General features: G+C 62.5%; 59 protein-coding genes and 2 tRNA genes (2 of these 61 running past the window's edge). 34 read left to right on the top strand and 27 right to left on the bottom strand.

Annotated features, from left to right (window positions below):
• From AC1Q6J_RS07650 to AC1Q6J_RS07640, 3 genes are all read left to right on the top strand, one after another.
• On the top strand, positions 1-1,292 hold the 3' portion of the coding sequence (locus AC1Q6J_RS07650) for an ABC transporter permease (protein ID WP_492278715.1). Its footprint begins 1,279 nt before the window's first position; 1,292 of the gene's 2,571 nt are visible here — the last part of the coding sequence; its start codon lies off the left edge, out of view; it ends in the stop codon at positions 1,290-1,292.
• A gap of 208 nt (positions 1,293-1,500) precedes the next feature.
• Positions 1,501-2,292 carry a Bax inhibitor-1/YccA family protein gene (locus AC1Q6J_RS07645; RefSeq protein WP_492278714.1) on the top strand — a complete coding sequence of 264 codons (792 nt, stop codon included), beginning with the start codon at positions 1,501-1,503 and terminating at the stop codon, positions 2,290-2,292.
• Positions 2,293-2,529: 237 nt separating this feature from the next.
• Positions 2,530-3,057, top strand: a complete 528-nt coding sequence (locus AC1Q6J_RS07640; RefSeq protein WP_492278713.1) for a GNAT family N-acetyltransferase — start codon at positions 2,530-2,532, stop codon at positions 3,055-3,057.
• A gap of 3 nt (positions 3,058-3,060) precedes the next feature.
• Here AC1Q6J_RS07640 and AC1Q6J_RS07635 read toward each other — a convergent pair whose 3' ends face one another.
• Positions 3,061-3,363, bottom strand: a complete 303-nt coding sequence (locus AC1Q6J_RS07635) for an ArsR/SmtB family transcription factor (RefSeq protein ID WP_492278712.1) — start codon at positions 3,361-3,363, stop codon at positions 3,061-3,063.
• A gap of 75 nt (positions 3,364-3,438) precedes the next feature.
• Between AC1Q6J_RS07635 and AC1Q6J_RS07630 the strand changes: the two genes are divergently transcribed.
• Positions 3,439-3,783, top strand: coding sequence for a carboxymuconolactone decarboxylase family protein (locus AC1Q6J_RS07630; RefSeq protein ID WP_492278962.1), 345 nt, complete (start codon positions 3,439-3,441; stop codon positions 3,781-3,783).
• A 12-nt stretch (positions 3,784-3,795) separates the two neighbouring features.
• On the opposite strand, the gene AC1Q6J_RS07625 is transcribed toward AC1Q6J_RS07630, so the two are convergent.
• The 3 genes from AC1Q6J_RS07625 to acnA form a co-directional block, all read right to left on the bottom strand.
• Complete coding sequence (locus AC1Q6J_RS07625) at positions 3,796-4,164, bottom strand: DUF2794 domain-containing protein (RefSeq protein WP_492278711.1); 369 nt, start codon at positions 4,162-4,164, stop codon at positions 3,796-3,798.
• A 400-nt stretch (positions 4,165-4,564) separates the two neighbouring features.
• A complete protein-coding gene (locus tag AC1Q6J_RS07620) occupies positions 4,565-5,335 on the bottom strand; it encodes a DUF1223 domain-containing protein (protein WP_492278710.1) in 771 nt (256 codons plus the stop codon).
• A 132-nt stretch (positions 5,336-5,467) separates the two neighbouring features.
• Complete coding sequence (gene acnA / locus AC1Q6J_RS07615; protein ID WP_492278709.1) at positions 5,468-8,188, bottom strand: aconitate hydratase AcnA; 2,721 nt, start codon at positions 8,186-8,188, stop codon at positions 5,468-5,470.
• A gap of 240 nt (positions 8,189-8,428) precedes the next feature.
• Between acnA and ccmA the strand changes: the two genes are divergently transcribed.
• From ccmA to AC1Q6J_RS07585, 6 genes are all read left to right on the top strand, one after another.
• On the top strand, positions 8,429-9,031 hold the full coding sequence (ccmA, locus tag AC1Q6J_RS07610; protein WP_492278708.1) for a heme ABC exporter ATP-binding protein CcmA: 603 nt from the start codon (positions 8,429-8,431) through the stop codon (positions 9,029-9,031).
• Between the two features lie 223 nt (positions 9,032-9,254).
• Positions 9,255-9,923 carry a heme exporter protein CcmB gene (ccmB, locus tag AC1Q6J_RS07605; protein ID WP_492278707.1) on the top strand — a complete coding sequence of 223 codons (669 nt, stop codon included), beginning with the start codon at positions 9,255-9,257 and terminating at the stop codon, positions 9,921-9,923.
• Between the two features lie 248 nt (positions 9,924-10,171).
• A complete protein-coding gene (locus AC1Q6J_RS07600; protein WP_492278706.1) occupies positions 10,172-10,903 on the top strand; it encodes a heme ABC transporter permease in 732 nt (243 codons plus the stop codon).
• 5 nt (positions 10,904-10,908) lie between these two features.
• Positions 10,909-11,100 (top strand): heme exporter protein CcmD, encoded by a 192-nt coding sequence (gene ccmD / locus AC1Q6J_RS07595; RefSeq protein WP_492278961.1) that lies wholly within the window; start codon positions 10,909-10,911, stop codon positions 11,098-11,100.
• Positions 11,097-11,684, top strand: coding sequence for a DsbE family thiol:disulfide interchange protein (locus AC1Q6J_RS07590; protein ID WP_492278705.1), 588 nt, complete (start codon positions 11,097-11,099; stop codon positions 11,682-11,684). The genes ccmD and AC1Q6J_RS07590 overlap by 4 nt, the downstream gene beginning before the upstream one ends.
• A 126-nt stretch (positions 11,685-11,810) precedes the next feature.
• Positions 11,811-12,200, top strand: a complete 390-nt coding sequence (locus AC1Q6J_RS07585; protein WP_492278704.1) for a ComEA family DNA-binding protein — start codon at positions 11,811-11,813, stop codon at positions 12,198-12,200.
• Between the two features lie 83 nt (positions 12,201-12,283).
• Here AC1Q6J_RS07585 and AC1Q6J_RS07580 read toward each other — a convergent pair whose 3' ends face one another.
• From AC1Q6J_RS07580 to ftsY, 3 genes are read right to left on the bottom strand one after another with little or no spacing between them, the layout of a single operon-like run.
• The gene (locus tag AC1Q6J_RS07580; RefSeq protein ID WP_492278703.1) at positions 12,284-12,679 is read right to left on the bottom strand and encodes a GFA family protein; all 396 of its coding nucleotides are present in this window, start codon (positions 12,677-12,679) and stop codon (positions 12,284-12,286) included.
• 34 nt (positions 12,680-12,713) lie between these two features.
• Positions 12,714-13,325 (bottom strand): septation protein A, encoded by a 612-nt coding sequence (locus AC1Q6J_RS07575; RefSeq protein WP_492278702.1) that lies wholly within the window; start codon positions 13,323-13,325, stop codon positions 12,714-12,716.
• A 2-nt stretch (positions 13,326-13,327) separates the two neighbouring features.
• A complete protein-coding gene (ftsY, locus tag AC1Q6J_RS07570; protein ID WP_492278701.1) occupies positions 13,328-14,272 on the bottom strand; it encodes a signal recognition particle-docking protein FtsY in 945 nt (314 codons plus the stop codon).
• A gap of 52 nt (positions 14,273-14,324) precedes the next feature.
• Between ftsY and AC1Q6J_RS07565 the strand changes: the two genes are divergently transcribed.
• On the top strand, positions 14,325-15,074 hold the full coding sequence (locus AC1Q6J_RS07565) for an RluA family pseudouridine synthase (RefSeq protein WP_492278700.1): 750 nt from the start codon (positions 14,325-14,327) through the stop codon (positions 15,072-15,074).
• 245 nt (positions 15,075-15,319) lie between these two features.
• Here AC1Q6J_RS07565 and rpsA read toward each other — a convergent pair whose 3' ends face one another.
• From rpsA to aroA, 3 genes are all read right to left on the bottom strand, one after another.
• A complete protein-coding gene (gene rpsA / locus AC1Q6J_RS07560; protein WP_492278699.1) occupies positions 15,320-17,020 on the bottom strand; it encodes a 30S ribosomal protein S1 in 1,701 nt (566 codons plus the stop codon).
• A gap of 265 nt (positions 17,021-17,285) precedes the next feature.
• Positions 17,286-17,924 (bottom strand): (d)CMP kinase, encoded by a 639-nt coding sequence (cmk, locus tag AC1Q6J_RS07555; RefSeq protein WP_492278698.1) that lies wholly within the window; start codon positions 17,922-17,924, stop codon positions 17,286-17,288.
• Positions 17,921-19,258, bottom strand: a complete 1,338-nt coding sequence (aroA, locus tag AC1Q6J_RS07550; RefSeq protein WP_492278697.1) for a 3-phosphoshikimate 1-carboxyvinyltransferase — start codon at positions 19,256-19,258, stop codon at positions 17,921-17,923. The genes cmk and aroA overlap by 4 nt, the downstream gene beginning before the upstream one ends.
• Positions 19,259-19,573: 315 nt before the next feature.
• On the opposite strand from aroA, the gene AC1Q6J_RS07545 reads away from it, so the two are divergent.
• The 9 genes from AC1Q6J_RS07545 (at position 19,574) to AC1Q6J_RS07505 (ending at position 27,125) form a co-directional block, all read left to right on the top strand.
• Positions 19,574-19,990, top strand: coding sequence for a TIGR02300 family protein (locus tag AC1Q6J_RS07545; RefSeq protein WP_492278696.1), 417 nt, complete (start codon positions 19,574-19,576; stop codon positions 19,988-19,990).
• Between the two features lie 97 nt (positions 19,991-20,087).
• Positions 20,088-20,163, top strand: a tRNA-Ala gene (locus tag AC1Q6J_RS07540).
• A 200-nt stretch (positions 20,164-20,363) separates the two neighbouring features.
• Positions 20,364-21,566 (top strand): CaiB/BaiF CoA transferase family protein, encoded by a 1,203-nt coding sequence (locus tag AC1Q6J_RS07535; protein WP_492278695.1) that lies wholly within the window; start codon positions 20,364-20,366, stop codon positions 21,564-21,566.
• Between the two features lie 385 nt (positions 21,567-21,951).
• Positions 21,952-23,277 (top strand): sn-glycerol-3-phosphate ABC transporter substrate-binding protein UgpB, encoded by a 1,326-nt coding sequence (gene ugpB / locus AC1Q6J_RS07530; protein ID WP_492278694.1) that lies wholly within the window; start codon positions 21,952-21,954, stop codon positions 23,275-23,277.
• Between the two features lie 113 nt (positions 23,278-23,390).
• On the top strand, positions 23,391-24,272 hold the full coding sequence (ugpA, locus tag AC1Q6J_RS07525; protein WP_492278693.1) for a sn-glycerol-3-phosphate ABC transporter permease UgpA: 882 nt from the start codon (positions 23,391-23,393) through the stop codon (positions 24,270-24,272).
• The gene (gene ugpE / locus AC1Q6J_RS07520; RefSeq protein WP_492278692.1) at positions 24,272-25,120 is read left to right on the top strand and encodes a sn-glycerol-3-phosphate ABC transporter permease UgpE; all 849 of its coding nucleotides are present in this window, start codon (positions 24,272-24,274) and stop codon (positions 25,118-25,120) included. The genes ugpA and ugpE overlap by 1 nt, the downstream gene beginning before the upstream one ends.
• 10 nt (positions 25,121-25,130) lie before the next feature.
• On the top strand, positions 25,131-26,228 hold the full coding sequence (locus tag AC1Q6J_RS07515) for a sn-glycerol-3-phosphate import ATP-binding protein UgpC (RefSeq protein WP_492278691.1): 1,098 nt from the start codon (positions 25,131-25,133) through the stop codon (positions 26,226-26,228).
• A gap of 157 nt (positions 26,229-26,385) precedes the next feature.
• Entirely contained in the window at positions 26,386-26,811 is a 426-nt protein-coding gene (locus AC1Q6J_RS07510; RefSeq protein WP_006023255.1) for an Hsp20 family protein, read from the top strand.
• Positions 26,812-26,861: 50 nt separating this feature from the next.
• Complete coding sequence (locus AC1Q6J_RS07505; RefSeq protein ID WP_492278690.1) at positions 26,862-27,125, top strand: BQ00720 family protein; 264 nt, start codon at positions 26,862-26,864, stop codon at positions 27,123-27,125.
• A 101-nt stretch (positions 27,126-27,226) separates the two neighbouring features.
• Here AC1Q6J_RS07505 and AC1Q6J_RS07500 read toward each other — a convergent pair whose 3' ends face one another.
• The 8 genes from AC1Q6J_RS07500 to AC1Q6J_RS07465 all read right to left on the bottom strand — a co-directional run bounded on the left by AC1Q6J_RS07500 (position 27,227) and on the right by AC1Q6J_RS07465 (position 35,337).
• A complete protein-coding gene (locus AC1Q6J_RS07500; protein WP_492278689.1) occupies positions 27,227-28,813 on the bottom strand; it encodes a tetratricopeptide repeat protein in 1,587 nt (528 codons plus the stop codon).
• Between the two features lie 81 nt (positions 28,814-28,894).
• Positions 28,895-29,356 (bottom strand): PTS IIA-like nitrogen regulatory protein PtsN, encoded by a 462-nt coding sequence (gene ptsN / locus AC1Q6J_RS07495; protein ID WP_492278688.1) that lies wholly within the window; start codon positions 29,354-29,356, stop codon positions 28,895-28,897.
• Between the two features lie 133 nt (positions 29,357-29,489).
• Positions 29,490-30,113, bottom strand: a complete 624-nt coding sequence (hpf, locus tag AC1Q6J_RS07490) for a ribosome hibernation-promoting factor, HPF/YfiA family (protein ID WP_492278687.1) — start codon at positions 30,111-30,113, stop codon at positions 29,490-29,492.
• A gap of 65 nt (positions 30,114-30,178) precedes the next feature.
• Positions 30,179-31,819, bottom strand: a complete 1,641-nt coding sequence (gene rpoN, locus AC1Q6J_RS07485; RefSeq protein ID WP_492278686.1) for an RNA polymerase factor sigma-54 — start codon at positions 31,817-31,819, stop codon at positions 30,179-30,181.
• A gap of 129 nt (positions 31,820-31,948) precedes the next feature.
• A complete protein-coding gene (gene lptB / locus AC1Q6J_RS07480) occupies positions 31,949-33,025 on the bottom strand; it encodes an LPS export ABC transporter ATP-binding protein (RefSeq protein ID WP_492278685.1) in 1,077 nt (358 codons plus the stop codon).
• Between the two features lie 109 nt (positions 33,026-33,134).
• Entirely contained in the window at positions 33,135-33,863 is a 729-nt protein-coding gene (locus AC1Q6J_RS07475) for an LptA/OstA family protein (protein ID WP_492278684.1), read from the bottom strand.
• Positions 33,860-34,555, bottom strand: a complete 696-nt coding sequence (gene lptC, locus AC1Q6J_RS07470; protein ID WP_492278683.1) for an LPS export ABC transporter periplasmic protein LptC — start codon at positions 34,553-34,555, stop codon at positions 33,860-33,862. The genes AC1Q6J_RS07475 and lptC overlap by 4 nt, the downstream gene beginning before the upstream one ends.
• Before the next feature lie 167 nt (positions 34,556-34,722).
• The gene (locus AC1Q6J_RS07465) at positions 34,723-35,337 is read right to left on the bottom strand and encodes a ribonuclease D (RefSeq protein WP_492278682.1); all 615 of its coding nucleotides are present in this window, start codon (positions 35,335-35,337) and stop codon (positions 34,723-34,725) included.
• A gap of 174 nt (positions 35,338-35,511) precedes the next feature.
• On the opposite strand from AC1Q6J_RS07465, the gene AC1Q6J_RS07460 reads away from it, so the two are divergent.
• The 3 genes from AC1Q6J_RS07460 (at position 35,512) to AC1Q6J_RS07450 (ending at position 36,835) form a co-directional block, all read left to right on the top strand.
• Entirely contained in the window at positions 35,512-35,979 is a 468-nt protein-coding gene (locus AC1Q6J_RS07460) for a MarR family winged helix-turn-helix transcriptional regulator (RefSeq protein WP_492278681.1), read from the top strand.
• Between the two features lie 113 nt (positions 35,980-36,092).
• The gene (locus AC1Q6J_RS07455) at positions 36,093-36,446 is read left to right on the top strand and encodes a Cif family virulence factor (RefSeq protein WP_492278680.1); all 354 of its coding nucleotides are present in this window, start codon (positions 36,093-36,095) and stop codon (positions 36,444-36,446) included.
• An 11-nt stretch (positions 36,447-36,457) separates the two neighbouring features.
• Positions 36,458-36,835, top strand: coding sequence for a hypothetical protein (locus AC1Q6J_RS07450; protein ID WP_492278679.1), 378 nt, complete (start codon positions 36,458-36,460; stop codon positions 36,833-36,835).
• 25 nt (positions 36,836-36,860) lie between these two features.
• On the opposite strand, the gene AC1Q6J_RS07445 is transcribed toward AC1Q6J_RS07450, so the two are convergent.
• Together AC1Q6J_RS07445 and AC1Q6J_RS07440 are read right to left on the bottom strand one after the other, a co-directional pair.
• Complete coding sequence (locus AC1Q6J_RS07445) at positions 36,861-37,190, bottom strand: DUF930 domain-containing protein (protein WP_492278960.1); 330 nt, start codon at positions 37,188-37,190, stop codon at positions 36,861-36,863.
• A 140-nt stretch (positions 37,191-37,330) separates the two neighbouring features.
• Positions 37,331-37,417 (bottom strand) — tRNA-Leu (locus AC1Q6J_RS07440).
• 149 nt (positions 37,418-37,566) lie between these two features.
• Here AC1Q6J_RS07440 and AC1Q6J_RS07435 point away from each other — a divergent pair.
• Positions 37,567-38,535: a complex I NDUFA9 subunit family protein gene (locus AC1Q6J_RS07435; protein ID WP_492278678.1), complete on the top strand. Its 969-nt coding sequence runs from the start codon at positions 37,567-37,569 to the stop codon at positions 38,533-38,535.
• 65 nt (positions 38,536-38,600) lie between these two features.
• On the opposite strand, the gene AC1Q6J_RS07430 is transcribed toward AC1Q6J_RS07435, so the two are convergent.
• Complete coding sequence (locus AC1Q6J_RS07430) at positions 38,601-39,407, bottom strand: undecaprenyl-diphosphate phosphatase (protein ID WP_492278677.1); 807 nt, start codon at positions 39,405-39,407, stop codon at positions 38,601-38,603.
• A 364-nt stretch (positions 39,408-39,771) separates the two neighbouring features.
• On the opposite strand from AC1Q6J_RS07430, the gene AC1Q6J_RS07425 reads away from it, so the two are divergent.
• Both AC1Q6J_RS07425 and queG read left to right on the top strand, forming a co-directional pair.
• Positions 39,772-40,464, top strand: coding sequence for a glutathione S-transferase family protein (locus AC1Q6J_RS07425; RefSeq protein ID WP_492278676.1), 693 nt, complete (start codon positions 39,772-39,774; stop codon positions 40,462-40,464).
• Complete coding sequence (gene queG / locus AC1Q6J_RS07420; protein WP_492278959.1) at positions 40,413-41,597, top strand: tRNA epoxyqueuosine(34) reductase QueG; 1,185 nt, start codon at positions 40,413-40,415, stop codon at positions 41,595-41,597. Before AC1Q6J_RS07425 ends, queG begins: the two co-directional genes overlap by 52 nt.
• Before the next feature lie 8 nt (positions 41,598-41,605).
• On the opposite strand, the gene AC1Q6J_RS07415 is transcribed toward queG, so the two are convergent.
• Positions 41,606-42,412 (bottom strand): alpha/beta hydrolase, encoded by an 807-nt coding sequence (locus AC1Q6J_RS07415; protein ID WP_492278675.1) that lies wholly within the window; start codon positions 42,410-42,412, stop codon positions 41,606-41,608.
• 444 nt (positions 42,413-42,856) lie between these two features.
• Here AC1Q6J_RS07415 and infC point away from each other — a divergent pair, with 444 nt between their 5' ends.
• A complete protein-coding gene (gene infC, locus AC1Q6J_RS07410) occupies positions 42,857-43,396 on the top strand; it encodes a translation initiation factor IF-3 (protein ID WP_492278958.1) in 540 nt (179 codons plus the stop codon).
• Between the two features lie 203 nt (positions 43,397-43,599).
• On the opposite strand, the gene AC1Q6J_RS07405 is transcribed toward infC, so the two are convergent.
• Entirely contained in the window at positions 43,600-44,022 is a 423-nt protein-coding gene (locus AC1Q6J_RS07405; protein ID WP_492278674.1) for a hypothetical protein, read from the bottom strand.
• A 120-nt stretch (positions 44,023-44,142) separates the two neighbouring features.
• The gene (locus tag AC1Q6J_RS07400) at positions 44,143-44,508 is read right to left on the bottom strand and encodes a hypothetical protein (RefSeq protein WP_492278673.1); all 366 of its coding nucleotides are present in this window, start codon (positions 44,506-44,508) and stop codon (positions 44,143-44,145) included.
• A gap of 275 nt (positions 44,509-44,783) precedes the next feature.
• On the opposite strand from AC1Q6J_RS07400, the gene rpmI reads away from it, so the two are divergent.
• The 5 genes from rpmI (at position 44,784) to pheT (ending at position 49,679) form a co-directional block, all read left to right on the top strand.
• Positions 44,784-44,984 carry a 50S ribosomal protein L35 gene (gene rpmI / locus AC1Q6J_RS07395; protein ID WP_002713838.1) on the top strand — a complete coding sequence of 67 codons (201 nt, stop codon included), beginning with the start codon at positions 44,784-44,786 and terminating at the stop codon, positions 44,982-44,984.
• A gap of 64 nt (positions 44,985-45,048) precedes the next feature.
• Positions 45,049-45,408 carry a 50S ribosomal protein L20 gene (gene rplT / locus AC1Q6J_RS07390; RefSeq protein ID WP_006023357.1) on the top strand — a complete coding sequence of 120 codons (360 nt, stop codon included), beginning with the start codon at positions 45,049-45,051 and terminating at the stop codon, positions 45,406-45,408.
• A gap of 121 nt (positions 45,409-45,529) precedes the next feature.
• Positions 45,530-46,612 (top strand): phenylalanine--tRNA ligase subunit alpha, encoded by a 1,083-nt coding sequence (gene pheS / locus AC1Q6J_RS07385; protein ID WP_492278672.1) that lies wholly within the window; start codon positions 45,530-45,532, stop codon positions 46,610-46,612.
• Between the two features lie 194 nt (positions 46,613-46,806).
• Complete coding sequence (locus AC1Q6J_RS07380; protein WP_492278671.1) at positions 46,807-47,250, top strand: endonuclease domain-containing protein; 444 nt, start codon at positions 46,807-46,809, stop codon at positions 47,248-47,250.
• Entirely contained in the window at positions 47,247-49,679 is a 2,433-nt protein-coding gene (gene pheT, locus AC1Q6J_RS07375; RefSeq protein WP_492278670.1) for a phenylalanine--tRNA ligase subunit beta, read from the top strand. The genes AC1Q6J_RS07380 and pheT overlap by 4 nt, the downstream gene beginning before the upstream one ends.
• Before the next feature lie 151 nt (positions 49,680-49,830).
• Here pheT and AC1Q6J_RS07370 read toward each other — a convergent pair whose 3' ends face one another.
• Positions 49,831-50,499 (bottom strand): Dph6-related ATP pyrophosphatase, encoded by a 669-nt coding sequence (locus AC1Q6J_RS07370; protein ID WP_492278669.1) that lies wholly within the window; start codon positions 50,497-50,499, stop codon positions 49,831-49,833.
• Positions 50,500-50,510: 11 nt separating this feature from the next.
• On the bottom strand, positions 50,511-51,950 hold the full coding sequence (locus tag AC1Q6J_RS07365; protein WP_492278668.1) for a flavin monoamine oxidase family protein: 1,440 nt from the start codon (positions 51,948-51,950) through the stop codon (positions 50,511-50,513).
• 192 nt (positions 51,951-52,142) lie between these two features.
• Here AC1Q6J_RS07365 and AC1Q6J_RS07360 point away from each other — a divergent pair, with 192 nt between their 5' ends.
• Entirely contained in the window at positions 52,143-53,027 is an 885-nt protein-coding gene (locus AC1Q6J_RS07360) for a YiiX/YebB-like N1pC/P60 family cysteine hydrolase (protein WP_492278667.1), read from the top strand.
• 255 nt (positions 53,028-53,282) lie between these two features.
• Positions 53,283-54,035 carry a sulfate transporter family protein gene (locus AC1Q6J_RS07355; protein ID WP_492278666.1) on the top strand — a complete coding sequence of 251 codons (753 nt, stop codon included), beginning with the start codon at positions 53,283-53,285 and terminating at the stop codon, positions 54,033-54,035.
• Position 54,036: 1 nt separating this feature from the next.
• Here AC1Q6J_RS07355 and nth read toward each other — a convergent pair whose 3' ends face one another.
• Positions 54,037-54,402: the 3' portion of an endonuclease III gene (nth, locus tag AC1Q6J_RS07350; protein ID WP_492278665.1), read on the bottom strand. Its footprint extends 411 nt past the window's final position; the window shows 366 of its 777 coding nt (coding positions 412-777); its start codon lies beyond the right edge, outside the window — the gene reads right to left on this strand; it ends in the stop codon at positions 54,037-54,039.

Below are 54,402 nucleotides of genomic sequence, written 5' to 3'. Positions count from 1 at the left end.
TGGCGGTTGCGATCGGCCTCGCCTACGACAAGCGTGTTGCCACCGTGTTTGTCGCCTCGTCGGTCGCGGTGTTCGCCGTGTTGCGCGTCATCGCCTCATCGCTGATGGCGCTGGCGAAAAATCTGCCGCGTCCGCGCCTCACCATGCTGCGGCTTGCCATCGCCAACATCCATCGCCCCGGCGCTCTGACGCCATCGGTCGTCCTGTCGCTCGGTCTCGGCCTCGCCGTACTGGTCACCATCACGCAGATCGACGGCAATCTGCGGCGGCAGTTCATGGCGGCGCTGCCCGAGCATGCGCCGTCGTTCTATTTCATCGACATTCCCGCTGCGGAAGCCACTCGTTTTGGCGAGTTCCTGAAACAGACCGCTCCGCAAGCCAATGTGGAGACCGTGCCGATGCTGCGCGGACGCATTGTCGCCGCCAAAGGCATCAAGGCCGAAGACCTCAAGCCCTCGAACGATGCCGCATGGGTGCTGCAAAGCGACCGCGGCCTGACCTATACCGGCGAAGTCCCGCGCGGCTCGAAGGTGGTCGACGGCACATGGTGGGACGAGAACTACAGCGGACCTCCCCTGGTCTCGCTGGAGAAGAAGATCGCCGACGGTCTCGGCGTGAAGGTCGGCGACGACATCACCGTCAACGTGCTTGGCCGCGACATCAGCGCGAAGATCAGCAACCTGCGAACGGTGGACTGGCAGAGCCTCGGCATCAATTTCGTCCTGGTCTATTCGCCGAAGGCCTTCGCCGGCGCTCCTCATACCGATATCGCGACACTGACGGAGGCCAGCCCGACCGCCGCAAGCGATGCGACGCTCATCAAGGAGGTCGCCGCCGCCTTTCCGATGGTGACCAGCGTCCGGGTGCGCGAGGCGCTCGATTCGATCGGAAAGGTCGTGACCAATCTCGTGCTGGCGATCCGGGGCGCCAGCTCGGTGACCCTGGTGTCGGCCATCCTCGTGCTGGGCGGCGCGCTCGCCGCGGGGCATCGGCACCGGGTCTATGACGCGGTGATTCTCAAGACCCTCGGCGCGACCCGGGCACGGTTGCTCGGCGCCTATGCGCTGGAGTATCTGCTGATCGGCCTGGCCACGGCCGTGTTCGGAGTGGCGGCCGGATCGATCGCCGCATGGCAGATCGTGACCCGGCTGATGACCCTGAGCTTCGTCTGGCAGGCGGGCAGCGCCGCCCTTGTCGTGCTGGCGGCACTCGCCGTTACGGTCGGGCTCGGGCTGGCGGGAACATTACTCGCGCTTAACCAAAAACCCGCTACCGTGCTCCGTAACTTATGACAATTTGTAGCAGCGAAGTAGCGGGTTTTGCGACATTCAGCCGCGCGCCCCTGCTTGCGTCGAGTGTGTTAGTTTCCCACATACCGAGCGGGTTCAGAATCCGAATTGATGCCATCAAGGGATGGACTCATCATCGGGGTTCTGGGAAGAACTTATAGCTGGCGGCGCAGACCCTTCGCTTTCGCCAGACAAACACGGGGTTTCGACCATGTCGGACTTGGACCGCAACTATACGTCACCTTTCGGCCGGGCCGCCGGGCGCGTTGACGCCGCGACCGTCGATGCCGGTCTGCGCTCGTACATGCTTAAGATCTACAACTACATGGCAATCGGCCTGGCCATCACCGGCCTCGCGGCGCTGGGCGTCTACATGGGCGCCGTGACGCCCGACGCCACCGCCGCCGCCGGCCGCATCGGCAAGCAGTATCTGACGTCGTTCGGCGTCGCGATGTTCGTCAGCCCGCTGAAGTGGGTGTTCATCCTCGCGCCTCTCGTGATGGTGTTCGCCATTTCGTTCGGCATCAACCGCCTGAAGCCCGCCACCGCGCAGCTTCTGTTCTGGGTATTCGCGGCGCTGATGGGTATCTCGCTGTCGTCGATCTTCCTGGTCTATACCCACACCTCGATCGTGCGGGTGTTCTTCATCACGGCTGCCTCGTTCGGTGCGCTGAGCCTTTACGGCTACACAACCAAGCGTGACATGACCGGGATGGGATCGTTCCTGATGATGGGCCTGTTCGGCATCATCCTCGCGAGCCTGGTGAACCTGTTCATCGCAAGCACGATGTTGCAGTTCATCGTCTCGGTGATCGGCGTGCTGGTGTTCGCCGGCCTCACCGCCTGGGACACCCAGCGCCTGAAGAACGATTACATCTATGGCTATGCCAGCCAGGGCGGCGATGTGGCAGAGCGCGCAGCGATCACCGGCGCACTGTCCCTCTACCTGAACTTCATCAACCTGTTCACACTGCTGCTGCAGTTGCTCGGACAGCGCGACTAGACTGATCGTGGCTAATCGCTGAACTCTTGAAAGCCCCGGCCAAAAGCCGGGGCTTTTGTTTTGCTCAGTGGCCGGCTCGCATCGTAACCGGACGGGCTTGATCGGCAGTGTCCCGGGCGCAGCGCAGCACAACGTGGTGCGCTGCTGAACCGGGACCGTTCCAGCGCTTGACGGTCCCGGTTCGGCGATGCACCGCTACGCGCTGCATCGCGTCCGGGACAAGTCAGGAATTCTCCAATGCCCCAGGTTCACATCCGGCCCGCCACCCCGGCGGATATTCCCGCCATCACCGAGATTTATGCCGAGGCGGTCAGGCATGGCACTGCGACGTTCGAGCTTGAAGCGCCGGACGCCGGGGAAATGAGGCGGCGATTCGAGGCGCTGCATGCCGGCAATTTTCCCTATCTTGTCGCCGAGGAGAATGGCCGCGTCACCGGCTACGCCTATGCCGGACCTTATCGTCCCCGGCCCGCCTATCGCTTCACCGTGGAGAATTCGGTCTATCTCTCGCCCGCCAGCCACCGGCGCGGGATCGGCCTCGCCCTGGTCACCGAACTGATCGCGCAATGCGAGGCGCGCGGCTACCGGCAGATGATCGCGGTGATCGGGGACACCGCCAACGCCGCTTCGATCGGCGTCCATGCCCGCGCGGGCTTTGAGATGATCGGCACGCACCCCAGCGTCGGATTCAAGTTCGGCCGCTGGCTCGACACGGTGATGATGCAGCGCGCGTTGGGTGAAGGCGGACGCAGCACGCCGCGCTGACGATCAACCCTTCTTGCAGAAATGGCCGTAGAGAATGGCCATCACATCGCGCACCACCGCACTGCCGATGAAATAAAACAGATTGCGGTGCTCGCGCCTCACATCGACGATGCCTGCGGCCTTCAGCTTCGCGAGATGCTGCGACATGGAGGTCTGGGCGATGCCTGTCGCCGCGATCAGATCGCTGACGTTGCGCTCGCCATCAGCAAGCTCGCAGAGAATCAGCAGCCGGTGCGGACTGGCCAGTCCCTTCAGGAAATCGGCCGCCGCGTCGGCCTTCGCCGGCATTTCGTCCGTCAGCCCCATGACAGCCCCTTTACATATTATATTTTTCTAATATCATATATATATGAAATGAAAATCATGCAAGGAATGACAGCGGTGGCAAAGGATTATCAGGAAATCACCCGGGATATTTCCGAGTTTACGCGGGAGCTGGGGAAACTCGTCCCGGATGCCATGAAGGGTTTCTACGGGCTGTCGAAAGGCGCCAGCGCGGACGGACAGCTCGACAAGAAGACCAAGGAAATGATCGCGCTGGCGATCGGCGTGACCCAGCACTGTGACGGCTGCATCGGCTTTCATGCCAAGGCGCTGAAGGAACTGGGGGCGACGCGCGAGGAAGTCGCCGAGGTGATGGCAATGTGCGTTTACATGGGAGGCGGCCCGGCGCTGATGTACGCCGCCGATGCGCTGCGCGCCTACGACCAGTTCAGCAAGACATAAAACGCGGACCGGCTACACCAGCGCGAGCTTGCGATCGATCACCAGCAGGACGCGATCAAGCTCATGGCCGCGGCGAAGGATCTGTCCGCTGGCGGCGATCACGCTGTAGGCGCCCTGCTTGCGGGCGAGCCGCGGGTCCTTTTCGATCCGGTAGATCGGGACTTCCGACGCGCGGCGAAAAATCGAAAACACCGCACGGTCTTTCAGAAAATCGATAGCGTAGTCGCGCCACTCACCGGCGGCGACCATGCGTCCGTAAAGATTGAGGATGCGATTAAGTTCGACGCGATTGAACGCTACGGTCTGGGGCGGGAGCGGCGCAGTGCTGCGTTCCAGCCCCCTGCTCTCGCTTGGATCGATATCGCCCGACATTGAATTCATCGGCGCCTCCTGTCACGCAGGTGACATGATCGCCCCGTCCGGCCACGCCTGCAAGCATGATTTCAGGAACATCCGCTGCCGGATTCTCGGGCAAAAGCTTCACGTGGACGTTAGGCAAATCATAATGCCGCCTGATTTCGGTCAATCCCCCGCCGTGCTGGACTGCGATCAAGAGGAAACTGCGTTGACCCGGTCCTTTCGGCACCGGATTCCTCAGCCCCCAGCCCCCCGGGGCCGTCAGGATCGGGTCTAACTCCTCGCAGTAAAGTCAGACCCCCAATTCTCCGGCCAGCGCGAGCTGGCCTTTTTTGTTCTGGAAAGCTTCGCGTTGAGAGCGGAGGGCTCGTGGCTGTGCGGCGGCGAGCAATCGCCGGCGGCGCGCATTCCGATTTTTTTTGAATCAGTTCAGCGAGGTAAAGGCCGCACCGAGCATCGGGCCGGGCCTGTCGCGATTGCCGTCCTGAACGTAGACCGCCGCGGCATCGACGCCATCACGCGTGATATTTTCAAGCGGCACGGACCAGCTCCCGGCCTTGCCGTTCCAGTCTCCGACCTTCAGCACGTTACGCACCACGTTGTGATACGTGATCTGCTGCCCGCGATTCTCGCCGCGCGAGATGGTGATCGGAACCGCTTTCGACACGGCGCAGATCCAGATCTCGCCGCTCCTGCCGCTGGCTTCCGCCACCGATACCTTGATCTGGCCATCGGCCTGCGTCATCGCGACCGGCACCGACATCACACCGTCGTTGTTCTGCGTCCGCTTGGCCGCGTTCTCGATTCCGGCGCGATCGCTGCCAAGAACATTCGTCGTGCCGTTGACAACAGCCTGCGGGGTGTAGACGCCGCGGTCGCCGCGCGCGTGCGAATATGCTTTCTGACGCGCGCTGAACCGCGAGTCCGCCAGCGTGTCCTTCCAGCCGAGATAGTCCCAGTAGTCGATCGGCAGGCTCAGCGCGATCACGGATTTATCCTGCGCCAGTTCGCCGAGAATCTTGTCCGCGGGCGGACACGACGAACAGCCTTGCGAGGTGAAGAGTTCGACCACGGCGCGCGGATCGGCACAAACCGGCGTCACCACGGTGAAGATTGCGCAGACACCAAGCGTTCGCGACAGGCGCGACACCATCGCGCCGGCTGCCGCCGTTTTCGGTTCTGGCAAATCAGACATGCCGTCAATCCCTCGGAAGCATGATGCCCCCATCAGCCGGAAGGCGGCCCCTTGATAGGCCGCCCTCTGGTAGCTCGCTACTCACTTCGCGGTGAGGCTGTTCACGGATGCGTTTTTGGCGACTGGCACGCGTTAAGCGGCCAGATTGCGCAGCACATAGTGAAGAATGCCGCCATTCCGGTAGTATTCAAGCTCATCGAGCGTGTCGATCCGGCAAAGCAGCGACACCCGCTTCAGCGAGCCGTCCGAAGACACGATCTCCGCCGTTAACTTCTGGCGCGGCTTGAGATCACCCTGAAGGCCGCGAATCGTGACCTTCTCGTCGCCCTTCAGACCGATCGACTGCCACGACTCACCATCCTCGAACGTCAGCGGAAGCACGCCCATACCGACAAGGTTCGAGCGATGGATGCGCTCGAAGCTCTGGGTGATCACGGCGCGCACGCCAAGCAGGCGCGTGCCCTTGGCTGCCCAGTCGCGCGACGAGCCGTTGCCGTATTCGGCACCGGCGAACACCACCAGAGGCACCTGCTCGGCCTGATACTTCATCGCGGCGTCGTAGATCGACATCTGCTCGCCGTCGGGCCAGTGCCTGGTGAGGCCGCCTTCGGGGATATTGCCGTCAGCGCCCTTGAGCATGAAGTTCTTGATGCGGATGTTGGCGAAGGTGCCGCGCATCATCACTTCATGGTTGCCGCGGCGCGTGCCGTACTGGTTGAAGTCGGCGGGCCGCACCTGATGCTCGGACAGATACTTGCCCGCGGGCGAGGTCAGCTTGATCGAACCGGCCGGCGAGATGTGGTCGGTGGTGATCTTGTCACCGAACATCGCCAGGATGCGCGCATCGAGCACGTCCTTGATGGGCTCGGGCTCCATCTTCATGCCTTCGAAATACGGCGGGTTCTGCACGTAAGTCGAGCTCATGTTCCAGGCGTAGGTGTCACTGGTCACGGTCTTGATCTTGCGCCAGTTGGTGTCGCCCTTGAACACGTCGGCGTACTTCTTCTTGAAGATCGTCGAGGTGACGTACTTCTTGATGAAAGCGTTGATCTCGGCCGAGGTCGGCCAGATGTCCTTGAGATAAACCGGCTTGCCGTCCTTGCCCGTGCCGATCGGCTCGACATCGAGGTTCTTCGTCACGGTGCCGGCCAGCGCGTGTGCAACCACGAGCGGCGGCGAGGCGAGATAGTTTGCTTGCACGTCAGGCGAGACGCGGCCTTCAAAGTTGCGGTTGCCCGACAGCACGGCGGCTGCGACGATGCCGTTTTCGTTGATCGACCTGGAAATCTCTTCCGGCAGCGGACCGGAGTTGCCGATGCAGGTGGTGCAGCCGAAGCCGACGAGGTTGAAGCCGACCGCATCGAGATCCTTCTGCAATCCGGAGTTCGCCAGATACTCGGCGACCACCTGGCTGCCCGGCGCGAGCGATGTCTTCACCCATGGCTTGGCCTTGAGTCCCTTCGCGGCGGCCTTGCGCGCCAGCAGACCCGCAGCGATCAGCACGCTCGGATTCGAGGTGTTGGTGCAGGAGGTGATGGCGGCGATCACCACGTCGCCGTGACCGAGATCATGGGTGCGGCTTTCCACCGGGAAGCGCTGGTCGTGGCCTTCCGGTTTCTTGTATTCGCCGGTCAGCGCGGTGTCGAAGCCGCTGGCAACCAGCTCCAGCGGCACACGGCCTTCCGGACGCTTCGGACCTGCGAGCGACGGCACCACATCGCCGAGATCGAGCACCAGCTTTTCGGTGAACACGGGATCGAGCGAAGCCGAGGTGCGGAACAGGCCCTGCGCCTTGGCATATTTTTCCACCAGCGCGACGCGCGGCGCGGCGCGGCCGGACGTTTTCAGATAGTCGATCGCGGACTTGTCCACCGGGAAAAAGCCGCAGGTCGCGCCGTATTCCGGCGCCATGTTGGCGATGGTGGCCTTGTCGGCGACTGACAGATGATCGAGGCCGGGGCCGTAAAACTCGACGAACTTGCCGACCACGCCGAGCTTGCGCAGCATCTGCGTCACGGTCAGCACCAGGTCGGTCGCGGTCACGCCTTCGCGCATCTTGCCCTTGAGCTTGAAGCCGACCACGTCCGGCAGCAGCATGGAGAGCGGCTGGCCGAGCATGCAGGCTTCGGCCTCGATGCCGCCGACGCCCCAGCCGAGCACGGCGAGACCGTTGACCATGGTGGTGTGCGAGTCAGTGCCGACCAGCGAATCCGGATACGCGATTTCGAACGTGCCCTTCTTCTTGCCGACGGTCATTTTCTCCTTCTTGGTCCAGACCGTCTGGGCCAGGTATTCGAGATTGACCTGATGGCAGATGCCGGTGCCGGGCGGTACAACGGAGAAATTGGTGAAAGCCTTCTGGCCCCACTTCAGGAATTCGTAGCGCTCCTGGTTCTGCTTGTACTCTTCGGTGACGTTCTTGCCGAAGGCCTTGTTGTCGCCGAAGAAGTTCACGATCACCGAGTGATCGATCACGAGATCGACAGGGACCAGCGGATTGATCTTTTCAGCGTCGCCGCCGAGTGACTTCATCGCGTTGCGCATGGCGGCGAGATCGACCACCGCGGGCACGCCGGTGAAGTCCTGCATCAGCACGCGCGCGGGACGGAATGCGATTTCGTGTTCGAGGGTCTTCTTGCTCGCCCATTTCGAGAACGCGACAATGTCCGCCTTGGTGACGGTGCGATCGTCTTCGTTGCGCAGCATGTTCTCGAGCAGCACCTTCATCGAGTAAGGCAGCTTCGAAATGCCCTTGAGGCCATTCTTTTCAGCGGCAGGCAGGCTGTAATACACGTAAGTCTTGGCGCCGACCTTGAGGGTTTTCTGGCATTTAAAGCTGTCGAGTGAGGGCATGTGAACGATCCCAGTTCAAAAGTTAGAGACACCCGGCAAAAGGTATCTGGACACCGTCAAGAGCGAAGGGATTCAGGGTTGAACCGTGCTGTTTCCGGCGGCTGATTGTGTGCTGCACCAAGTTCCGGTTTTATAGAATCTTTCCAGTCTGTCCACCACACCCGCTATGGATTGTCTGCCTGTCATGCTCATTACGGCTGGAACAACAGCGCCCCTCCACAAGCCATCGGTCAGTCCATCATGAGGCTTACGGGTCAGGGTCTGGAATGCGTCAGGGGCGGGCGGAGCATCTTTTCCGGTCTCGATTTTGAGGTTCCCGCAGGGCAGGCGCTGGCGGTGACCGGCATCAACGGGGCCGGCAAGTCGTCGCTGCTGCGAATCCTCGCGGGGCTGCTTCCGGCCGCAGGCGGCGCCATTGTCCTTGAGGGCGGCGAGGCGGATCTCACGCTTGCCGAACAGGCGCATTATCTCGGCCACCGCGACGCGCTGAAACCATCCCTCACGGTGCTGGAGAATCTCGATTTCTGGCGGAATTTCCTTGGCGGCGAAACCATCGACGGCACCGCCAGCCTCGAGGCGGTGGGACTTGGCCATGCCGCGCATCTGCCATCGGCATTTCTGTCGGCCGGACAGCGCCGCCGCCTGTCGATCGCGCGGCTGATCGCGGTCAATCGCCCGGTCTGGCTGCTGGATGAGCCAACCTCGGCACTCGACACCTCCGGCCAGGCCATGGTGGGTGGCCTGATGGGCGCGCATTTGCGCAGCGGCGGAATCATTCTCGCCGCGACCCACGGACCGCTCGGCATTCCAACACAGGAATTGCGGATCGGCGGTGGCGCGTGATGTTCAAGCGGTTCGCGCCCTTTTCTTCCCCTCTCCCCATAGCCTGTCGAAGACGGGCGTGGACGCCCTTTCGGTGGGAGAGGGTGCTGAGCGGCGAAGCCGCGAAGCGGGTGAGGGGTTGTCCTCACCGATGCACTTATACCCCTCACCCGGCTCAGTCTCGCTGCACTCGGCTTCGCCACCCTCTCCCACAAGGGGAGAGGGTAAAAAGGGCCACCGCATCATGACCGCTCTCGCCGCACTCGTTCGCCGTGACATCGCCGTCGCACTGCGCGCCGGCGGCGGCGCGCTGATCGGCGTGCTGTTTTTCGTCTCGGTCGTGGTGCTGATGCCGTTCGCGCTCGGGCCGGATCTCGCGCTGCTCAAGCGCATCGGTCCCGCCATCCTCTGGCTCGGCGCCATGCTGGCGAGCCTGCTGACGCTGGATCGCCTGTTCACCGCCGATCTGGACGACGGCTCGCTCGATCTGATCGTGATGGGCCGCACGCCGCTGGAATTGAGCTGCGCGGCGAAAGCGCTGGCGCACTGGCTGGCCGCCGGCGTGCCGCTGATCGTGGCGACACCCATTGTCGGCATCCTGCTCAATCTCGATGCTGATGCCACATTCGCGGTCGCGCTGACGCTGTTGGCGGGAACGCCGGCACTGACCTTCACCGGCATGATCGGCGCTGCCCTTGCCGTCACCCTGCGGCGCGGCGGACTGCTGCTCGCGGTGGTGGTGCTGCCGCTTTCGATCCCGGTGCTGATTTTCGGCGTCGCTGCCTCGAATGCGGCCATCGCCAAACCCGGCGCATTCGGCACGCCATTCTCGATCCTGTGCGCGCTGTCGCTGGTCAGCCTGGTGGTTGGCCCGTTCGCCGCCGCGGCCAGTCTGCGGCAGGGGCTCGACTGATGCGGCGCCGCGTCCGATCAACTTTGCGCAAGCGCGGCATTCCGATTGCGCTTCGCCTGCTCCCTCTCCCGCTTGCGGGGGAGGGTTGGGGAGGGGGAATAACGCGGAAAATGCAAAGATTTCGCCATCAGCGCCCCCTCTCTGCCTCTCCCCCGCAAGCGGGGGAGAGGACGACAACCGTATGCGTTCCTTAAACGCGTCTGAACCGCGCATTGCCTGCCGCCGCTGTCACGATTATCAGGAACCTCATGAGCCTCATCGACCTCGCCAACCCGACACGGTTCCTCGCACTGACCGAGCGCGTGCTGCCGTGGCTTGCCGCCGCGACCGCGGTCCTGCTCGCAATCGGCCTTTATCAATCGGCGATGGCGCCTGACGATTACCAGCAGGGCGCGACCGTGAAGATCATGTTCATCCACGTGCCGAACGCGTGGCTGTCGATGTTCGTGTGGGGCGTGATGAGCCTGGCCGCGCTCGGCACACTGGTCTGGCGGCATCCGCTGGCCGATGTCGCCGCGAAGGCCGCCGCTCCCATCGGCGCGGCGTTTACATTTCTGGCGCTTGTCACCGGCTCGCTGTGGGGCCGTCCGATGTGGGGCACCTACTGGGAGTGGGACGCGCGGCTCACCTCGGTCCTGATCCTGTTCCTGATGTATCTCGGCATCATGGCGCTGTGGCGGGCGGTGGAAGATCCCTCGCGCGCGGCGCGCGCGGCAGCGATCCTGACACTGGTCGGCGCGATCAACATTCCTATCATCAAGTTTTCGGTCGACTGGTGGAACACGCTGCATCAGGGCGCGTCGGTGATCCGCGCCGGCGGGCCGACGATGGACCGCGTGTTTCTGATTCCGCTGCTCATCATGGCTGTCGCCTTTTCGCTGCTGTTCCTGACGCTGCATCTGGCCGCGATGCGCAACGAGGTGCTGCGGCGGCGGGTGCGCACCTTGCAGATGATGCAAGCCAGCCGGCAGGCGGCGTGACCACGATGTCCCTTCTCTCGTCGCTCGGTCCCTACGGCTCCTTCGTCGTCACGTCTTATGCGCTGGCCGCCGTTGTCGTCGCGGCGCTCATCGTCTGGATTGCGCTCGACTTCCGCCGCCAGACCCGGACCTTGCGCAAGCTCGAAGCCAGCGGCATCACCCGCCGCTCGGCGCAACCGCCCGGCAAATCATCATGAGCAACCAGGGCGCGGCGCGGCCACGATCCCTTTCATGGCTGGTGGCGCTGCCGCTGATTGCCTTCGCCGTATTGGCCGGGCTGTTCTGGTTCAGGCTCGGCGCGGGCGATCCGGCGCGCATTCCGTCGGCCCTGATCGGCCGCCCGGCGCCGCAGACAAGCCTTCCTCCGCTCGAAGGACTGATCGCCGGCGGTGTGCAGGTGCCCGGCCTCGATCCCGCGGCGTTCAAGGGACAGGTCAGCGTCGTCAACGTCTGGGCGTCGTGGTGCGTGCCGTGCCACGATGAAGCGCCGCTGCTGCTGCAACTCGCGCAGGACAAGCGGATCCGCATGATCGGCATCAACTACAAGGATGCGCCGGACAACGCCCGACGCTTCCTCGGACGTTACGGCAATCCGTTCAACGCCGTCGGCGTCGATGCCAACGGCCGCGCCTCGATCGAGTGGGGTGTCTATGGCGTGCCGGAGACGTTCGTGATCGGCCGCGACGGGGCGATTGCCTACAAGCTGATCGGGCCGGTGACGCCGGAGAATCTGGATCGAGTGCTGAAGGCCGAGATCGAGAAGGCGCTGCGCAACCCCTGATCGCCCGCTCCGGCCGTCCAAAAATAATTTCGCGCTTTTATCTGCCGTTCATTTTGGAGCCATGGCGCGGCCACGAATTCGAACATACGCTATGCGTGTTGTAATCACTGTCCTGGAGGGACACCCATGCGTTACTCGAAACTTGCTTCGCTGACTGCCGCGACCCTCGCCGCCACGCTTTCCCTGGGCCTGCTCGCGTCGTCGCCATCGTTCTCGCAGGCGACGCAGCCGGCAACCGGCGGCAAGATGGCGCCTCCGCCCGCCGCAGCGACCGCGCCGAAGGCGGACTCGAAGATGGCGCCCGCGCCAAAGGCCGAGACCAAAGCCGAACTGCTCGACATCAACTCGGCGACCGCCGACCAGCTCAAGGCACTCAAGGGCATTGGCGATGCCTACTCCGCCGCGATCATCAAGGGCCGCCCCTACAAGGGCAAGGATGAGCTCGTGCAGAAGAAGATCGTGCCCGAGAAGACCTACGCCGAGATCAAGGACAAGATCATCGCGAAGCAGAAGTAATTCTGCGAACCACTTAACGAAACGCACCGGCAGTCATTGCCGGTGCGTTTTTGTTTGCGCCGTTCGTCCGGACGGCTGACTGGTCAGAGCGGCCCTTCCGGCAACTGGGGAAGATCGTCGGTGATCGTAAACCACGGCGCCTTGCTGGCGACATGGACATGGCGCTTCGGCCGGACCTGCGGATCGTCATCGAGCGGACCAAGCGGCAGGCCCAGATAATCCGGATAGGCGTCGAACTTGCTGAGGATCGGCGAGCCGCAAACCCTGCAGAAACCCCGATGGTTGCCAGGCGAAGACTCATAGAACGTGATCAGGTCTTCCCCTGCGACCCATTCGAAGTGCTCCGTCTTCACCGCCGCGCGGCTACGGAAGGCGCTGCCCTGCGCCTTGCGGCACATCGAGCAGTGACAGTTCATGGCGTCGAATAGCCGGCCGTTGATCCGGTATTTGATCCCACCGCACAAACAGCTTCCACGCATCAACCATAACCTTTCTGAACAACAGGCGGCGCTCTCAGCTCCTGGTGATATCACCGCGCTCGGTGTCGCTGGCCGCGTCGGTCGCAGGCTCGATGCTGAAGCGCTTGATCAGCGGCGTCTGCGCCATGGCAAAGATCGCCGTGATCGGGATCACGCCGAACGCCTTGAACGACACCCAGAAATCCGTGCTCTGGGTGCGCCAGATGATCTCGTTCAGCACCGCCATCCCCGCAAAGAAAAACATCCAGCGGGTCGTGAGCAGCCGCCAGCCCGCAGGCGTCAGATTGAACATCTGGTCGAACATGATGGCGATGAACGAACGGCCCATTAGCAATCCGATCCCGAGCGTGACGGCGAACAGCGCATAGATGATGGTCGGCTTGAGCTTGATGAACATCTCGTCGTGAAAGAACAGCGTCAGCCCGCCGAACACCAGCACGATCACCGCGGTGACGATCGCCATCAGCGGCACATGGCGCGTCACCACGTAGGACGCGATGATCGCCGCGACGATCGCAACCATGAATGCGCCGGTGGCGACAAACAGTCCGAACTTCGCGTTGGCTCCAAAGAAGATCACCAGCGGCCCAAGCTCGGTCGCGAGCTTGAACAACGGATGCGGCGCGGGCTTGTCCGAAACGGCCATGCTCAATTGTCCTGTCCTGCAATCGCACGCGCGAAATCGCGTGCGGTGAACGGCGCGAGATCGTCGATCCCTTCACCGACGCCGATGAAATGCACCGGCAGCTTGTACTTCTCCGACAGCGCCACGAGGATGCCGCCGCGCGCGGTGCCATCGAGCTTGGTCATCACCAGACCCGTGACGCCCGCCGTCTTGTGAAACGCATCGACCTGCGACAGGGCGTTCTGCCCGACGGTCGCATCGAGCACCAGCAGCACTGCATGTGGCGCCGATGCATCGACCTTGCCGATCACACGCCGCACTTTCTCAAGTTCGACCATCAGCTCGGTCTTGTTCTGCAACCGCCCGGCGGTATCGATCAGCAGCACATCCATGTTCTGCGCCTTCGCGGCTTCCACTGCCTCGAAGGCAAGGCTCGCCGAATCCGAGCCTTGCGCGCGCGCCACCACCGGCACCTTGTTGCGTTCGCCCCACACCTTTAGCTGCTCGATGGCGGCGGCGCGGAACGTGTCGCCCGCCGCCAGCATCACCTTGCGACCCTCGGCGGAGAGTTTCGCGGCGAGCTTGCCGATCGTGGTGGTCTTGCCGGAACCGTTGACGCCGACCACCAGAATGACGAACGGTTTTTGCGAGGTATCGATTTGCAGCGGCTTCGCCACGGGCGCGAGAACTTTCTCGACTTCGGTAGCGACAATAGTTGTCACGTCCTCCGCCGACACCGACTTGTCGTAGCGGCCTTTACCCACGGCTTCCGAGATGCGCGCGGCGACCTCGGTTCCAAGATCGGCGCGCAGCAACACATCCTCGATGTCATCGAGCATGGCGCGGTCGAGCTTGCGCTTGGTGACAAGATCGGCCACCGCCGTTCCGAGCGAACTCGACGTGCGCTTAAGGCCGGCGGAGAGCCGACGCCACCAGCTCTGTTTGGGTTCTTGCGTGCTGTCGTTCATGCGGTGGGTGTGTTACCCGGTTCAGGCTACAAACGAAAGTCGCTCGATTACAATGGATACGCCGCAACCGACACCGGAAGAGATGCAGGCCCGCGTGCTTCACCGCGACGGCTTGATGCTGGTGATCGACAAGCCGGCCGGGATCGCCGTGCATAAGGGGCCGAAGGGCGGCCCCAATCTGGAAGCCTCGTTCGACGCGCTGCGCTATGGCCTGCCGCGCCCGCCGGTGCTGGCCCACCGGCTCGACCGTGACACCTCGGGTTGTCTCGTGCTGGGACGCCACCGCAAGGCGACAGCGTCGCTCGGCCTGCTGTTCAAGCATGGCAAGATCGACAAGACCTACTGGGCTGTGGTCGAAGGCGGTCCCGATGCGAATGAAGGCGAGATCGATATTCCGCTGGGGCGTTTGGACGCGGAGCGGGGCTGGTGGCAGAAGCCGGACCCGAATGGCCTGCCGTCAAAGACAACATGGCGCGTGATGGGACGCGGCCAGGATGAAAAGGGAGCGCGCCTGACCTGGCTCGCCATGGAACCGATTACCGGGCGCACCCATCAACTGCGCGTACACTGCGCGGCGAGCGGCTGGCCCATCGTCGGCGACAACATCTACGGCAACGGACCAAGATTCGGCGAACCGTCGCTGCATCTGCATGCCCGCGAGATCGTGATTCCGCTGTCGAAGAACAAGCCGCCGGTGCGCGTTGTCGCGCCTGTTCCTGTGCATTTGCAGGAACGGCTGAAGGCGTGCGGATGGAATGGTGAGGAAGCGGCACCTGCGGCAATGGCAACAGAGGGTGCCTGAAGCACACAACAATGTCGTCCCCGCGAAGGCGGGGACCCATAACCACCGCACGTCGTGGCGGCGGCGAGAAAGTTGTCCCGGCATCATCCTTAAATCGATAGCGCAGGGAGTTTAGGTCCCCGCCTGTGCGGGGACGACGTGGAGAAGTTACGCGATACGCACAACAACAAACGGTCAAACAAAAAGGGCTCCGGAATTTCCGGAGCCCTTCGTTGTTTCAGCAACCGCCAAAATCGGCGGCGATCTTACTTGTCGCGCTTCTTGAGCGCGTTGCCGAGAATGTCGCCCAGCGTCGCGCCCGAATCCGAAGACCCGTACTGCGCGATGGCTTCCTTCTCCTCGGCGACTTCCAGCGCCTTGATCGAGACCTGCACCTTGCGCGCCTTCTTGTCGAACTGGATGACGCGGGCGTCAACCTTTTCGCCAACCGCGAAGCGCTCGGCGCGCTGGTCGCCGCGATCGCGAGCGAGTTCAGAACGCTTGATGAAGGTGGTGAAGTCGGTGCCGGTGATCTGAACTTCGATACCGGCTTCCTTCACCTCGATGATGTCGCAGGTCACGACGGCGCCCTTCTTGACATCGCCTGGTTCTGCGAACGGGTCGCCCTCGAGCTGCTTCACACCGAGCGAGATGCGCTCCTTCTCGACATCGACGTCCAGCACCACGGCCTTGACCATGTCGCCCTTCTTGAAGTTGTCGATAACCTGCTCGCCCGGCTGTTTCCAGTCGAGGTCGGACAGATGGACCATGCCGTCCACTTCGCCGTCGAGGCCGAGGAACAAACCGAACTCGGTCTTGTTCTTGACTTCGCCTTCCACGGTCGAGCCGACCGGGAACTTCTCAACGAAGACTTCCCACGGATTGCGCATGGTCTGCTTGAGACCGAGCGAGATGCGGCGCTTGGCCGAATCCACTTCGAGAACCTGCACTTCGACTTCCTGCGAGGTCGAAACGATCTTGCCGGGGTGCATGTTCTTCTTGGTCCACGACATTTCCGAAACGTGGATCAGGCCTTCGATGCCCGGCTCCAGCTCGACGAACGCGCCGTAGTCGGTGATGTTGGTGACGCGTCCGGTGAAGCGCGAGTTCAGCGGATACTTCGCCTCGATGCCCTGCCATGGATCGTCCAGCAGCTGCTTCATGCCGAGCGAAATGCGGTGGGTCTCGTGATTGATCTTGATGATCTTCACCTTGACCGTCTGGCCGATCGCCAGCACCTCGGTCGGATGGTTGACGCGGCGCCATGCGATGTCGGTGACGTGCAGCAGGCCGTCGATGCCGCCGAGGTCAACGAACGCACCGTAATCGGTGATGTTCTTGACCACGCCGTCGATGACCTGACCTTCTTCGAGGTTCTGCACCAGTTCCTGACGCTGTTCGGCGCGGGTCTCTTCGAGAACCGTGCGGCGCGACACCACGATGTTGCCGCGGCGGCGGTCCATCTTGAGGATCTGGAACGGCTGCGAGTTGTTCATCAGCGGCGCGACGTCGCGGATCGGACGAATGTCCACCTGCGAGCGCGGCAGGAAGGCGACAGCGCCGTCGAGATCGACGGTGAAGCCACCCTTGACCTGATTGAAGATAATGCCGTGAACCTTCTCGTTGTTGTTGAAGGCCTTCTCGAGCTTGCCCCAGCTTTCCTCGCGGCGCGCCTTGTCGCGCGACAGCACGGCTTCGCCGAGTGCGTTTTCGATCCGGTCGAGGAACACCTCGACTTCATCGCCGACCTTGAGGTCGCTCTCGCGGCCCGGGCCGTTGAATTCGCGCAAGGCCACGCGGCCCTCGGTCTTCAGGCCGACGTCGATGACGGCCATGTCTTTCTCAATTGCAACAACCTTGCCCTTGATGACGGAGCTTTCCTGCAGGTTGCCGCCTGCGAAGGACTCATCGAGCATCGCGGCGAAATCGTCGCGGGAAGGATTATAAGAAGTAGCAGTCGAAGCCATTTGTTCTCCAGATGCGGAATGCCGGCAGCGGGGTTAAGGGACGTATCGCGCATCCAGTGCCAAAGGTCCGCAACCTTTGACGACCGCGTCCGCAAAGAGGAATTGCGACAGCGGGCCGGCGTGTGCCTGCACGAACGATACGGTGCAAAATTTGATTGCCGCGCGGGAAGCGCGTGGTCTGCTGTCCGGAGCTGAGACGAAAATCGACCTCAAAAGACCGGGAGCGGGCATTCCTCCAATGACGGCGGGGACATGATAAAGTTGATTAGTCCCTCGGCCGGCCCGCTCGGACGGCCTCGACAATGTCGATGGCAGCCCGGACGCCGCTCTCTATATCCAACTGAGAGTTATCCAGCAAGTATGCATCCGGGGCCGCTTTTAAAGGCGCTGTAGCCCGGTTCCGGTCGCGCTCGTCGCGCTTCAGGATGTCCGCCAGCACCGCGGCCTCGTCCGCCGCCTCGCCCCGGGCACGGGCCTCCAGAGTGCGGCGGCGCGCCCGGACATGAGGGTCCGCCACCACAAAAATCTTCACGTCGGCATCCGGGCAGATCACGGTTCCAATGTCGCGGCCGTCGAGTACCGCGCCCGGAGGGTCCGCCGCAAACTGCCGCTGAAAGTTGATAAGTACTTCCCTGACCTTGGGAATTGCCGACACCACCGAGGCCGCATCACCCACTTTCTGGGTTTTCAGGACCGGATTGCCGAACTTTTCGGGGTCGAGTTCCATCGCCGCAGCGACCGCGAGGGCTTCGTTGCTCAGATCGGCCCCCATCTCCAGCAACGCCTGGGCGACCGCGCGATAAATCACCCCGGTGTCGAGATGGCGGTAGCCGTAATGGTGGGCCAGGCGCTTGCCGAGCGTGCCTTTCCCGGACGCCGCCGGGCCGTCGATGGCGATGATCATGAGAAATCCGCCCCTAAGCCGCGCATCATCGGGATGAAATCGGGGAAGCTGGTTGCGATGAACCCGGTGTCGTCGATTTTCACCGGCGCATCGGATGCCATGCCCATGACCAGCGCCGACATCGCGATGCGGTGATCCATATGGGTCGCGACCAACCCGCCGCCGGGCACATGACCCTTGCCCACCACGATCATATCGTCACCGGAAATTTCCACCTCGACGCCGTTGACGCGCAGCATGTCCGCGGTCGCCTCGAGCCGGTCAGATTCCTTGACGCGCAGTTCCTGCAACCCGCGCATGGTGGTGACGCCTTCGGCAAACGCGGCGGCAACCGCAAGCACGAGATACTCGTCGATCATCGACGGCGCGCGTTCCGGCGGCACGGTCACGCCGCGCAGCTGCGACGCGCGCACGCGGAATTGCGCCATCGGCTCGCCGGCATCGCCCCGCTGATGGCTCTCCTCGATCAAGGCGCCCATTTCGCGCAATGTCGTGAAAAGCCCCGTCCGTAATGGGTTTGTCATGATGTCGGTCAGCGTGACGTCGGATTCCGGCACGATCAGCGCGGCGACAATCGGAAACGCCGCGGATGAGGGATCAGCCGGCACGACCACGTCGGCGCCGCGCAGTTCAGGCTGCCCTGTGAGCGCGATCTTGCGGCCATGGGCGCCCTCTTTCGTCGTTACCACATGCGCGCCGAAATGCGTCAGCATCAGTTCGGTGTGATCGCGGCTGGCTTCCTGCTCGATCACGGTCGTAACGCCCGGAGCGGACAATCCCGCCAGCAGCACCGCCGACTTGATCTGCGCCGACGCGACCGGCGTGCGATAGGTGACCGGAATCGGATCGCGGGCACCTTGCAGGGTCATCGGCAGCCGTCCGCCGTCCGCGCTTGATGTCACGCGCGCGCCCATCAATTCCAGCGGGTCGAGAATCCGGCGCATCGGCCGCTTGCGAAGCGACGCATCGCCATCGAACGTCGCGGCGACTGGACATCCCGCCACCGCGCCCATGGCGAGGCGGCATCCGGTCCCGCTGTTGCCGAAATCGAGCGGCGCGTCCGGCGCCTTGAAGCCGCCGACCCCGACGCCGCGGACCGACCAGGTCCCCTCCCCGGTCCGCTCGACCCGCGCTCCGAGCGCGGCCATGGCCCTGGCGGTGTTAAGAACGTCCTCGCCTTCCAAAAGCCCAGATATCCGGGTTTCACCCACAGCCAACGCGCCCAGAATCAGGGCCCGGTGAGAGATCGATTTGTCGCCCGGAACGCGGACACGGCCGCTGAGAGCGCCCGCCGCACGCGATTCCAGCGGGGTTGGGTGGTCGGAATGGGTCAAGATGGCGTTTCCTCGCTGGTGTGGTAGTTCAGAAGCTCGCTTCGTTGCTCCGCGAGTCCTCAAGCGAGCTTCTGAACCTAAACCACACCAGAATCATAAGATTTGCGAGTGTCCTTCGAGGCCGAAGCTCGCATAAGAACCTGCTGCATGGCCGTGCGAGCTTCGGACTCGGGACACTCGGGTAGGCGGCTCCTACCACGGGGTTTACAGGACGTCACGGGCCGGTCATTTATCCCCCAAACCGCTATTGACAGCGGCGGCGCAACTAGCCAAGTGAAGCACCGCTTTTTCAAGACATTCTCAGGACTATAAACCGTGGCCAAAGCCGATCTCGGAACCAAGCGCATTTGCCCGACCACGGGCAAAAAGTTCTATGACCTCAACAAAAACCCGGTGATTTCGCCGTACACTGGCGAGATCGTGCCGATCGCGCCGGTGCCTCCGCCACGCACGCGCGCTGACGCAGCCGCACGCGCGGCCGCCGCGAACGCGGCCAGCATCGTGCCGGAGCCCGCGGAGGCCGAAGAATTGGTCTCGCTCGAAGAGGCCGACGCCGAAGAGAGCAGCGGCAAGGTCAAGGCCGTGCTGCCGGAATCCGAGGACGATATCGAAGTCGATGAGACCCTTGCCGACGACGACGATGATGATTCGACCTTCATCGCCGAGGACGAGGAAGACGACGAAGACGTCACCGACATCATCGGCGACGTCTCGGGTGACGAAGAGACTTGAGATAAGTTCTCAAGTGTGATTGTTCGGGCTGGCGCGCACGTCGCGCGCCGACTCAAATGTTCTAAACCGCGCTGTCCCACCGCGCGGTGAGGTGTTCGGGGCCATAGCTCAGCTGGGAGAGCGCTTGCATGGCATGCAAGAGGTCGGCGGTTCGATCCCGCCTGGCTCCACCAGCCTCTCTCAAGATTTCAATCAGCGAAATTGATTTTAACGCGTGACGTTCGCTCACTGAACAGAGCGGCGGCGGCGTATGCGCGCGCGCATGGATGCCAATCGGCCGCGATATTGACGCCGCCATCCGAATTCTTTCAATGTGCCACACTGCATCGCTGCGGCATCATCTTTCATTCTCCGTTGATCGAAGGCTGACTCAATGACATCCCAAACCGCGACCGGGGCAATGGCCGGACTACGCGTGATCGACCTGACGCGCGTGCTTGGTGGTCCCTACTGCACGCAGATCCTCGCCGACCACGGCGCGGATGTCGTGAAGGTCGAACCGCCAGCCGGCGACGAGACGCGCGACTGGGGCCCTCCGTTCCACGACGACGACGCGGCTTATTTCATCGGCACCAATCGCAACAAGCGTTCGATCGCCCTCGACCTTGCGTCGGAAGGCGGCCGCGCGGTGCTGATGAAGATGCTCGAGACCGCCGACGTTCTCACCGAAAACTTCAAACCGGGAACGCTCGACAAATGGGGCATCGGCAATGATTTTCTGCGCGAGAAATTCCCCAGGCTTATCCACTGCCGCATTTCCGGATTCGGCGCGGACGGACCGCACGGCGGACACCCGGGCTACGACGCGATCATTCAGTCCATGGTCGGCCTGATGGCCTCGACCGGATCGCCGCAGAGTGGCCCGACCCGCATTGGCGTCGCACTCGTCGACATGACGACGGGGCTTTATGCCGCTGTCGGCATCCTGATGGCGCTGGCGGAACGCGCCAGGTCCGGCAAGGGTCAGTTCCTCGAGACCACGCTCTATGAAACCGGCCTCGCGATCATGCATCCGCACACCGCGAACTATTTCCTCCATGGCAAGCCTCCGGCGCTCACCGGCAACGAGCATCCGAACCTCGTTCCTTACGCAGTGTTTCCGGCGCGCGACGGCGACATCTTCATGGGGGTGGGCAATGACGGCACCTTCCGCAAGCTGATGAAGGAGCTCGGCAAGCCCGAGCTCGGGACCGATCCGCGCTTCGCGCGCAATCGCGACCGTATCGCGCATCGTGACGAGTTGCGCGCCGTACTCGTTGATATCCTGAAGGACGAGGACAGCGAGCCGCTGTGCCGCCGTCTGCTCGCGGCGGGTCTTCCGGCCGGCCCCGTGCAATCAATCGACAAGGCGCTGGCCAACGAGCACACCAAGCATCGCGGCGATATCATCGAAAAGGACTGGTACAAGGGCGTCGCCTCGCCGATCCGTTTCGATCGCACCAAGGCCAGCCTGCGCCGCGTGCCGCCGAAATACAGCCAGCATACCGACGAGGTTCTCGGAGAGTTCGGCTACTCGGCGAAAGAGATCGCCGACCTTCGCGCCTCCGGCGTGGTAGTCGGGGAACGCAAGCGCTAGTGATCCGGTTCTGACATTCGTATTGTATCTTCCGCAGGCACTTTTGCGAATGTCAGAACCAAAGGATCACTAGAATCATAGTTTGCTAGTGTCCTTTCGTATCCGACGTTCGCTCGGAAGGTGCTGAGAAATGAAGCGAACGTCAGATACGGGACACTAGCCCTCGCTCGGGACGACGGCCATTGTGACCGTCGCCCTGACAGTGATCAATTCGCGCATCGGCGGATTGCCTGCATCACGGCCCTGAGGCCGTCTGCGCCCAAGGTCGAAGCCATTTAGGGCTTCCCACAGGCGACCCTCCCCGCTTACCATCCCGCGTCACCAGCACGTCATCCGGCGCTGTTACCCGCGCAACGATGATGACGGCTTCAGGGAGAAAATATCGATGACAATCCGCCAGATGGGCTTTCAGGCTTTCTTGGGCCTGGCTGCTTCGACCGTTCTTGCTTTTGCAACGCCCGCCCACGCTGTCACCGAGCTTCAGTGGTGGCACGCCATGACCGGCGGCAACAACGATATCGTCAACAGGCTCGCGGCTGATTTCAACGCCTCGCAGAGCGACTACAAGGTCGTCCCTTCCTTCAAGGGAAGTTATCCCGACACCATGAATGCCGGCATCGCCGCATTCCGCGCCGGCAACGCACCGCACATCATCCAGGTGTTCGAGGTCGGCACGGCGACGATGATGAGCGCCACGGGCGCCATCAAGCCGGTCTACCAGCTCATGAAGGACGCCAACGAGCCGTTCGACCCGAAGGCCTATCTCCCCGCGATCACCGGCTACTATTCGACCGCGAAGGGCGACATGCTGTCCTTCCCCTTCAACTCATCTTCGATGGTGATGTGGGTCAATCTCGACGCGCTGAAGAAAGCCAGCATCGCGGAGATTCCGAAGACCTGGCCGCAGGTTTTCGACGCCGCGAAGAAGCTGAAGGCGGCCGGATACACCACCTGCGGATTTTCCAATGCGTGGGCATCCTGGGCGCATATCGAACAGTTCTCCGCCTGGCACAATGTCGCGATCGGCACCAAGGCGAACGGCCTCGATGGTTTCGACACCGTGCTGAAGTTCAACTCGCCGCTGCACATCAAGCACCTGCAGAACCTGATCGACCTGCAAAAGGACAAGACCTACGACTATTCCGGCCGCGCCAATGCGAGCGAAAGCCGTTTCGCCTCCGGCGAGTGCCCGCTGTTCCTGACCTCGTCCGGCTACTACGCCACTGCCAAGGGCACCGCCAAGTTCGCGTTCACCTCCGCGCCGATGCCGTATTATCCGGACGCCGCCGGAGCGCCGCAGAACTCGATCATTGGCGGCGCGTCGCTCTGGGTGATGGGCGGCAAGAAGCCCGACGAATACAGGGGCGTCGCCAAGTTCTTCGCTTTCCTGTCCGACACCAATCGTCAGGCCAAGCTGCACCAGGAATCCGGCTATCTGCCGATCACCAAGGCGGCCTATGAGAAGACCAAGGCGGACGGCTTCTACGAAAAGAACCCGACGCTACAGACACCGCTGAAGGAGCTCACCAACAAGGAGCCGACGGAGAATTCACGCGGCTTGCGTTTCGGCAACATGGTGCAGATGCGCGACCTCTGGGCGGAAGAGCTTGAGGCCGCACTTGCCGGCCAGAAGACCGCCAAGGATGCGCTCGATGCAGCCGTCAGCCGCGGCAACGCCATGCTGCGGACGTTCGAGAAAACCGCGAAGTAGGCCGGGTGTTTACTCGCACGACCGCGCGCGTCGCGTCAGTATCCCCCCTCCCCCTCGCGGGGAGGGGTCAGGGAGTGTGCGGCATCCACTCCAGCGCGACCGAATAGCCGCCAATGGAAAAGACCGCCACCTTCAACAACAAGCTGCTGCCATACCTGCTGCTGACACCGCAGCTCGTCATCACTTTCGTATTCTTCTACTGGCCCGCAAGTCAGGCGGTCTGGCAATCGTTCAAGCGCGAAGATGCATTTGGCCTTGCGTCGGAATTCGTCGGTCTGGAGAATTACGAGGCGCTGTTCGCGCAGCCTGAATATTACAAGGCGATGCTGACGACCGTGGTGTTCTCAACCCTCGTCGCGCTGCTGTCGCTCAGCATCGCTCTCCTGTTTGCCACCCAGGCCGACAAGAACCTGAAAGCGGCGCCGGCCTTCAAGACCCTCCTGATCTGGCCCTATGCCGTAGCGCCGGCGATCGCCGGCGTGCTGTGGATCTTCATGTTCCATCCCTCGCTCGGCACGCTGGCGCGCCCGCTGCGCGCGTTTGGCTTCGACTGGAATCCGCTGCTGAACGGCAACCACGCCATGACCCTGGTTGTGATGGCCGCGGTCTGGAAGCAGATTTCCTACAACTTCCTGTTCTTCCTCGCCGGTCTCCAGGCGATTCCCAAGAGCGTACTGGAAGCCGCCGCCATCGACGGCTCCGGTCCCCTGCGCCGGTTCTGGACCATCGTCTTTCCGCTCTTGTCGCCAACCATGTTCTTCCTGCTGGTGGTGAATGTTGTCTACGTCTTCTTCGACACATTCGGCATCATCGATGCCGTCACAGGCGGCGGCCCGGCCGGCGCGACCACAACCATGGTCTACAAGGTCTACGCCGACGGACGCCTCGGCGGCGATCTCGGCGGCTCCGCTGCGCAGTCCGTGGTGCTGATGGTGATCGTCATCGCGCTCACCGCTGTCCAGTTCCGTTATGTCGAACGCAAGGTGCAGTACTGATGGTCGAGCATCGTCCGCTGCGCGATTTCGTCGCCTATGCGATCCTGATCTTCGGCGTTTTCATCGTCGTCTTCCCGGTCTATCTGGCGCTGATCGCTTCGACGCACGACGCGGCCACGGTGGTCACCGGAAACATGCCGCTCTCCCCCGGTGGTCACACCCTCGAAAATTATTACCGGGCGATCTTCGTCGGCGGTTCACGCGCCAGCCGCGAGCCGGTCGGTCACATGCTGATGAATTCTTTCATCTCCGCGATCGGCATCGCGGTGGGCAAGATCTGCATTTCGATCCTGTCGGCATTCGCCGTGGTGTATTTCCGCTTTCCTTTCCGCAAGACCGCATTCTGGATTATCTTCGTCACCTTGATGCTGCCGGTCGAAGTCCGCATCTATCCGACCTACAAGGTGGTCGCCGATCTGCACATGCTCGACACCTATGCCGGGCTGATCCTGCCCCTGATCGCCTCGGCCACCGGCACGCTGCTGTTCCGGCAGTTCTTCATGACCATCCCCGACGAGCTTCTCGAGGCGTCGAAGATCGACGGCGCCGGTCCGTTCCGCTTCTTCAAGGATACCCTGCTGCCGCTGTCGATCACCACCATCGCCGCGCTGTTCGTGATCCAGTTCATTTACGGCTGGAATCAGTATCTGTGGCCGCTGCTGATCACCACGCAGGATTCGATGCAGACCATTGTGACCGGCATCAAGAAAATGCTGACGACAACGGACGAACTGGCGGAATGGCAGCTGGCGATGGCGACTGCCGTGCTGGCAATGCTGCCGCCGGTAGCTGTCGTGATCCTGATGCAGAAACTGTTCGTCCGCGGGCTGGTCGAGACCGAGAAGTAGGAATCAAGAGATGGCTAACGTCATTCTGCACGATGTCCGCAAGACCTATCCCGGCGGCGTCGACGCCATCAAGGGCATCAACTTCGAGGTTGGCGACGGACAGTTCTGCGTGCTGGTCGGACCCAGCGGATGCGGAAAGTCCACGCTGCTGCGCATGGTGGCGGGACTGGAGACCATCACCGGCGGCACCATCGACATCGGCGGCCGCGTGGTCAACGAGATCGAGCCGGCCGACCGCGACATCGCCATGGTGTTTCAGAACTACGCGCTCTATCCGCACATGAGCGTCTACAACAACATGGCCTACGGCCTGCGCAATCGCGGCATGCCGAAGCCCGAGATCGATACGCGCGTCCGCGAGGCCGCGCAGATTCTCGAAATCACGCCGATGCTCGAGCGCAAGCCACGGCAATTGTCCGGCGGCCAGCGCCAGCGCGTCGCCATGGGACGCGCCATTGTGCGGCAGCCGAAGGTGTTCCTGTTCGACGAGCCGCTGTCGAATCTTGATGCCAAGCTGCGCATCGCGATGCGGGTCGAAATCCGCAAGCTGCAACGCCGCCTCAAGACCACCTCGATCTACGTCACCCACGATCAGCTGGAGGCGATGACGCTCGCCGACATTCTGGTGGTGATGAACGGCGGCGTGGTCGAGCAGATCGGCAAGCCGCTCGACATCTATCGCAAGCCCGCCACCACCTTTGTCGCGTCTTTTATCGGCGCGCCGCCGATGAATCTGCTGCCGGTGAAGGCGAACGATCTTGGCGGGCTGCTTGACGCGTTGCAGATCAAGGCGCCCGGAGACGCCATCCTCGGCGTCCGTCCGGAAGACTTCGCCATCGCCGGCGCGGCGCAGGGAGGACTCGCGCTCGAACTCGTGGTGGACGCCATTGAGCGGGTCGGCGCGGAAACATTCGTCTATGGCACGAGGGCGCGCGACGGCGACGGGCCAACTGTCAGCGCCAGGCCGGGCGAGCTGCCTCCCGGCGAGATCATCGTCCGGTTGCCCGGAGAAGCCGCCCCCGCCGTTGGCGAGCGAATCAGGGTTTCTGCAACGCGGGATAAACTGCACCTGTTCAGCGCCGACGGCCGCAGCCGGCTGGCCGGTTAGCTGGTTTTGCCTCTGTTTACGGGCGGTTAGAGGCGCTTGAACAACGCAACCGGCATCGCCATATTTGTTTCAACCGGCAGGCCGCAAGGCTGCCGGGAACCCAGGAAGGAGTGCCGCAAGGGCTCCGACCCAAAGTCGCTTCGAGAGGACTTTGTGAATGTCTCGTGTTCCTTCGCTATCGAGTCCGTTCCTTTTGGGATTCGACGAAATCGAGCGTGCGCTCGATCGCGTCGTGAAAGGCGCGGATGGTTATCCTCCTTACAACATCGAGCGGTGCGGCCGTGATGACGGCCAGCCCGAGCGCCTGCGGATCACGCTGGCGGTCGCAGGGTTTACCCGCGACCAACTCGATGTAACCACTGAGGAAAACCAGCTCGTGATCCGGGGCCGCCAGCAGGACGACAAGACCCGGCAGTACATCCACCGCGGCATCGCCGCGCGGCATTTCCAGCGCACCTTCGTGCTGGCCGACGGGATGTATGTCATCGGCGCAGACCTGAAGAACGGCCTGCTGTCGATCGATCTGGCTCGTCCCGAGCCTGAACGGGTCGTTAAGACGATAGCCATCAATGAGCACGAATAATGGAACGAGTAGCGGACTCGACCGCTTAACACCTACAAGGAGTCGAGACCATGACTGAAGGTAATGTCATCTTCGAACCCGCCGTCTCTCCGGAGGCGCTGGCTACTTTGGGCGAAGGCCATATCGCTTACGTCAAACAGATTCGCTCGGAAGACGTGCCGGGACTTTTCCCGCAGGCACCGCAGATCGCGCCCGGCCTGAAGCTGTTCGCGCTTCACGCTGCCGACGGCACGCCGATCATGCTGACCGACAGCCGCGAGGCGGCGATCGCGAATGCATGGAGCAACGAACTCGAGACCGTCAGCGTTCACTGAGCAGGCCGCAAGCCGCGCAGGAATGCGACGATCGTAAACGAAGCGGTAGCGCGGCGAGCGCTGCCGCTTTTTGTTTGAGGGTATGTTGTATGTTGTGCAGCTTATGGCTTTAGCCGCTTCAGTTCGGCGACGGCGGCTTTGGCTTCGAGCAAATCCTTGGGGCACGACTGGGCGGCGGCGTCCAGAGCCTTCAGCCCCTCCTCCACGTTCCCGTTAAGCACGTACCACTCGCCGACATAGAATTGTGTTTGGCAGCGAATGTTATTCGTCGATTCCGCAGCCATCAATTGAGCGGCAGAACGCTTCCCGAGATAAAGCTCTGCCAGAGCGTAGGGCCAAATCTCGATCGGAAGTTGTTTGGCGTTTGCCTCCAGTTCTGTTTCCGCCATCTCCCCCGCACGCTTGCGCGCTAGATAAAGAAACAGCGTTACGTAAATATCGCGTCGTAATGCAAGGGCACGTGAAAGATCGCTGGAAGCACCCCTGAAGTCGCCTGCCAAAAACTTCATCAACCCCAGAGATCTGGCGTATGTAAAATTCTTTGGATCGAATTCCATTGCTCGCGCGTAATCGGCAACCGCCGCCTCGTAATCTCCCTTACGTTCGTAGGCGCTTCCGCGATTGCGGTAGGCGTTTGTGAAATTCGAGTCCGTTTCAATCGACTTGGTGAAATCGACAATTGCCCGATCGTAGTCGCCCTTGCCCGCATAGACATTGCCACGGCCATCGTAGACGCGGGCGTCCTTCGGACCGATTTCAATCAGCTTGGTATAGTCGGTAATTGCCTGATCATAGTCGCCCTTGTAGGCATAGGCGCTACCGCGGACGCCATAGGCGCTGTGATACTTTGGATCGATCTCGATAGCCTTGCTCGAATCGGCGATAGCTCGCTCGTAATCCCCCTTGCGAGCGTAAGCGTTACCGCGGCCAGCGTAAGCGCTGGCGTCCTTCGGCTTGATTTCAATCAGTTTAGCATAATCGGCAATTGCCTGGTCATACTCACCCTTACGCGACAACGCGTTGCCGCGGCCACCATAAGCACCAAAGAGTTTTGGATCGATCTCAATTGCTTTTGTGAAGTTGGCAACTGCCCGGTCCATGTCGCCCTTTTGAGCGTAGACATCTCCGCGCGCAGCATGCACGCGGGCATCTTTTGGGTTGATCGCTATCGCCTTCTCGGCGTCGGCCATGGCTTGATCAAACATGCCCTTCCGGGCGTATGCCAATCCGCGATTTGCGTAAGGCCTGAAATCCCGTGGATCGAGCGCTATAGCTTGGGTGGCGTCGGCGATCGCACGATCATGATCTCCCTTGCCGCCATATGAGCCGCCACGCCTCACATAGGCCGGCGCGTACTGAACGTCGATCTCGATAGCCTTGTTGGCATCCACAATTGCCTGATCAAAATCAGCCTTGCGCCAGTGGGCTGTAGCGCGATTGGTCAGGACGACGGCCCGGCCCTTATCGTCGAGCTTGCCGGTCTCGAGCAGGCGCATGCACGACGCGATGGCCGCGTCGGCATCTTCGGCCTCGCACGATTTCCAGTCCTGATCGGTTTCAGCCAGAGCAATGAAGGGCGCGAATATGCAGACCAGCGCGATCAAGAACCGCTTCATCACGTTCTGCCCCCGCAGCTTCCAGCGCGTGAGGCGCTGCGGATTTTTCCGCAGATCAGCCTGAGCGCGCATCAAATGTTATACGCGGCCCGGTTTTACACAATGAGCTTACCGGTGGCGGGCTCTCGCTGCGCCATGGGTAGGAAGTCCGTTTCAGGCCGCCGTCGCCGGCGGCAGCGCCAGCACCGAATACAGCGCCTGCGCATCTTTTGACGCGCGCAGCTTCTTGGCGACGTCCTGATCGCGCAGCAGCCGCGCAATCCGCGCCAGCGCTTTCAGATGATCCGCGCCGGCGCCTTCGGGAGCCAGCAGCAGGAACACCAGATCGACCGGCTGACCGTCCATCGCTTCAAAGTCGATCGGACGATCCAGGCGCGCGAACAGGCCGGACAACTTGTCGAGCTTCGGCAGTTTGCCGTGAGGAATCGCCACGCCGTAACCAACGGCGGTGGTTCCCAGTTTCTCGCGCTGGAGAAGCACCTCGAAGATCGAGCGTTCGTTCTGGCCGGTGAGAACGGCGGCACGCGCGGCGAGTTCCTGAAGCGCCTGCTTCTTGCTGTTGACTTTCAACGCAGGGAGAATCGCCTCGGGTGCGACCAGATCGGTAATCGTCATGGAGCGTTCCGAGGGTGAGTTAAGCCGTTGGTGAACTTACAAAATTGGTCTCAGACCGGGCGGCGTCAAGGGCCATTCGAGCCAAAGTCTGGTCCGCATCCCTGAAAGGTCGCGGACCATAGTTAGGCTCGCCCTAGGCGTCAACCGGCTCTGCAACAGTCGGGGGATCCACCCAGCCGACATTGCCGTCCGGCCGCCGGTATATCACGTTCACCCGGCCACTGCCGCCATGCTGGAAAACCATCACCGCCGCTCCGGTCAGATCAAGTTCCATGACCGCCTCGCTCACTGAAAACCGCTTCAGCGAGGTCACCGCCTCCGCGATGATGACGGGATTGAATTCGGCGGCATTGTCGTCGGATGGCGCTTCAATCACATAGCTCGGCGCATCGAGACCCGGCCCGCCATATCCCGCGCCGTTGAGGTCGGACAGCGCAGCGGTGGCCGCATGCGCCTTGCGCGCGGAGCGATCTTTCAGACGGCTCTTGTAACGGCGCAGGCGCTTCTCGATCAGCAGCAGCGCCTGGTCCGCGCTCGCATAAGCATCGGCGGCCATGGAATCCGCCTCGAGCGTGATTCCCGAATCCAGATGAAGCGAGCAATCGGTGCGAAAGCCGAAACCATCCTTGCTGAGCGTGATGTGGCCTGAGTAGTTGCCATCGAAATATTTCCGGAGGACTTCCTCCGTTCGCTCACTGACGCGATCACGCAGGGCTTCACCGATGCTGATGCTTTTTCCAGAGACCCGGAGTGTCATGACGTTACCTCACTTTCGGACTGGCAGTTCGGACGGTCTCAGCGTTCCGCTTCTTGGTGGCGCAGTCAAGCGGTTGCTGTGTCGCGGGATCTGTCCACGGCCGGGGCAGCCGATGTTAATGCTGTGCCGAGCATGCTCTGCTTGTCGCGGCGGCGCTGCACGGACGAGGGAATACGCATGGCTTCACGATACTTCGCGACCGTGCGCCGGGCTATATCAATGCCGTCGCCATGCAATCGTTCCACGATGGTGTCGTCCGAGAGAATGGCCGTCGGGCTTTCCGCATCGATCAGCTGTTTGATGCGGTGCCGCACGGCTTCCGCTGAATGCGCATCGCCGCCATCGGCCGATGCAATCGAGGCGGTGAAGAAATATTTGAGTTCAAAGGTGCCGCGGTTGGTCGCCATGTACTTGTTCGCGGTCACCCGCGAGACGGTCGATTCGTGCATCTGGATGGCGTCCGCGACTGCCTTCAAATTAAGCGGACGCAGATGCGCGACGCCCTGCGTGAAGAAGCCATCCTGCTGGCGAACGATTTCGGTCGCTACTTTCAGGATCGTCCGCGCCCGCTGGTCCAGCGCGCGCACCAGCCATGTCGCGTTTTGCAGACAATCGGTGAAATAGGATTTGTCGCCATCCTTGCGGATGGTTTTCGACAGTTGCGAATAGTAGACCTGATTGACCAGAACTTTTGGGAGCGTGTCGCTGTTGAGTTCGACATGCCAGCCGCCGTCCGGTCCCGGACGAACATAGACATCCGGCACGACGCTTTGCGCCTTGGCCGATCCGAACTTCAGGCCGGGCTTGGGATCGAGATGGCGGATCTCGCCGATCATGTCGGCGATGTCCTCGTCATCGACACCGCAGATTTTCCGCAACGACGCGATGTCGCGCTTCGCCAGCAGATCGAGATTTTCAACCAGCGCCTGCATCGCGGGATCGTAACGGTCACGCTCGCGCAACTGGATCGCGAGACATTCGCTCAAACTGCGCGCGCACACGCCGGGCGGATCGAACTTCTGCAAAACCGCGAGGACTGCCTCGACGGCCTCTTGCGAGGCGCCGAGTTTTTCGTGGGCATCGCCGAGATCGGGCGGCACATAGCCCGCGTCGTCGACAAGATCGATCAGGTACTGCCCGATCATGCGGCTCGCCGGATCGGGGAATGCGACCGCCAGCTGCTCGGCGAGATGTCCGCTCAGCGTCGTCTCCGCTGCGACAAACGCTTCGAGATTGTAGTCGTCATCGTTGGAGGCGCCGCCGCCCCATTCGGTATAGGCGGTCGGCGCGGCATCCTGCGCATTGCGCGCAGCGGCGTCCGCGGGCTCCTCCGGAAACACGTTCTCCATGCCGGTGTCGAGGGTCTGCTCGATCTCGGTGCGGGTCCCGAGATCCGGGGCCATCCACTCCTCGGCGCCGGCCTCAAAGCTGTCCGAAGACCGTTCGCCGTCCGCGCCTGAGGAGAATTCCGCACCGTCGGAAAAGTCCCCGCCATCGGCCTCGGCGTGGCCGGAGGCGGGTTCGCCATGATCGGGGGCACCATCCTGATTTGCCCGCTCGAGCAGCGGATTGCGCTCAAGCTCGTCCTCGACGAAGGCCACGAGATCGAGATTCGACAGTTGCAGCAGCTTGATCGCCTGCATCAGCTGCGGCGTCATCACCAGCGACTGCGACTGGCGGAACTCTAATCTCTGCGTCAGGGCCATAAAAACCAGATCCGGTCCAAAAGTTGGTCCGTTTCTTGCTTATATCTTTCCTGCGCGCTTGTACACGGCTTGACGTTTTGAAAATTTGGGATACTGCGCCCGCCGCCCGAAATCCCTGATCAAGGTGAATCAGAGCCGGAATTCCTCGCCCAGATAAAGGCGGCGCACGTCCGGATCGTTGACGATTTCGTTCGGGTTGCCCTCGGTCAGCACCTCGCCTGCATAGACAATATAGGCGCGGTCGGTGAGCCCCAGCGTCTCGCGGACATTGTGGTCGGTAATCAGAACGCCGATGCCGCGCTGTGTGAGATGCCGCACCAGTTGCTGAATATCGCCGACCGCGATCGGGTCGATGCCGGCGAAGGGCTCGTCGAGCAGCATGTAGTTGGGACGCGATGCCAGCGCGCGCGCAATTTCGACGCGCCGGCGTTCACCGCCGGACAAGGCGATGGAGGGCGATTTCCGCAGCCGCGTGATGTTGAATTCGTCGAGCAGCGAATCCAGTTCGCGTTCGCGCTTGCGCTTGTCCGGCTCGACCACTTCCAGCACCGCGCGAATGTTGTCTTCGACAGACAGCCCGCGAAAGATCGACGCTTCCTGCGGCAGATAACCGATGCCGAGCCGCGCACGCTGATACATCGGCAACTGCGTCACATCGTGGCCATCGAGCTCGACGCGGCCGCGATCCGGCTTGATGAGGCCGGTAATCATGTAGAAGCAGGTGGTCTTGCCGGCGCCGTTCGGACCGAGAATGCCGACGGCTTCGCCGCGGCGGACATAAATGCTCACGCCATGCACGATCTTGCGCGTGCCGAAACTCTTCTCGACGCCGTGAACGGCGAGATAACCCGAGTGCTGCGCACGCGGTGTCGCGCCGTTAGACGCCGCGCGGCTGCGCGGCTGCTCTCGCGGCACATCCCGCGACAGATTGCGAGGAATGGGCGGCGCGTCATGCGTGAACGCGGACGGCTCATGGGGCGCAAGCGCCGGAGGATCGCGCGGGATTGCCGCGACGGCTTCGCGCCTGACCGGCGCGTTCTCGCGGCTGGTCAGAGGCTTCTCGCCCGCGGCCGGCTTGAAGATGTCGCCCATTCGCGCGGCCAAGGACGTGATGTCCTGGCGCAGGCCGTCCTGCTGCGAGCGGGCAAAGCCCTGCCGTCCACGCGCCGGGCCTCGACGACGAAAGATGCGCAGGAGATCCACCATGCCCGCTTAATTCAGCCTTTGGGTTGTTGCCTGAACATGATGGACCGGAGCCGTATTGCCCATCCCCAGATGTTCAGGGGCTGCGTGATACAGGCTTGCTGTTCCCGGTTCAACTGCTGCGCTTTCGGGGAGTCGCCAAGTCATTGAGTTTAAGCGGTTTTCCGGGAGCGCTCGGTGTTGTTGACGGTTGCGGGCCGCCGGAGTTGCCGCCTGCCGGCGCCCCGCTGGGAGCGGCCTGAAAGACGCCCTGCACGCGTCCGCTGTTCGATTCGACCCGGGAGACCCCGGTGGTGAGATCGACAACGAGGCGATCGCCACGCAGCACGTTCTTTTCCTTGGTCAGCAACACATTGCCATGCATCGTGACGGTATTGGCGCGCATGTCGAACACACCGCGATCGCCCGTGACGGTCGAATCCTTCTGCGTGACGATGACGCCGCCCTGCGCCTCAAGCCGCTTGATCGACGAGCTTCCGCTCGGGCCGGGCGTCGCGGATTTCATCGCCGTCTTCCTGGGGCCGGAAGGCTCGTTATCGTAGAACACCACCAGCGTCTTGCAGAGCATGGTGGTGTCGCCCTGCACAACCTTTACATTGCCGCTGAACGTCGCGGCCTTGTCCTTGTCGCGCATTTCGAGCGACGCGGCGTCGATCTGAATCGGCTTGTCGCGGTTCTGCGAAAAGCCCTGCATCGCGTTGGGCACACCCGTTGCCGAACTCTGGGCATGCGCATCCGCCGGGCAACACAGGACCGCCGCGAGCGCACCGACAGACAGCGCGCGCACGATCGCGCGCATGGCCTCAGGACCGTTGTAAATCTTCATCATCCCAAAAATCATCTTGCAGCAGCATCCCGCGCGGGAGCCTGAACGGCGTTCGGCGCATCCTTCGGCTCTTCCGGGATCAGGATCATCGAGACGCCGCCTTCGAAGCGCACCAGCGCGCCATTTTCGGTTATTCTGAGACGCCTGGCGTCGAGCGTTCCGTTCAGCAATTTCACCGCCACGGGTTCATCCGACGACACCGAGCCGCCGCCGATATCGACGGTGGCCTGGGTCAGCCGCGCCTCATAGCCCGTGGAGGATTGCAGGAAGATGTTGTCCTTCAGATCCAGCAACTGGGTTTTGGTATCGAACAGCCCGGTGCGCGCATCCATGGTGATGCCTGTCTTGTCTTCCATCTGAACTTTCGCGCGCAATTCGTTGAGTTCGACGTTGTTCGGTTTGGTCACGTCCTGAATCGCTGATTTGGCCCAAAGCTCATACGGGCGATTGTCCGGCGTGAAGCCCGCAAGGTGCGGCGAGTCCATCGTGATCTTGGTGCCCGAGACTCCGAGCTTGCCAATATCGATCGGCAGCTTTGAAAGAATCCTGAACGGGTTGAACAGCGAGATGCCGATGATCGTCAGCATCGCGGCGGCCACCATCACCGGCACGGCCAGGCGCATCTGGCGCACGCGGCGGCTATGACGCCGCGCTTTCGCATAGCGCGCATCCGCTCCAGCCTGATAGCTCTGGCCCTGAACCGACAAAACATGCTCCGAAACGCCGGGATGGCGCCGTCATTCTACGCAATGACGCACCATTTTGCAGCCCGGCATTTGTCTTGGCCCACCAAGCACTTGGCAAAGAGCAAAAAAGTGACGGAAACCGGGCAAACTTCGCTGCAAATGGCGGGATTGGGCCGCAAACGGCAGGATTATGAATGGGCGAAGATGTCGTCGTTTTCCCAGCCCTGAAGGTCGAGCCGCGCGCGGGCGGGCAGAAACTGGAAGCAGGCGGCGGCGAGCGCCTCGCGGTTCTCGCGCGCCAGCATCGCATCGAGCTTTTCGCGCAGCGCGTGGAGGTGCAGCACGTCGGACGCCGCATAGGCGAGCTGCGCATCGGTCAGTGACGCCGCACCCCAGTCGCTCGACTGCTGCTGCTTCGACAGATCGACGCCGAGCACCTCGCGCACCAGGTCCTTCAGCCCATGACGGTCGGTGTAGGTGCGGACCAGCCGCGAGACGATCTTGGTGCAGTAGACCGGCTCCGGCATCACGCCGAACGCATGAAACAGCACGGCGAGATCGAACCGCGCGAAATGAAAAATCTTGGTGACCTTGGGATCGCCGAGCAGCTTCTTCAGATTCGGCGCATCGGTGTGGCCGGCAGGAATCTGCACCACGTCCGCGGTGCCGTCGCCGTTCGACAACTGGATCACGCAGAGCCGGTCGCGGTGCGGGTTGAGCCCCAGCGTCTCGGTGTCGATCGCCACCGACTGCGTGTAGCGCGAAAGATCCGGCAGGTCGCCGCGATGCAGGCGGATGGTCATGGTCTGTCAAAACCTTTGCAGAGTGTTCGAATCGACGGGCCTAAACTACCGCCCAAATCCCCTGCCGACGAGGGGGAGGACGGGCCCAATCCGCTCCGCATAACCGCGCCCGTCCCCGTTGGCAATGACGATGGACCGGGTTGAAGCGCCTGCCGCAGGAGATATGCTGCCGCGATGGTCACAAAACGCCGCCGCGCATCCGCCCATCAAGCCGGGCTTGCGACGATTCACGAACTCGATCCCGCGCTCGAACTGATGTTTTTCGGCTGGCGCGGAATGACTGAAAAGGCCGACGCGTATCTGGCGACGGTCGGGCTTTCGCGGGTCCATCATCGCATCCTGTACGTCATCGCGCGCAAATCTGATGTGACGGTCGGATTGCTCCAGGACATTCTGGGCATCAGCAAGCAGGCGCTGCATCGCCCCCTGAAGCATCTGCTGGACCAGAACCTTGTCGTCTCCAGGCGCGATGCCGATCAGCATCGCTACAAGATCCTCGGCCTGACCTCGGCGGGCGAGAAGATCGAACACCGCGCGTCGGAGCTCGAGCGCCGGGTGATGAAGAAAGCTTTCTCAGAAGCCGGCGCGTCCGGCGCATCCGCATGGATGCGGGTAATGGCATCGATCGCCGACAGCACCTGACGGCGCAGTTCGCCGCCAGCCCTCCGGCGCCCTTACATCCTAAGGTCAACTATGTTGACATGAGGATGTCCCGCTGCCAGTATCTTCTAGACATCGTCCGGGGAGAGACGCGCATGGACAGAACTGCCGCGAGGGATTTTGCCCGGCATTGGGAAGCCAGCTGGCGAAAGGTCGATATCGACGCCGTCGTTTCTCACCTCGCCGACGATGCGGAAATGCGCAGCCCGCTTGCCGTCACCCTCACGGGATCGGCGGTCGTGAAGGGCGCGCCGGAGATTCGCAGTTACTGGCGGAAAGCTTACGGCCACATCCGGCAGGCCGATCTCCGGGTGCTGTCATCGAGCTGGGACGACGAGTTATCGCGTCTCACCATCTGGTGGCAGCTCGACGATGTCCGCGCCAGCGAGTTCATGGACTTCGGGCCAGACGATCGCGTGATCCGCAGCGAAGCGTTCTACGGGAAATGAAGGATCTCGGTATGTGGACCAACATTCTGCTGGGACTGGCTGCCCTCTGGCACGCCGCGGCTGCGTTTTATTTTCTGGGCCTGACTGGCCGGATGCTCGGATCGCACACATTCGAGCGGCCCGTGAATGTCGTCGCGCAGGACATGATGCAATTCCTCGGCGCGATGAACGTCTCGATTCTGGTCGCCTGCATTTACGGACTCATCGGCGGCGCCGCGGTCCAGACCGCCGTCCTGCTGATCGTCGCGGTTGCCAACCTGTCGCAGTTCGCCAAGGATATGCATGCTCATTCCACCGGCCGCTGGAGGCCACGGCTTGCCATGATCACGACCCTCGATGGGTTCTTTGGCTTCGTCTGCCTTGGCGTTTACGCCTATCAGGTCGCCTGAGCCGGCAGCCGGCAGCGCAAAATCGTCAGCGCCACAGCCCCAGCGCCGCCCACTTCGATTCGGGAATCAGTTCGCCGATCTTGTAGCTGAACGACAGCACCTTCATGTGGTCAGGCGATCCCTTGCATGCGAAGGAGAACGAATACCATCGCCCCTTGCTGCGGAAGGCGCCGCCCTTGCCGGTGACGGTGTCGCCCGCATGCCGCGGATGGGACAGCACGTCTGTCTTGGCGCGGTCGGGACGATAGGAATTGGCGTCGCGGTTGATCCGGCTCATGGCCTCAAGATCGCAGACCTGTTCCAGCCGTGTTTGCGGATCGAGCTTCTTCAGGCTTGCTGCGAACCGCGCGTCCATCGCAAGACACGGAGCGGCCGGAAACAGCGCGGCGATCAGGACAACGGCGTTAATTTTCACAAAAGCCCACCGAAACGCGGGATGAGGATGCACCGTTTCGGAAAACCTGACCTCCGGGGAGGAGGCCGTTTTCGAATCTATGGTGCCCAGGAAAGGACTCGAACCTTCACGGCCGTTAAGCCACTGGCACCTGAAGCCAGCGCGTCTACCAATTCCGCCACCTGGGCATTGGGTGCGGTTACTAAGGACAGGGCGCGCGCTTGTCAAATTGGGCTGGTGATGCGGGATTAGCCTGTACAGCGCGAGGATGATGGCGTATCGCGGAAATTGGCGGGGCCACCGTCCCCGCTTCGTTTATTTGCGCAGGAACCAGCCCATGTCAGCCCGTATCGATACGCTTGTCACGATCTTCGGAGGATCGGGTTTTCTCGGCCGGCATGTGATCCGGGCGCTCGCCAAGCGCGACTATCGCATCAGGGTCGGGGTCCGGCGGCCGGAATTGGCCGGTCATCTGCAACCCCTGGGCAGGGTCGGCCAGATTCACGCCGTTCAGGCGAATCTGCGATATCCGGCCTCGGTGCAGGCGGCGGCGCGCGGCGCGAGCGTGGTCGTCAACCTGGTGGGCATTCTGTCCGAGGGCGGTGCGCAGACCTTCGACGCGGTTCAGGCCAAGGGCGCGGAGACCATGGCACGCACGGCGAGCGAGATCGGCGCGCGCGTGGTGCATGTGTCGGCGATCGGAGCGGACGCGAACTCAACTTCGCGCTATGCGCGCGCCAAGGCCGCCGGCGAAGCGGCTGTGCTCGCGGCTGCGCCGGCGGCGACGATTCTGCGTCCCTCCGTGGTGTTCGGCCCCGAAGACCATTTCACCAACCGTTTCGCGGGCCTCGCGCGCATCTCGCCGGTGCTGCCGCTGATCGGCGGCGGACTGACGAAATTGCAGCCGGTCTATGTCGGTGACGTTGCCAATGCCATCGCCGATGCGGTCGACGGCAAGACCAGGCCGGGCGCGACCTACGAACTCGGCGGCCCCGAAGTGATGACCATGCGGGAGATCATCGAGGCCATCGTGAAAATCACCTATCGCGACACCATGCTGGTGTCGCTGCCGTTCCCGCTCGCCAAATTGCAGGCGTTCTTCCTGCAATTCGCGCCCGGCGACCTGAAGCTGACGCCGGATCAGGTCGAGCTTCTGCGCAGCAACAACGTGGTGTCGGAGGCTGCGAAAGCGGCGGGGCTGACGCTGGAAGGCTTGGGGATCACGCCGGATTCGCTCGAAGCTGTCGCGCCATCCTATCTCTGGCGCTACCGCAAAACCGGACAGTTCGCGCACAAGGACGCGTGATCTCTTTCCCTCTCCCGCAAGCGGGGGAGAGGGCAGGCAGAGCGCGCTTCGGGCATGTTTGAAAACTACTTCCCGAGCGCCAGCGCGATCAGTCCGAGCGAGCCGACGATGACGCGCCACCATGCGAACAGCGCGAAGCCGTGGCGGGTGACATAGCCCAGAAACGTCTTCACCACGATGATCGCCGTGATGAACGACACCACGAATCCGAATGCGATGATCAGGCCGTGGTCCATCGTCATCTCGCCGCGGTTCTTGTAGAAATCATACACAAACGCGCCGACCATGGTCGGGATCGCAAGGAAGAACGAAAACTCCGCGGCCGCGCGCTTGTCGGCGCCGAACAGCATCGCCGCCACGATCGACGCCCCCGAGCGTGACACGCCGGGGATCATCGCAGCGCACTGCGCGACGCCGATGCCGAGATACATCGGCAGCGAGAACGCCGTGGCGTCATGATAGCGCGGTTTGAAATCCTGCTGATCGACCCAGAGCAACACGGCGCCGCCGGCGATCAGCGTGAAGCAGACCACCCAGGGATTGAACAGCACGCTCTTGATGAAGCTTCCGAAAATCAGTCCGAGAACCACCGCGGGAAAAAACGCCAGCAATACGCCGATGACGAATCGCCGTGCCGCCGGATCGGAAAACATGCCGAGGGCGATACGCCACAACCGGCCGAAATAGATCACCAGAATGGCGAGGATCGCGCCGAGCTGGATCATCACCGCGAAGGTCTTCCAGAAATTATCCCGATCCAGATCCATGAATCGTTCCACAAGCAGCAAATGTCCTGTGGACGACACCGGCAGGAATTCGGTCACGCCCTCGACGATTCCGAGAACGAGGGCCTTCAAAAGATCAGCTAACATCTGGGGATAATCCGAAGTGCAAGTGGTCCGACCCTAACATTCGCACTCCATTGCAGCAGGCCATCTTGCGAATGTTAGGATCGAGGAACCACTCGCAAATGTTAAATTTCCGGTGGAGTTTTGGATTTGACATTCGCTTGCCTCATTCGTTGGGAGACGGGTAGCGAATGTCAAATCCACTCCACCAGCGGGTTCCTCAACCCGCGTTCTTGTCGCCCATTCGCCGTGTTGCCGCAACGGCAAATCCGTGAAATTGAAGATTGGCAAATGGCCTTTTGCCTGAGGAACGCCCAACAGGCGGTCCTGACGCGTTAACCGCCCTTCGAGACCCTTTGTTAAACCTAACCGGACTATCAAAAGATTCATGTTCACGCTGTTCCATCATCCGTTTTGTCCCCGATCGCGTTTCGTGCGCCTTGCTCTCGGTGAGCATGGGCTCGACATGCGGCTTGTGGAGGAACTGGTCTGGGATCGCCGCGAAGCCTTTCTCGCGCTCAATCCGGCAGGCGATACGCCGGTTCTGATCGCCGAGGGCACACCCGCGATGCCGGGACCGGGCCTGGTTGCCGAGTTTCTCGACGAGATCCATGGCGCACCGCTGGGTGATCATCGCTTGCTGCCGCGGGCCATGAACGACCGCATCGAGGTGCGGCGCCTGATGTCGTGGTTCAACGACAAGTTTTTCGAAGAGGCCAGCGGCCCGCTGGTGACGGAGCGCGTCTACAAGCGCTTCATGAAGCCCGAGCATGGCGGCGGCGCGCCATCCACCGATGTTCTGCGCGCGGCAAAGGCAAATGTGCGCTATCATCTGGCCTATATCGGCTGGCTGGCGCGGACGCGGAATTTTCTCGCCGGCGACCAGCTGACATTTGCCGACCTTGCCGCCGCAGCGCATCTGTCGGCGATCGACTATCTGGGCGATGTGCCATGGAACGAGGACGACGCAGCCAAGGCGTGGTACGTGCGGATCAAATCCCGCCCGTCGTTCCGGCCACTGCTGAACGAGTGGATGGCGGGCGTCCCGGCCTCGGCGCATTACATCGATCTCGACTTCTGACACCCGCGCACGCGACAGACGCCGCCGCGATCAAGGCCGCGCTGACCGAACAGGCCCGCGCCACCGGCTTCGGCACCATCGGCATCACCGATCCTGACGCTATCGAAGGCGCGCGCGAACGGCTGCAAACCTTTCTCGATGCCGGCTCGCACGGCGACATGGAGTGGCTCGCCAGCGAGCCCGCGCGCCGCGCCAGTCCGCGTGTGCTGTGGAGCGATGTGCGCTCGGTCGTCATGCTCGGGATGAACTACGGGCCGGACGAGAATCCGCTGGCGCTACTCGAGCAGAAAACGCACGGCGCGATCTCGGTCTATGCGCGCGGCGACGACTATCACGATCTCATCAAGAAGCGTCTGAAGACGCTGGCGCGCTGGCTGATCGCCCACGCCGGCGGCGACGTGAAAGTGTTCGTCGACACCGCCGCTGTGATGGAAAAGCCGCTGGCGCAGGCCGCCGGTCTCGGCTGGCAGGGCAAGCACACCAATCTCGTGTCGCGCGAGTATGGCTCATGGCTGTTTCTCGGCGCCATCTTCACCACTCTCGACCTGCCGCGCGACACCGCCGACATCGATCACTGCGGATCGTGTCAGGCCTGTCTCGATATCTGTCCGACCAGCGCGTTTCCCGCGCCATATCGCCTCGATGCGCGCAAGTGCATTTCGTATCTCACCATCGAGCACAAGGGCGCGATCCCGCGCGAGTACCGAGAAGCCATCGGCAACCGCATCTATGGCTGCGACGATTGCCTCAGCGTGTGCCCCTGGAACAAGTTCGCGCAGGAAGGCCATGAAACGAAGCTCGCGGCGCGCGATGCATTGCGCGCGCCGCCGCTCGCCGAACTGGCGAAACTCGACGACGCGTCGTTCCGCGCGCTGTTCACGAAATCGCCGGTCAAGCGCATTGGCCGCGACAGGTTCCTGCGCAATGTGCTGACCGCGATCGGCAACAGCAACGATGCATCACTCGCGCCCGAAGCCCGCCGTCTGCTCGGCGACGAGAACCCGCTGGTGCGGGGCGCCGCGGTGTGGGCGCTGTCGCGGCTGTTGCCGCATCACGAATTTTCCGAACTCGCCGCGCAGGCGAATGATGCCGATGAAGATGTGCGCGGCGAATGGACGGCCGCCCTGGCCTGACCGCGCACCTATCCGCTCGACAGCTCACTGACCGCGCTCAGCATGCGCGCGATGTCCTGCGGGCGGGACAGGCGATGATCGCCATCCTGCACCAGCGTCAGCACCACGTCATCACTGGGCAGGCAATGCGTCAGCGCGAAGGCGTGACGCCACGGCACGTCGGGATCCTGGGCACCTTGCAGAATGCGGACCGGACATCCGACATCGATGGTGCCGCCAAGCAAGAGATGATTGCGGCCCTCTTCGATCAGGTTGCGGGTGATCGGATACGGCTCGCCGTAGTCGGAGGGCCGGTGCCACACGCCCTTGGTCATGATCTCATCGCGGATCTCCTGCGAGAAACCCTTCCACATCAGATCTTCGGTGAAGTCCGGCGCCGGCGCGATCAGCACCAGCCCCGCGAGCGTGGCGCGGGACGCCGTTCCGCGGCGCTTCGCCAGCGCACGCGCCAGCAACAGCGCCATCCAGCCGCCCATCGACGATCCGACCACGATCTGCGGGCCTTCGCAAAAGGCATCGAACACCGCAACGCTCTCTTCATGCCATCGCCCGATGGTGCCTTCAGCGAACGTGCCGCCGGATTCGCCGTGTCCGGAATAATCAAACCGCACACAGGCCCGCCCGTATTCGGCAGCCCATTCATCGAGCGCCTGCGCCTTGGTTCCCTTCATGTCGGAATTGAAGCCGCCAAGCCAGAACACGCCCGGCAGCGCTCCCGCCCGCCGGCGAACCGCGATGCGCCGCGTTGCGCCGGTGTCACCCACGTCGATAAAGCTGAGCTCCGGCACAGCGGAACCGTTGGATGTCTGCGTCATGGAAATATTGCCCCGTCCTAGTGGTCCGATTCTAACATTCGCATCCCGTTTCGGCAGGCAGGCTTGCGAATGTTAGAATCAAAGGACCACTAGTAATTGTAAGTCTTTAGTGGAGCTTTGGATTTGACATTCGCGATGCGAACTGGCGGCTGGGTTGGCCGCGAATGTCAAATCCGCTCCACTCGCTGTTATGGAGGCCGATGGCGCATTCCGTCAACGCACAGGGCTCTGGGCGCGCTTGCGAACCGGACGCCATACCTCTATGTGAAGCGGGCTGCGGAGCGCGCCGGGCCGGTTATTTGTCGGGCATTTTACGGTTTTATGGCCGATCCCGATGTCCTGCGGCAGCGTCCGGAAAATGCGCCCCGCGGCGTTGTCGTGCTTGCCCGGCAGGCCTTAATCCTTCAAACTGATTGCCTCTTTAACAACATCGGAGACTACCCCATTCGCCGTCCCAACAGAGCCCCGCCCGTCGCAGCAAAAGACGGGCCGCGCACCAACGATGAAATCCGCAATCTCACCATCCAGCTGATCGACCAGACCGGCGTCAACCACGGCACCGTCGAGACGGCGGTTGCGGTGAAGATGGCGATGGAAGCCGGCATGGATCTCGTGGAGATATCGCCGAACAACAATCCTCCCGTTTGCAAGATCATGGACTACGGGAAGTACAAGTATTCCGCCCAGAAGAAAGCCGCCGAAGCCCGCAAGAAGCAGAAGGTCGTCGAGATCAAGGAGATCAAGCTCCGCCCGATGATCGACGATCACGACTACGACGTGAAGATGCGCGCGATGCTGCGGTTCTTCGAGGAAGGCGACAAGGTCAAGATCACGCTGCGCTATCGCGGCCGTGAAATGGCGCATCAGGAGATCGGCACCAAGCTGCTCGACAAGGTGAAGGCCGCCGTCGCCGAAGTCGCGAAGGTCGAACAGGACGCCCGCTTCGAAGGCCGACAGGTCGTCATGGTTCTGGCGCCGCGCTAAAAAGTCTGTTGCACTTTCGTATCGATATTGTTGATGCTGACGGCCCGCCGGGATACCTGACGGGCCGTTTTCGTTTTTAGTTTTCAGGAAAACCCGATGCCCCCGTTGATCGTCCGAGGGGCGTAGCCTCGCGCCGTTCCTGCAAACAAAAAGCGCCGCGGAGAGCGGCGCTTTTCATTTGCAGCGAATGCCGCTGAAAAAAATCACGAAGCGCGGGTGGCTTCCCAGCGGCCCGAGCATGTCATGCTCGAGGATTTGCCGCTCCACTGCCCAGAGCCGGAATTGGCCGAGAGCTTGCCGCTGCCGCTGGCCTTCTGGTCGCCGCGCGCAATGGTGACATTGACCGCGCCGGCGTCGCCAACATGACCGGAAATATCGAAGCTGCCGTCACCCGAATAGCTCACGCGGCCGCCCTCGACCTTCACGGGATAGCTGTAGGCCGGATCGCAGTTGCCGGACTGGGTGATGATGGTGACCTTCCACGACCCGTCGAACGAGGAGCCGGCCCTGGCCGCACCGGACAGGACAACAGCCGCTGTCAGAGCCGCGGCGGCAAAGGCGGCCACGGCGAACAGCCGGGCGGCTGGATTCAAGGACAAGGCAGTCGTCTTGGCGCGCACGGCCATTTGGATCTCTCACATGTGGTGGGTGCTGCGAGGGATATAGGCAGATTTTCGTCCGGACTTCTAGCGCAGCGCAGCAATTGGCCGGCGCTTTTGAAAATATCTAATTGTTCCAATATTATATTACCGATGTGCCTCCCAGCGTCCGCTGCACCTCGCTCCATTCAGAATGCCATTCCAGCGGCCCGACCCGGAATAGCCGGACAGCCGCCCGCTGGCCCGGCCGGAGGAGCTGCCGCTGGAAATCGCGACATTGACCCCGCCGCCACCGCTGATGCGCCCGGTGATGGTGGCGCCGCCGGCCGAGACGATCCGGCCGCCGCTGACTTGCAGCGGAAAGCTGTAGGCCGCGTCGCAATTGCCGGACTGGGTGACGATGATCACTGTCCAGGGGCCGTCGAAGGAGGCCGCCTGGCCGGGAGATCCGGCAAACAGGACCGCTGCCGCGAAGGCGAGTGGGACTGACCGTTTCAGGCTGCTGAAATTCATGGGACTGGCTTTCCAGTGTGAGGGCGCAGAGGTCTTCCAATAGTCGCCGAAAGGGTTTCCTCCGTTCAAGAGACGCCGTTAATCGTTGCCAATCCGGCAATCCTCTGCCATAAGCCCAACCTTCGTCGCCCGGCTGATTAAGGGCTGCCGTGGCGACGCCAGTGCCGACTTTGTCCACACGGGATTAAGTTGAGCATTTTCAACGCTCTAACGAGCATTTCAGCCGCCAGATCGCCTTTCGGGGCGGTTTTTTGTTGCGGCAACAGGAGAGCCAAATGCCCAAGCTGAAGACCAAATCGGGCGCCAAAAAGCGCTTCAAAGTAACCGGGACCGGAAAAGTGGTGTCCGCCCATGCAGGCAAGCGCCACGGCATGATCAAGCGGACCAAGAAGCAGATTCGCCAGCTCCGTGGCACGCGGATCCTGTTCAAGACCGACGGCGACAACGTCAAGAAGTACTTCTTGCCGAACGCCTGAGCGGTTCACCGGGCCGCCTTCGCGCGGCCGCCTGTTTCACTTTTCCAGATGAAGGACATTCATCATGTCTCGCGTTAAACGCGGCGTCACAGCTCACGCCAAGCACAAGAAAGTCTACAAGGCCGCCAAGGGTTTTTCCGGCCGCCGCAAGAACACCATCCGCGCCGCCAAGGCAGCCGTGGACAAGGCAGGCCAGTATGCCTTCCGCGCCCGCAAGCTGAAGAAGCGCACCTTCCGCGCGCTCTGGATCCAGCGCCTCAACGCGGCCGTGCGCCCGTTCGGCATGACCTACAGCGTGTTTATCAACGGCCTCGCCAAGTCGGGCGTCGTGGTGGACCGCAAGGTGCTGTCGGATCTCGCGATCCACGAGCCGGCGGCGTTCCAGGCGATTGCTGAAAAGGCCAAAGCCGCACTCGCGGCCTGAGCTTGCCCTTCTTGGACGAGGCCGATGCGACCGGGGCGTAACACGCCCCGCTCCGTTCGGCTGGGCTGATTGATCCCCGCCGGACGGTTTAGATGAAACCGTTCCGATGGGGCTTTCTGCAATGTCCAACCTCGCCAAACTCGAAACCGAAATTCTCGGCGCGATCGCCGCCGCTTCCGATGAAGCCGCGCTGGAAGCCGTGCGCGTCGGCGCGCTCGGCAAGAAGGGCTCGATCTCCGCGCTGCTTGCGACGCTCGGCAAGATGTCGCCGGACGAGCGCAAGACCGAGGGCGCGAAAATCAATCTCGCCAAGGACAAGGTGACCGAGGCGCTCACCGCGCGCCGCGACATTTTGAAGAACGCCGCGCTCGATGCGCGGCTGGCTTCCGAGACCATCGACGTCACGCTGCCGACGCGCGAGACGCCCGCCGAGCAGGGCCGCATCCATCCGCTCTCCCAGGTGATGGACGAACTCACCGCGATCTTCGCCGACATGGGATTCTCGATCGCCGAAGGCCCGGACATCGAGACCGACGATTATAATTTCACCAAGCTGAATTTCCCCGAGGGCCATCCGGCGCGGGAAATGCACGACACGTTCTTTTTCGACCGCAAGGCCGACGGCTCGCGTCCATTGCTGCGCACCCACACCTCGCCGGTGCAGGTCCGCACGATGTTGTCACAGAAGCCGCCGATCCGCGTGATCTGCCCGGGCCGCACCTATCGCATCGACAGCGACGCGACCCACACCCCGCAGTTCCATCAGGTCGAAGGCCTTGTCATCGACAAGGGCTCGCATCTCGGCCACCTGAAATGGATTCTCGCGGAGTTCTGCAAGGCGTTCTTCGAGGTCGACAACGTCAACATGAAATTCCGCCCGTCGTTTTTCCCGTTCACCGAGCCGTCGCTGGAAGTCGATATCCAGTGCCGCCGCGACAAGGGCGAAATTCGCTTCGGCGAGGGCGAGGACTGGCTGGAGATTCTCGGCTGCGGCATGGTGCATCCGAATGTGCTGCGCGCCTGCGGCATCGATCCCGACGTCTATCAGGGTTTTGCCTGGGGCATGGGTATCGATCGCATCGCGATGCTGAAATACGGCATCAACGATCTGCGCCAGATGTTCGAGAGCGACACACGCTGGATCAATCACTACGGCTTCAAGCCGCTCGATGTCCCGACGCTGGCGGGAGGGTTGAGCTCGTGAGCGCAACACCTGCGTCCCTGGCTCCCCCTCCCCAACCCTCCCCCGCAAGCGGGAGAGGGGGCGGAACGTGCTGGGGTGAAAAATCGATTTCACGACGTTTTCCCTGGAAATCAAATGCGGCGCACGGCGCACGCCACTCAGTGCGTGCGGACTCCCTCTCCCGCTTGCGGGGGAGGGTTGGGGAGGGGGTCTCAATGGCAGACGAGCCCAAACATCCTTCGTGGCATGTCCAAGCCAGCGCGCGCGCAAACGCTCGCCGTCTCCGTCGCACTTTGACCGACGCCGAGCGCGCGATCTGGAAAGAGTTGCGTGCTCACCGGCTGAATGGCGCAAGCTTTCGGCGTCAAAAGCCAATCGGTCCCTACATCGTCGATTTCGTCTGTGACGCGGGAAACCTAATTGTCGAGATCGATGGCGGGCAACACTATGAGCCGCAAGGCATTGAGAGAGACGCACAACGAGATCGCTATCTGGCGTTCAAGGGGTACAGCGTTTTGCGTTTCAACAATCATGACGTCCTGACCAATAAAGCGGGCGTCCTCGAAACCATCACCACCGCATTACAGACAAAGGCCCCCTCCCTGACCTCCCCCGCAAGCGGGGGAGGAGAAGAAACTGAGGGCGGAGAACCAAAATGAAATTCACTCTCTCCTGGCTGAAAGAGCATCTCGACACCGACGCGCCGCTCGAAAAGCTCACCGACAAGCTCACCATGATCGGGCTTGAAGTCGAGCATATCGACGACAAGGCGAAGGCGCTGGCGCCGTTCGTCATCGCGAAAGTGATTTCGGCCGAGCAGCATCCCAACGCCGACCGTCTGCGGGTCTGCATGGTCGATTACGGCCAGGTCGCCAAAGGCGACAAGCCGCTGCAAGTGGTCTGCGGCGCGCCGAACGCGCGCACGGGCCTCATCAGCGTGTTCTCGCCGGCCGGCACCTACATTCCGGGCAAGAACATCACGCTCAGCGTCGGCACCATTCGCGGTGTCGAAAGCCACGGCATGCTGTGCTCGGCCGCGGAACTCGAACTCTCGGAAGATCACGACGGCATCATCGAGCTTCCCGCCGATGCGCCCGTCGGCAAGCCTTACGCGGAGTGGGCCGGTCTCGGCGATCCGGTGATCGAGATCAACCTGACGCCGAACCGTCAGGACTGCACCGGCGTCCACGGCATCGCGCGCGATCTCGCCGCCGCCGACATGGGCAAGTTCAAGGACAGCGCTCCGAAGCAGATCAAGGGCGAATTCCCCTGTCCCGTGCAGGTGAAGATCGAGGACGAGAAGCTGTGTCCGGGCTTTGCCCTGCGCCTGGTGCGCGGCGTCAAGAACGGGCCTTCGCCCGAATGGCTGCAAAGGCGCCTCACATCCATCGGGCTGCGCCCGATCAATGCGCTGGTCGACATCACAAACTTCATGACCTTTGACCGCGCGCGGCCGCTGCATGTGTTCGACGCCAGGAAGGTGACGGGCAATCTCACCGTGCGCCACGCCGGGAACGGCGAATCCATTCTGGCGCTCGACGGCAAGACCTACACCCTCGACGACACGATGTGCGTGATCGCCGATGAGCACGGTGTCGAGTCGCTGGCTGGCATCATGGGCGGCGAAGCCTCCGGCTGCGACGAAACCACCACCGACGTGCTGATCGAATCGGCGTTGTGGAACGAAATCAATATCGCCCAGACCGGCCGCAAGCTCGGCATCAATTCCGACGCGCGCTATCGCTTCGAGCGCGGCGTCGATCCGGCTTTCATGGTGCCGGGCCTTGAGATGGCGACCAGGCTGGTGATGGATCTGTGCGGCGGGTCTCCGTCCGAGGTCGTGGTCGCCGGTCAGTCCCATGGCGAAGACCGGATTATCGAGTTCCCGATCAGCGAGGTGAACCGGCTGGCCGGAGTCGAGGTGCCGTTCCCGGAAATGCGGATGATTCTCGGCCATCTGGGATTCATGGTCGCAGGCACCGGGCCCGTCGTGAAGGTCGCGGTGCCGTCGTGGCGCAGCGACGTCCATAGCAAAGCCGATATCGTCGAAGAGATCGTGCGCATTGTCGGTGTCGACAGCGTGCCGCTGACGCCGTTCGAGCGCGGAGATGCGCCGCGCAAGCCGGTGCTGACCCAGCTTCAATTGCGTACCCGCCGCGCCAAGCGCGCGCTGGCGGCGCGGGGCATGCTTGAGGCGGTGACATGGTCATTCGTCTCCAAACCGCAGGCCGAACTGTTCGGCGGCGGCCAGCCCGAGCTGACACTGGCCAATCCGATCGCGTCGGATCTCTCCGACATGCGGCCTTCGCTGATCGCGGGACTTGTCGCTGCGGCACAGGTCAATGCGGACCGCGGCTTTGCGGATGTGGCGCTGTTCGAGGTTGGGCAGATCTTCAAGGGTGACCGCCCCGAAGACCAGTTCATGGCCGCGAGCGGCGTGCGCCGCGCACTGGCCTCATCGAAGGGCATTGGCCGTCAATGGTCCGGCAGCTTCACCGTCGATGCGCTCGACGCCAAGGCCGATGCGCTCGCCGTGCTGGCCGCCGCGGGCGCGCCGATGCAGGGACTACAAATCGCCGGCAGCAAGGAAGCGAAGAACTTCCCGGCCTGGCTGCATCCCGGTCGCTCCGGCGCGATCCAGATCGGGCCGCAGAACGTGCTCGGCTATTTCGGCGAGTTGCACCCGCGTGCGCTGGAGGCCCTGAAGGCCGATGGTCCGCTGGTGGCGTTCGAAGTCATCCTCGAGCGTATTCCCGACGCCAAGGCAAAGCCGACCCGCGCCAAGCCGCTGCTGGAGCTGTCGCCGTTCCAGCCGGTGTCGCGCGACTTCGCCTTCATTGTCGATCGCGGCGTCAAGGCCGGCGACATCGTGCGCACTGCGCAGGCCGTCGACAAGAAGCTGATCACGGGTGTCACGGTGTTCGACGTCTATGAAGGCAAAGGCATCGACGACGGCAAGAAATCAATCGCCATCGCCGTGACTTTGCAGCCGCGCGAAAAGACCCTGACCGATCAGGAGATCGACGCGGTCGCGGCAAAGATCATCGCAGAGGTGACGAAAAAGACCGGCGGCGTGCTGCGGGGCTGATTGCAGAACGTGAAGCCTGGCCTTCGTGACGGGGCGCGTTTGCGTCGTCTCTGGCAATGTCATTACCGGGCTTGTCCCCGGTGATCCCGCCCCCTGAACGACGGCGCCAAACACGCGGAGATGGCCGGAACAAGTCCGGCCATGACGAACCTTACGGTTCATGCTCCACCGCCAGATCGCAATACGCATAGCCATCGCGCTCGACACACTCACCCGGCACGACGCGCAGGGCATCTCTGAACATCGGTCCATCCACCACGCAGGTGTGAAATTCGCCGTTCTCGCCGCAGGGATCGACGCCCGGCGGCAGGTCCGCCAGCAGCGTGTGGTCGAATGCGCGTCCGGCGAATGATGCGGGCAGCTTCGCAAGATCGACAGTTGCGATATGCGCCTTCAACCCGCTCGCGATCATATCGCGCGCCAGCTCCGCGGTCGGCCGCTGCCACAGAGGAAACGCCGGCGTGATGCCGGTGCCGGCCAGTTTCGCCTCGCGGTAAGCACGAATGTCTTCCAGAAACAGGTCGCCGAAGATCATGTGCGTGACGCCGTCGGCGCGGGCCCGCGCCAACGCCGCTGACATGCGCTGCTCGTAAATCTCGTTGGGACAGGGATACGGGATCGGCACGATCAGCGGCGGCAAGCCCGCGGCATTGAGCTGGGCGCGGAGAATCTCTTCGCGCACGCCGTGGATCGAAACGCGCCCGAATGTTTCGGTCACGGTCGTCAGCGCACCAACAACATCGAATGCACCGGCTTGACGGACTTCATGGAGCGCGAACGCGCTGTCCTTGCCGCTTGACCAGGAGATCATCGCCTTCATGGGAGCATCGATCAGCGCGGCCAGTTCAGACCGCGCCCGCCGGGCGCGGCAGGCTCCACCGTGGCACGCGATTGCGCGCGCTTCGGCTTCTTGCCGGATTTCTCGGCGACCGGCGCATCCTTCAGCGCGCCAATTTTGCGCAGGGCTGCGTCCGCGGCGCGCTCACCGGATTCCCATGCGCCGCCGACGGTGCCCCACTGGGTTTCATGCGCGGCTTCGCCTGCGAAAAACAGGCTGCCCAATGGCTCCATCAAAGCCTTGCGCGCGGGCTGGCCGCCGGGCGAGGCCGCCGACATCGCCCCGTAGATGTAGGGCATGTCATTCCATCGTGTCGCAGTGGTGCGCTTGGCGATGTTCCTGACGTCCGCGCCGAACAATTTCGTCAGCCAGTCCGCCGCGAACGCCACCATCGTCGCCTCGCCGCGCGCCGAGAGCTCAGCACCGAATGAGCCCGCCACATCGACCTGGCACAGCGACGAGCCGCCGAGATTGGCGAGCAGAAAGCCGGTGCCGCGGTCGGCGCTTTGCTCGATCACGATCTCGTCGCGCGACAGCCCGAGCGGATTGCCCGGCAATTCGAGCGCGATGTGGTCGTAACTGCCGAGGGTGAGCTTCGACGCCGCATCCTGCTGGCGCTTCGGCAGCTCAGGCGCGAATTTGATTTTCCCGGACAGCAGCGCGTTGGTCGAGGCCGTCATGATGACGGCCTTCGCGGTGATCGTGCCCGCCGATGTTTCAACCTGCGCATCGCGCCCACTCCAGACAATGCGCGTCGCCGGCGTCGACAGCATAACCGGAAGTCCATCGCCAAGCTTCGCGATCAGCGTGCCCAGTCCCTGACGGCAGGCCGATGGCCCGTCGCGCTGCGCCATCGCGACAAGATCGAGCGCCGAGAGATCCTTCAGATCCTTGCCGGTGGCGGTGGCGCCGAGCAGGAAATCCGTCGTCCCCGCCCACACACCGAGATCCTTCGGCAATCCGGCGGCTGCCGGCATATCGGCCTTGCCGCGCACGGCATCACCCATCGCGCGATTGGCGCGGACCAGCATGGCGAGAAAATCCTCACTCTCGCCGGCGCGCGCATTGCGGCGGCCGATCCGGATGCGCTGGCCGCGCGGCGCGGGAAGCATGTCCATGCCGACACCGCGCGCCAGTTTCGCGACCGGACTGGTCTCCGTGTTGTAGAGCCAGCGCGCGCCCCGGTCGAACGGCGCATCGAACGAGGCCGCGTCGGTGACGCAGCGCCCGCCGATGTTGGGGGCAGCCTCGATCACAACGGCTTTGCGGCCGGCCGCGGCGATACGGCGCGCAGCGGCAATGCCGGCCACCCCGGCGCCGATCACGACAATGTCAGCATCGCGCGGCAAGGGCGCGGCCACCGCACGCGCCGCGAATGGCGACAGCGCCACCGCCGCAGAACCGGCCAGAAGATCGCGCCGGGTAATTGTCATGTCATGGTTTCCAGAATTCGACCAAAAACGGGGGCTTGAGGCGAAATTGCCGTATCATAAGGCTTCCGGCAACCGTCATGGTGAATGTTTGATGAGCAGCACCCTTGACGCATGAACTAAATTGAAATTGCTTTCGACAAAACTAAACCAACAAGAAAGCGGCCGGAATGCGCCGCCCGGGGGGAAGACACCATGGGCTTCGTGCTCGATACCGTCGGCAAGATCATTGCCGGTTACCTCCAGAAAGAGGTTCCGGGCTATGAGCCTTTTACGCCGAGCGATCCGGAGCGGCTGCGCGGGCTGATCGAGGCCGGCGACGTGCTGCTGGTCGAGGGCAACAACCGCGTCTCCGGCATCATCAAATATCTCACGCAATCGACATGGTCTCACGCCGCGCTGTATGTCGGCGCGATCGATGGCGCGAATGAGCCGGACGGCGAACCGCATGTGCTGATCGAGGCGAATATCGGCGAAGGCGTCACCACCGCGCCGCTCTCGAAGTACTATCCCTATCACACCCGCCTCTGCCGCCCCGTCGGGCTGTCCTATGAGGACCGCACCACGGTGTGCCGCTACGCGATCAATCGCGTCGGCTTCGGCTACGACACCAAGAATATTCTGGACCTGATGCGCTACCTCATCCCGCTGCCGATCCCGCAGCGCTGGCGGCGGCGGATGATTTCGCTGGGGTCCGGCGATCCGACCAAGATCATCTGTTCGGCGCTGATTGCCCAGGCATTCAGCGCGGTGCGCTATCCGATCCTGCCGAAGATCACGCAGGCCGCGAGCCGCCAGGCGCGCCGCGAAATCCTGCACATCCGCGATTCCTCGCTCTACATGCCACGCGACTTCGACATCTCGCCCTATTTCGAGATCGTCAAGCCGACCATCGTCCGCGGCTTCGACTACACGGCGCTGCACTGGGCCGATACGACCAAGCCGTCCCCGGAGGTGGCGGACGAAACTGATCCCTTTCCAGAGGGAGTCTTCGAAACGCCAGAGGCACCGCTCGCGCCTGTTGCGCCGTTTGAGCAAGCTCCGGCGGAAAACCAGCCGGCGCGCGACCTCGCAGCCTGAACCAGAATCCGATCTGGAGCGAAGCGGATAAACCGCGATAAATCCAAGATGTCGTCCCCGCGAAAGCGGGGACCCAGACTTTTGGATCATCGGTTCAACCTCAACCACCGGAAACGACGTCTTCAAACATCGCGTTCAACGTGAACACAGCGGTTATGGGTCCCCGCCTGCGCGGGGACAACATGCTGCAAGATCGCCACTTGCCAGACACCCTTCCCGTACTTAACTCTCGCCAGGTTTTATGGAGGGTTGCCCATGCTTGACGCCGCGCTCAAGGCGTTGTCCCAAATCCTGTCGCCGCCGATGCGTTCCATCCTGTGGAAGTCGGCCGGTCTGGCGCTGGTGCTGATCGTCGCGACCGCAGTCGCGCTGCAACGGCTGCTGAGCTGGCTCGCCGGATCGGGAGAGCTGTGGGCTGAGACGATGGTCGGCTCCGACTACCACACCCTCATCAACATCCTCGCGTGGATCGTCTCGATCGCGGCCGGTCTCGGCATCGTGGTCGGCGCGGTGTTCCTGATGCCCGCAATCACCTCGCTGGTCGCCAGCGTGTTCGTGGACGATGTCGCCGACATTGTCGAGCGCGAGCACTATCCGGCGGAAAAGCCGGGCGTCGCGCTTCCGGTCGGACGCGCCGTCATTGAGGGCTCAAAGACGGCGCTGCTGACCGTTCTGGTTTACCTGATCGCGCTGCCGTTTGTGCTGCTCGCGGGTGCGGGCTTCATTGTGTTTTTCATCGCCACCGCCTGGCTGCTTGGCCGCGAGTATTTCGAACTCGCCGCGATGCGCTTCCGCACGCCGGAGGAAGCCAAGCTGATGCGCAGGCAGAACGGCGCGACCGTGTTCGCGGCGGGACTCTTTATCGCAGCGTTCGTGTCGATCCCGATCGTGAACCTCGCAACACCGCTGTTCGGCATGGCCTTCATGGTCCACATGCACAAGCGGCTGTCGGGCCCGCGGCCTGAATTGCTTCAGCCGTTGCGCAAAACCAGCGTGCCGATGGCCTAAGCTAGACCGGGACCGTCTTCTCCGGCCACCGGCACAGATCGTTGATGATGCACACCTCGCAGCGCGGCTTGCGCGCCACGCAGGTGTAGCGGCCGTGCAGGATCAGCCAGTGATGGGCGTGACGCGCGAATTCCGGCGGCACGATCTCGAGCAATCCCAGTTCTACCTCGAGCGGCGTCTTGCCAGGCGCCAATCCCGTGCGGTTGCCGACACGAAACAGATGGGTGTCGACGGCGATGGTCGGCTCCCCGAACGCGATGTTCAGCACGACATTCGCCGTCTTGCGTCCGACGCCCGGCAAAGCCTCCAGCGCCGCGCGATCGCGCGGCACTTCACTCCCGTGCAGCGCGATCAACTGCTCGGACAG

It is taken from the genome of Afipia sp. MLSD5-FHT05B12, from assembly GCF_058793355.1.
Note: the sequence above shows the minus strand (reverse complement) of the source record. Positions and strands in the feature narration are given on the sequence as shown.

Bases quoted from the DNA above. Each gene is read 5' to 3' on its own strand.
- AC1Q6J_RS07645 (WP_492278714.1), top strand. From the start codon at position 1,501: ATGTCGGACTTGGACCGCAACTATACGTCACCTTTCGGCCGGGCCGCC.
- AC1Q6J_RS07640 (WP_492278713.1), top strand. From the start codon at position 2,530: ATGCCCCAGGTTCACATCCGGCCCGCCACCCCGGCGGATATTCCCGCC.
- AC1Q6J_RS07635 (WP_492278712.1), bottom strand. From the start codon at position 3,363: ATGGGGCTGACGGACGAAATGCCGGCGAAGGCCGACGCGGCGGCCGAT.
- AC1Q6J_RS07625 (WP_492278711.1), bottom strand. From the start codon at position 4,164: ATGAATTCAATGTCGGGCGATATCGATCCAAGCGAGAGCAGGGGGCTG.
- AC1Q6J_RS07620 (WP_492278710.1), bottom strand. From the start codon at position 5,335: ATGTCTGATTTGCCAGAACCGAAAACGGCGGCAGCCGGCGCGATGGTG.
- acnA (WP_492278709.1), bottom strand. From the start codon at position 8,188: ATGCCCTCACTCGACAGCTTTAAATGCCAGAAAACCCTCAAGGTCGGC.
- ccmA (WP_492278708.1), top strand. From the start codon at position 8,429: ATGAGGCTTACGGGTCAGGGTCTGGAATGCGTCAGGGGCGGGCGGAGC.
- ccmB (WP_492278707.1), top strand. From the start codon at position 9,255: ATGACCGCTCTCGCCGCACTCGTTCGCCGTGACATCGCCGTCGCACTG.
- AC1Q6J_RS07600 (WP_492278706.1), top strand. From the start codon at position 10,172: ATGAGCCTCATCGACCTCGCCAACCCGACACGGTTCCTCGCACTGACC.
- ccmD (WP_492278961.1), top strand. From the start codon at position 10,909: ATGTCCCTTCTCTCGTCGCTCGGTCCCTACGGCTCCTTCGTCGTCACG.
- AC1Q6J_RS07590 (WP_492278705.1), top strand. From the start codon at position 11,097: ATGAGCAACCAGGGCGCGGCGCGGCCACGATCCCTTTCATGGCTGGTG.
- AC1Q6J_RS07585 (WP_492278704.1), top strand. From the start codon at position 11,811: ATGCGTTACTCGAAACTTGCTTCGCTGACTGCCGCGACCCTCGCCGCC.
- AC1Q6J_RS07580 (WP_492278703.1), bottom strand. From the start codon at position 12,679: ATGCGTGGAAGCTGTTTGTGCGGTGGGATCAAATACCGGATCAACGGC.
- AC1Q6J_RS07575 (WP_492278702.1), bottom strand. From the start codon at position 13,325: ATGGCCGTTTCGGACAAGCCCGCGCCGCATCCGTTGTTCAAGCTCGCG.
- ftsY (WP_492278701.1), bottom strand. From the start codon at position 14,272: ATGAACGACAGCACGCAAGAACCCAAACAGAGCTGGTGGCGTCGGCTC.
- AC1Q6J_RS07565 (WP_492278700.1), top strand. From the start codon at position 14,325: ATGGATACGCCGCAACCGACACCGGAAGAGATGCAGGCCCGCGTGCTT.
- rpsA (WP_492278699.1), bottom strand. From the start codon at position 17,020: ATGGCTTCGACTGCTACTTCTTATAATCCTTCCCGCGACGATTTCGCC.
- cmk (WP_492278698.1), bottom strand. From the start codon at position 17,924: ATGATCATCGCCATCGACGGCCCGGCGGCGTCCGGGAAAGGCACGCTC.
- AC1Q6J_RS07535 (WP_492278695.1), top strand. From the start codon at position 20,364: ATGACATCCCAAACCGCGACCGGGGCAATGGCCGGACTACGCGTGATC.
- ugpB (WP_492278694.1), top strand. From the start codon at position 21,952: ATGACAATCCGCCAGATGGGCTTTCAGGCTTTCTTGGGCCTGGCTGCT.
- ugpA (WP_492278693.1), top strand. From the start codon at position 23,391: ATGGAAAAGACCGCCACCTTCAACAACAAGCTGCTGCCATACCTGCTG.
- ugpE (WP_492278692.1), top strand. From the start codon at position 24,272: ATGGTCGAGCATCGTCCGCTGCGCGATTTCGTCGCCTATGCGATCCTG.
- AC1Q6J_RS07515 (WP_492278691.1), top strand. From the start codon at position 25,131: ATGGCTAACGTCATTCTGCACGATGTCCGCAAGACCTATCCCGGCGGC.
- AC1Q6J_RS07510 (WP_006023255.1), top strand. From the start codon at position 26,386: ATGTCTCGTGTTCCTTCGCTATCGAGTCCGTTCCTTTTGGGATTCGAC.
- AC1Q6J_RS07505 (WP_492278690.1), top strand. From the start codon at position 26,862: ATGACTGAAGGTAATGTCATCTTCGAACCCGCCGTCTCTCCGGAGGCG.
- AC1Q6J_RS07500 (WP_492278689.1), bottom strand. From the start codon at position 28,813: ATGCGCGCTCAGGCTGATCTGCGGAAAAATCCGCAGCGCCTCACGCGC.
- ptsN (WP_492278688.1), bottom strand. From the start codon at position 29,356: ATGACGATTACCGATCTGGTCGCACCCGAGGCGATTCTCCCTGCGTTG.
- hpf (WP_492278687.1), bottom strand. From the start codon at position 30,113: ATGACACTCCGGGTCTCTGGAAAAAGCATCAGCATCGGTGAAGCCCTG.
- rpoN (WP_492278686.1), bottom strand. From the start codon at position 31,819: ATGGCCCTGACGCAGAGATTAGAGTTCCGCCAGTCGCAGTCGCTGGTG.
- lptB (WP_492278685.1), bottom strand. From the start codon at position 33,025: ATGGTGGATCTCCTGCGCATCTTTCGTCGTCGAGGCCCGGCGCGTGGA.
- AC1Q6J_RS07475 (WP_492278684.1), bottom strand. From the start codon at position 33,863: ATGATTTTTGGGATGATGAAGATTTACAACGGTCCTGAGGCCATGCGC.
- AC1Q6J_RS07465 (WP_492278682.1), bottom strand. From the start codon at position 35,337: ATGACCATCCGCCTGCATCGCGGCGACCTGCCGGATCTTTCGCGCTAC.
- AC1Q6J_RS07460 (WP_492278681.1), top strand. From the start codon at position 35,512: ATGGTCACAAAACGCCGCCGCGCATCCGCCCATCAAGCCGGGCTTGCG.
- AC1Q6J_RS07455 (WP_492278680.1), top strand. From the start codon at position 36,093: ATGGACAGAACTGCCGCGAGGGATTTTGCCCGGCATTGGGAAGCCAGC.
- AC1Q6J_RS07450 (WP_492278679.1), top strand. From the start codon at position 36,458: ATGTGGACCAACATTCTGCTGGGACTGGCTGCCCTCTGGCACGCCGCG.
- AC1Q6J_RS07445 (WP_492278960.1), bottom strand. From the start codon at position 37,190: ATGGACGCGCGGTTCGCAGCAAGCCTGAAGAAGCTCGATCCGCAAACA.
- AC1Q6J_RS07435 (WP_492278678.1), top strand. From the start codon at position 37,567: ATGTCAGCCCGTATCGATACGCTTGTCACGATCTTCGGAGGATCGGGT.
- AC1Q6J_RS07430 (WP_492278677.1), bottom strand. From the start codon at position 39,407: ATGTTAGCTGATCTTTTGAAGGCCCTCGTTCTCGGAATCGTCGAGGGC.
- AC1Q6J_RS07425 (WP_492278676.1), top strand. From the start codon at position 39,772: ATGTTCACGCTGTTCCATCATCCGTTTTGTCCCCGATCGCGTTTCGTG.
- AC1Q6J_RS07415 (WP_492278675.1), bottom strand. From the start codon at position 42,412: ATGACGCAGACATCCAACGGTTCCGCTGTGCCGGAGCTCAGCTTTATC.
- AC1Q6J_RS07405 (WP_492278674.1), bottom strand. From the start codon at position 44,022: ATGGCCGTGCGCGCCAAGACGACTGCCTTGTCCTTGAATCCAGCCGCC.
- AC1Q6J_RS07400 (WP_492278673.1), bottom strand. From the start codon at position 44,508: ATGAATTTCAGCAGCCTGAAACGGTCAGTCCCACTCGCCTTCGCGGCA.
- rpmI (WP_002713838.1), top strand. From the start codon at position 44,784: ATGCCCAAGCTGAAGACCAAATCGGGCGCCAAAAAGCGCTTCAAAGTA.
- rplT (WP_006023357.1), top strand. From the start codon at position 45,049: ATGTCTCGCGTTAAACGCGGCGTCACAGCTCACGCCAAGCACAAGAAA.
- pheS (WP_492278672.1), top strand. From the start codon at position 45,530: ATGTCCAACCTCGCCAAACTCGAAACCGAAATTCTCGGCGCGATCGCC.
- AC1Q6J_RS07380 (WP_492278671.1), top strand. From the start codon at position 46,807: ATGGCAGACGAGCCCAAACATCCTTCGTGGCATGTCCAAGCCAGCGCG.
- pheT (WP_492278670.1), top strand. From the start codon at position 47,247: ATGAAATTCACTCTCTCCTGGCTGAAAGAGCATCTCGACACCGACGCG.
- AC1Q6J_RS07370 (WP_492278669.1), bottom strand. From the start codon at position 50,499: ATGAAGGCGATGATCTCCTGGTCAAGCGGCAAGGACAGCGCGTTCGCG.
- AC1Q6J_RS07365 (WP_492278668.1), bottom strand. From the start codon at position 51,950: ATGACAATTACCCGGCGCGATCTTCTGGCCGGTTCTGCGGCGGTGGCG.
- AC1Q6J_RS07360 (WP_492278667.1), top strand. From the start codon at position 52,143: ATGGGCTTCGTGCTCGATACCGTCGGCAAGATCATTGCCGGTTACCTC.
- AC1Q6J_RS07355 (WP_492278666.1), top strand. From the start codon at position 53,283: ATGCTTGACGCCGCGCTCAAGGCGTTGTCCCAAATCCTGTCGCCGCCG.